This is a genomic window from Achromobacter sp. Marseille-Q0513, assembly GCF_018195695.1.
Lineage (GTDB): Bacteria > Pseudomonadota > Gammaproteobacteria > Burkholderiales > Burkholderiaceae_B > Achromobacter.
The window spans coordinates 1-53,647 of the sequence record NZ_JAGTJY010000020.1 but is presented as its reverse complement, the minus strand read 5'-3'; the positions used below and the strand labels follow the sequence as shown (position 1 = coordinate 53,647).

Annotated in this window: 57 protein-coding genes and 2 riboswitches (1 of these 59 cut by a window edge); of the genes, 21 read left to right on the top strand and 36 right to left on the bottom strand. The window is 70.1% G+C overall.

The window, feature by feature from the left end; all coding sequences use genetic code 11:
- The 3 genes from KDH83_RS07115 to KDH83_RS07105 all read right to left on the bottom strand — a co-directional run.
- Window positions 1–459: the 5' portion of a MetQ/NlpA family lipoprotein gene (locus tag KDH83_RS07115; RefSeq protein ID WP_249204917.1), read on the bottom strand. It extends 303 nt beyond the left edge of the window; only the first 459 of its 762 coding nucleotides appear in the window; it begins with the start codon at window positions 457–459; its stop codon lies off the left edge, out of view.
- Window positions 460–795: 336 nt separating this feature from the next.
- Window positions 796–1,218 (bottom strand): CopD family protein, encoded by a 423-nt coding sequence (locus tag KDH83_RS07110; RefSeq protein WP_212313873.1) that lies wholly within the window; start codon window positions 1,216–1,218, stop codon window positions 796–798.
- 96 nt (window positions 1,219–1,314) lie between these two features.
- On the bottom strand, window positions 1,315–2,718 hold the full coding sequence (locus KDH83_RS07105) for an MFS transporter (RefSeq protein ID WP_212313872.1): 1,404 nt from the start codon (window positions 2,716–2,718) through the stop codon (window positions 1,315–1,317).
- A gap of 216 nt (window positions 2,719–2,934) precedes the next feature.
- Here KDH83_RS07105 and KDH83_RS07100 point away from each other — a divergent pair, with 216 nt between their 5' ends.
- Window positions 2,935–3,912, top strand: a complete 978-nt coding sequence (locus KDH83_RS07100; protein ID WP_212313871.1) for an AraC family transcriptional regulator — start codon at window positions 2,935–2,937, stop codon at window positions 3,910–3,912.
- Window positions 3,913–3,943: 31 nt separating this feature from the next.
- Here KDH83_RS07100 and KDH83_RS07095 read toward each other — a convergent pair whose 3' ends face one another.
- Window positions 3,944–4,408, bottom strand: a complete 465-nt coding sequence (locus tag KDH83_RS07095) for a hypothetical protein (protein WP_212313870.1) — start codon at window positions 4,406–4,408, stop codon at window positions 3,944–3,946.
- Between the two features lie 182 nt (window positions 4,409–4,590).
- Between KDH83_RS07095 and KDH83_RS07090 the strand changes: the two genes are divergently transcribed.
- Window positions 4,591–5,688, top strand: coding sequence for an NAD/NADP-dependent octopine/nopaline dehydrogenase family protein (locus KDH83_RS07090; protein ID WP_212313869.1), 1,098 nt, complete (start codon window positions 4,591–4,593; stop codon window positions 5,686–5,688).
- A gap of 1 nt (window position 5,689) precedes the next feature.
- Window positions 5,690–6,697 (top strand): 3-hydroxybutyryl-CoA dehydrogenase, encoded by a 1,008-nt coding sequence (locus KDH83_RS07085; protein WP_212313868.1) that lies wholly within the window; start codon window positions 5,690–5,692, stop codon window positions 6,695–6,697.
- A 64-nt stretch (window positions 6,698–6,761) separates the two neighbouring features.
- Here KDH83_RS07085 and ampC read toward each other — a convergent pair whose 3' ends face one another.
- On the bottom strand, window positions 6,762–7,928 hold the full coding sequence (gene ampC / locus KDH83_RS07080) for a class C beta-lactamase (protein WP_212313867.1): 1,167 nt from the start codon (window positions 7,926–7,928) through the stop codon (window positions 6,762–6,764).
- Between the two features lie 191 nt (window positions 7,929–8,119).
- A riboswitch (glycine riboswitch) is annotated at window positions 8,120–8,221 on the top strand.
- Window positions 8,222–8,224: 3 nt separating this feature from the next.
- A riboswitch (glycine riboswitch) is annotated at window positions 8,225–8,306 on the top strand.
- Window positions 8,307–8,352: 46 nt separating this feature from the next.
- Here ampC and KDH83_RS07075 point away from each other — a divergent pair.
- Window positions 8,353–9,582 (top strand): D-amino acid dehydrogenase, encoded by a 1,230-nt coding sequence (locus KDH83_RS07075; protein ID WP_212313865.1) that lies wholly within the window; start codon window positions 8,353–8,355, stop codon window positions 9,580–9,582.
- Window positions 9,583–9,666: 84 nt separating this feature from the next.
- Here the strand turns inward: KDH83_RS07075 and KDH83_RS07070 are convergent, their stop codons facing one another.
- Both KDH83_RS07070 and KDH83_RS07065 read right to left on the bottom strand, forming a co-directional pair.
- A complete protein-coding gene (locus KDH83_RS07070; RefSeq protein WP_212313864.1) occupies window positions 9,667–11,001 on the bottom strand; it encodes an MFS transporter in 1,335 nt (444 codons plus the stop codon).
- A 194-nt stretch (window positions 11,002–11,195) separates the two neighbouring features.
- Entirely contained in the window at window positions 11,196–11,855 is a 660-nt protein-coding gene (locus KDH83_RS07065) for a GntR family transcriptional regulator (RefSeq protein WP_212313863.1), read from the bottom strand.
- A 128-nt stretch (window positions 11,856–11,983) separates the two neighbouring features.
- On the opposite strand from KDH83_RS07065, the gene KDH83_RS07060 reads away from it, so the two are divergent.
- The 6 genes from KDH83_RS07060 to KDH83_RS07035 are packed head-to-tail and all read left to right on the top strand — an operon-like array spanning window position 11,984 to window position 17,880.
- On the top strand, window positions 11,984–12,148 hold the full coding sequence (locus tag KDH83_RS07060) for a hypothetical protein (RefSeq protein WP_158658393.1): 165 nt from the start codon (window positions 11,984–11,986) through the stop codon (window positions 12,146–12,148).
- Window positions 12,141–13,496, top strand: coding sequence for an amidase (locus KDH83_RS07055; protein WP_212313862.1), 1,356 nt, complete (start codon window positions 12,141–12,143; stop codon window positions 13,494–13,496). The genes KDH83_RS07060 and KDH83_RS07055 overlap by 8 nt, the downstream gene beginning before the upstream one ends.
- 15 nt (window positions 13,497–13,511) lie before the next feature.
- Window positions 13,512–14,708 (top strand): CoA transferase, encoded by a 1,197-nt coding sequence (locus tag KDH83_RS07050; RefSeq protein ID WP_212313861.1) that lies wholly within the window; start codon window positions 13,512–13,514, stop codon window positions 14,706–14,708.
- Window positions 14,705–15,523 carry an enoyl-CoA hydratase gene (locus KDH83_RS07045; protein ID WP_212313860.1) on the top strand — a complete coding sequence of 273 codons (819 nt, stop codon included), beginning with the start codon at window positions 14,705–14,707 and terminating at the stop codon, window positions 15,521–15,523. Before KDH83_RS07050 ends, KDH83_RS07045 begins: the two co-directional genes overlap by 4 nt.
- A gap of 54 nt (window positions 15,524–15,577) precedes the next feature.
- Window positions 15,578–16,462, top strand: a complete 885-nt coding sequence (locus tag KDH83_RS07040; RefSeq protein WP_349291604.1) for a polysaccharide deacetylase family protein — start codon at window positions 15,578–15,580, stop codon at window positions 16,460–16,462.
- Window positions 16,459–17,880, top strand: a complete 1,422-nt coding sequence (locus KDH83_RS07035) for an MmgE/PrpD family protein (RefSeq protein WP_212313856.1) — start codon at window positions 16,459–16,461, stop codon at window positions 17,878–17,880. The genes KDH83_RS07040 and KDH83_RS07035 overlap by 4 nt, the downstream gene beginning before the upstream one ends.
- Window positions 17,881–17,911: 31 nt before the next feature.
- On the opposite strand, the gene KDH83_RS07030 is transcribed toward KDH83_RS07035, so the two are convergent.
- Together KDH83_RS07030 and KDH83_RS07025 are read right to left on the bottom strand one after the other, a co-directional pair.
- Window positions 17,912–18,655: a sulfite exporter TauE/SafE family protein gene (locus KDH83_RS07030; RefSeq protein ID WP_212313855.1), complete on the bottom strand. Its 744-nt coding sequence runs from the start codon at window positions 18,653–18,655 to the stop codon at window positions 17,912–17,914.
- A gap of 141 nt (window positions 18,656–18,796) precedes the next feature.
- On the bottom strand, window positions 18,797–19,384 hold the full coding sequence (locus KDH83_RS07025) for a hypothetical protein (RefSeq protein WP_212313854.1): 588 nt from the start codon (window positions 19,382–19,384) through the stop codon (window positions 18,797–18,799).
- Between the two features lie 237 nt (window positions 19,385–19,621).
- Here KDH83_RS07025 and KDH83_RS07020 point away from each other — a divergent pair, with 237 nt between their 5' ends.
- On the top strand, window positions 19,622–20,269 hold the full coding sequence (locus tag KDH83_RS07020; RefSeq protein WP_212313852.1) for a glutathione S-transferase family protein: 648 nt from the start codon (window positions 19,622–19,624) through the stop codon (window positions 20,267–20,269).
- A gap of 42 nt (window positions 20,270–20,311) precedes the next feature.
- Here KDH83_RS07020 and KDH83_RS07015 read toward each other — a convergent pair whose 3' ends face one another.
- Both KDH83_RS07015 and KDH83_RS07010 read right to left on the bottom strand, forming a co-directional pair.
- Window positions 20,312–21,220, bottom strand: a complete 909-nt coding sequence (locus tag KDH83_RS07015; RefSeq protein WP_212313850.1) for a PHB depolymerase family esterase — start codon at window positions 21,218–21,220, stop codon at window positions 20,312–20,314.
- Window positions 21,221–21,396: 176 nt separating this feature from the next.
- Window positions 21,397–22,359 carry a helix-turn-helix domain-containing protein gene (locus KDH83_RS07010; protein WP_212313848.1) on the bottom strand — a complete coding sequence of 321 codons (963 nt, stop codon included), beginning with the start codon at window positions 22,357–22,359 and terminating at the stop codon, window positions 21,397–21,399.
- Window positions 22,360–22,614: 255 nt separating this feature from the next.
- On the opposite strand from KDH83_RS07010, the gene KDH83_RS07005 reads away from it, so the two are divergent.
- The gene (locus KDH83_RS07005; RefSeq protein WP_212313846.1) at window positions 22,615–22,971 is read left to right on the top strand and encodes a DUF1428 domain-containing protein; all 357 of its coding nucleotides are present in this window, start codon (window positions 22,615–22,617) and stop codon (window positions 22,969–22,971) included.
- 105 nt (window positions 22,972–23,076) lie between these two features.
- Entirely contained in the window at window positions 23,077–23,559 is a 483-nt protein-coding gene (locus KDH83_RS07000; protein WP_212313844.1) for a VOC family protein, read from the top strand.
- Window positions 23,560–23,650: 91 nt separating this feature from the next.
- Here the strand turns inward: KDH83_RS07000 and KDH83_RS06995 are convergent, their stop codons facing one another.
- From KDH83_RS06995 to KDH83_RS32480, 3 genes are all read right to left on the bottom strand, one after another.
- Window positions 23,651–24,175, bottom strand: a complete 525-nt coding sequence (locus KDH83_RS06995; protein WP_212313842.1) for a DUF1993 domain-containing protein — start codon at window positions 24,173–24,175, stop codon at window positions 23,651–23,653.
- Window positions 24,176–24,339: 164 nt separating this feature from the next.
- Window positions 24,340–25,419: a PHB depolymerase family esterase gene (locus KDH83_RS06990; RefSeq protein WP_212313840.1), complete on the bottom strand. Its 1,080-nt coding sequence runs from the start codon at window positions 25,417–25,419 to the stop codon at window positions 24,340–24,342.
- Window positions 25,420–25,546: 127 nt separating this feature from the next.
- Window positions 25,547–25,870 carry a hypothetical protein gene (locus KDH83_RS32480; protein WP_249204916.1) on the bottom strand — a complete coding sequence of 108 codons (324 nt, stop codon included), beginning with the start codon at window positions 25,868–25,870 and terminating at the stop codon, window positions 25,547–25,549.
- A 172-nt stretch (window positions 25,871–26,042) separates the two neighbouring features.
- On the opposite strand from KDH83_RS32480, the gene KDH83_RS06980 reads away from it, so the two are divergent.
- Complete coding sequence (locus tag KDH83_RS06980; RefSeq protein ID WP_212313838.1) at window positions 26,043–26,690, top strand: hemolysin III family protein; 648 nt, start codon at window positions 26,043–26,045, stop codon at window positions 26,688–26,690.
- Window positions 26,691–26,803: 113 nt separating this feature from the next.
- Here the strand turns inward: KDH83_RS06980 and KDH83_RS06975 are convergent, their stop codons facing one another.
- Complete coding sequence (locus tag KDH83_RS06975) at window positions 26,804–27,571, bottom strand: helix-turn-helix transcriptional regulator (RefSeq protein WP_212313836.1); 768 nt, start codon at window positions 27,569–27,571, stop codon at window positions 26,804–26,806.
- Between the two features lie 152 nt (window positions 27,572–27,723).
- On the opposite strand from KDH83_RS06975, the gene KDH83_RS06970 reads away from it, so the two are divergent.
- Window positions 27,724–28,539 carry a sulfite exporter TauE/SafE family protein gene (locus tag KDH83_RS06970; RefSeq protein WP_212313833.1) on the top strand — a complete coding sequence of 272 codons (816 nt, stop codon included), beginning with the start codon at window positions 27,724–27,726 and terminating at the stop codon, window positions 28,537–28,539.
- 56 nt (window positions 28,540–28,595) lie between these two features.
- On the opposite strand, the gene KDH83_RS06965 is transcribed toward KDH83_RS06970, so the two are convergent.
- Entirely contained in the window at window positions 28,596–29,039 is a 444-nt protein-coding gene (locus tag KDH83_RS06965) for a GNAT family N-acetyltransferase (protein ID WP_212313831.1), read from the bottom strand.
- Between the two features lie 294 nt (window positions 29,040–29,333).
- Here KDH83_RS06965 and KDH83_RS06960 point away from each other — a divergent pair, with 294 nt between their 5' ends.
- Complete coding sequence (locus tag KDH83_RS06960) at window positions 29,334–29,732, top strand: DUF4168 domain-containing protein (protein WP_212313824.1); 399 nt, start codon at window positions 29,334–29,336, stop codon at window positions 29,730–29,732.
- Window positions 29,733–29,830: 98 nt separating this feature from the next.
- The gene (locus KDH83_RS06955) at window positions 29,831–30,538 is read left to right on the top strand and encodes a glutathione S-transferase family protein (RefSeq protein ID WP_212313822.1); all 708 of its coding nucleotides are present in this window, start codon (window positions 29,831–29,833) and stop codon (window positions 30,536–30,538) included.
- A gap of 31 nt (window positions 30,539–30,569) precedes the next feature.
- On the opposite strand, the gene KDH83_RS06950 is transcribed toward KDH83_RS06955, so the two are convergent.
- From KDH83_RS06950 to KDH83_RS06925, 6 genes are all read right to left on the bottom strand, one after another.
- Entirely contained in the window at window positions 30,570–31,331 is a 762-nt protein-coding gene (locus KDH83_RS06950; protein WP_212313820.1) for an ABC transporter permease, read from the bottom strand.
- On the bottom strand, window positions 31,328–32,251 hold the full coding sequence (locus KDH83_RS06945; RefSeq protein WP_212313813.1) for an ABC transporter ATP-binding protein: 924 nt from the start codon (window positions 32,249–32,251) through the stop codon (window positions 31,328–31,330). Before KDH83_RS06945 ends, KDH83_RS06950 begins: the two co-directional genes overlap by 4 nt.
- 168 nt (window positions 32,252–32,419) lie before the next feature.
- Window positions 32,420–33,349 carry a dihydrodipicolinate synthase family protein gene (locus tag KDH83_RS06940; RefSeq protein ID WP_212313812.1) on the bottom strand — a complete coding sequence of 310 codons (930 nt, stop codon included), beginning with the start codon at window positions 33,347–33,349 and terminating at the stop codon, window positions 32,420–32,422.
- A 7-nt stretch (window positions 33,350–33,356) separates the two neighbouring features.
- Window positions 33,357–34,529, bottom strand: coding sequence for an L-rhamnonate dehydratase (locus KDH83_RS06935; protein ID WP_212313811.1), 1,173 nt, complete (start codon window positions 34,527–34,529; stop codon window positions 33,357–33,359).
- A gap of 62 nt (window positions 34,530–34,591) precedes the next feature.
- Entirely contained in the window at window positions 34,592–35,653 is a 1,062-nt protein-coding gene (locus KDH83_RS06930) for a 4-hydroxythreonine-4-phosphate dehydrogenase PdxA (protein ID WP_212313810.1), read from the bottom strand.
- Window positions 35,654–35,661: 8 nt separating this feature from the next.
- Window positions 35,662–36,636, bottom strand: coding sequence for a tripartite tricarboxylate transporter substrate binding protein (locus KDH83_RS06925; RefSeq protein ID WP_212313807.1), 975 nt, complete (start codon window positions 36,634–36,636; stop codon window positions 35,662–35,664).
- 137 nt (window positions 36,637–36,773) lie between these two features.
- Here KDH83_RS06925 and KDH83_RS06920 point away from each other — a divergent pair, with 137 nt between their 5' ends.
- On the top strand, window positions 36,774–37,709 hold the full coding sequence (locus tag KDH83_RS06920; protein ID WP_212313806.1) for a LysR family transcriptional regulator: 936 nt from the start codon (window positions 36,774–36,776) through the stop codon (window positions 37,707–37,709).
- A 42-nt stretch (window positions 37,710–37,751) separates the two neighbouring features.
- Here the strand turns inward: KDH83_RS06920 and KDH83_RS06915 are convergent, their stop codons facing one another.
- The 10 genes from KDH83_RS06915 to KDH83_RS06870 all read right to left on the bottom strand — a co-directional run bounded on the left by KDH83_RS06915 (window position 37,752) and on the right by KDH83_RS06870 (window position 45,952).
- The gene (locus KDH83_RS06915; protein WP_212313805.1) at window positions 37,752–37,988 is read right to left on the bottom strand and encodes a hypothetical protein; all 237 of its coding nucleotides are present in this window, start codon (window positions 37,986–37,988) and stop codon (window positions 37,752–37,754) included.
- 18 nt (window positions 37,989–38,006) lie between these two features.
- Window positions 38,007–38,234 (bottom strand): FixH family protein, encoded by a 228-nt coding sequence (locus KDH83_RS06910; RefSeq protein ID WP_212313804.1) that lies wholly within the window; start codon window positions 38,232–38,234, stop codon window positions 38,007–38,009.
- 39 nt (window positions 38,235–38,273) lie between these two features.
- Window positions 38,274–39,764, bottom strand: a complete 1,491-nt coding sequence (ccoG, locus tag KDH83_RS06905) for a cytochrome c oxidase accessory protein CcoG (protein WP_212313803.1) — start codon at window positions 39,762–39,764, stop codon at window positions 38,274–38,276.
- 83 nt (window positions 39,765–39,847) lie between these two features.
- Window positions 39,848–40,798 (bottom strand): cytochrome-c oxidase, cbb3-type subunit III, encoded by a 951-nt coding sequence (ccoP, locus tag KDH83_RS06900; RefSeq protein ID WP_212313801.1) that lies wholly within the window; start codon window positions 40,796–40,798, stop codon window positions 39,848–39,850.
- On the bottom strand, window positions 40,795–40,971 hold the full coding sequence (locus tag KDH83_RS06895; protein WP_212313878.1) for a CcoQ/FixQ family Cbb3-type cytochrome c oxidase assembly chaperone: 177 nt from the start codon (window positions 40,969–40,971) through the stop codon (window positions 40,795–40,797). The genes ccoP and KDH83_RS06895 overlap by 4 nt, the downstream gene beginning before the upstream one ends.
- Window positions 40,971–41,693, bottom strand: coding sequence for a cytochrome-c oxidase, cbb3-type subunit II (gene ccoO, locus KDH83_RS06890; RefSeq protein WP_212313799.1), 723 nt, complete (start codon window positions 41,691–41,693; stop codon window positions 40,971–40,973). Before ccoO ends, KDH83_RS06895 begins: the two co-directional genes overlap by 1 nt.
- Before the next feature lie 10 nt (window positions 41,694–41,703).
- Complete coding sequence (ccoN, locus tag KDH83_RS06885; protein WP_212313797.1) at window positions 41,704–43,188, bottom strand: cytochrome-c oxidase, cbb3-type subunit I; 1,485 nt, start codon at window positions 43,186–43,188, stop codon at window positions 41,704–41,706.
- 242 nt (window positions 43,189–43,430) lie between these two features.
- A complete protein-coding gene (gene ccoS / locus KDH83_RS06880) occupies window positions 43,431–43,592 on the bottom strand; it encodes a cbb3-type cytochrome oxidase assembly protein CcoS (RefSeq protein ID WP_212313795.1) in 162 nt (53 codons plus the stop codon).
- On the bottom strand, window positions 43,589–44,557 hold the full coding sequence (locus KDH83_RS06875; protein WP_212313793.1) for a hypothetical protein: 969 nt from the start codon (window positions 44,555–44,557) through the stop codon (window positions 43,589–43,591). The genes ccoS and KDH83_RS06875 overlap by 4 nt, the downstream gene beginning before the upstream one ends.
- A gap of 126 nt (window positions 44,558–44,683) precedes the next feature.
- Window positions 44,684–45,952 (bottom strand): adenosylmethionine--8-amino-7-oxononanoate transaminase, encoded by a 1,269-nt coding sequence (locus KDH83_RS06870; RefSeq protein ID WP_212313791.1) that lies wholly within the window; start codon window positions 45,950–45,952, stop codon window positions 44,684–44,686.
- Window positions 45,953–46,106: 154 nt separating this feature from the next.
- Between KDH83_RS06870 and KDH83_RS06865 the strand changes: the two genes are divergently transcribed.
- The 3 genes from KDH83_RS06865 (at window position 46,107) to bioD (ending at window position 49,450) form a co-directional block, all read left to right on the top strand.
- Window positions 46,107–47,297, top strand: coding sequence for an aminotransferase class I/II-fold pyridoxal phosphate-dependent enzyme (locus KDH83_RS06865; RefSeq protein ID WP_212313789.1), 1,191 nt, complete (start codon window positions 46,107–46,109; stop codon window positions 47,295–47,297).
- A 2-nt stretch (window positions 47,298–47,299) separates the two neighbouring features.
- Window positions 47,300–47,851 carry a lysophospholipase gene (locus tag KDH83_RS06860; RefSeq protein ID WP_249204911.1) on the top strand — a complete coding sequence of 184 codons (552 nt, stop codon included), beginning with the start codon at window positions 47,300–47,302 and terminating at the stop codon, window positions 47,849–47,851.
- Window positions 47,852–47,998: 147 nt separating this feature from the next.
- Window positions 47,999–49,450: a dethiobiotin synthase gene (gene bioD, locus KDH83_RS06855; protein ID WP_212313787.1), complete on the top strand. Its 1,452-nt coding sequence runs from the start codon at window positions 47,999–48,001 to the stop codon at window positions 49,448–49,450.
- Window positions 49,451–49,499: 49 nt separating this feature from the next.
- Here bioD and KDH83_RS06850 read toward each other — a convergent pair whose 3' ends face one another.
- From KDH83_RS06850 to KDH83_RS06835, 4 genes are all read right to left on the bottom strand, one after another.
- Entirely contained in the window at window positions 49,500–50,375 is an 876-nt protein-coding gene (locus tag KDH83_RS06850; RefSeq protein WP_212313785.1) for an SMP-30/gluconolactonase/LRE family protein, read from the bottom strand.
- Between the two features lie 16 nt (window positions 50,376–50,391).
- Window positions 50,392–51,321: a 3-keto-5-aminohexanoate cleavage protein gene (locus tag KDH83_RS06845; RefSeq protein ID WP_212313783.1), complete on the bottom strand. Its 930-nt coding sequence runs from the start codon at window positions 51,319–51,321 to the stop codon at window positions 50,392–50,394.
- Between the two features lie 80 nt (window positions 51,322–51,401).
- Entirely contained in the window at window positions 51,402–52,352 is a 951-nt protein-coding gene (locus tag KDH83_RS06840; RefSeq protein WP_212313781.1) for a 3-hydroxyacyl-CoA dehydrogenase, read from the bottom strand.
- A 68-nt stretch (window positions 52,353–52,420) separates the two neighbouring features.
- Window positions 52,421–53,647: ABC transporter permease (locus KDH83_RS06835; protein WP_212313779.1), on the bottom strand; the 1,227-nt coding region annotated here is incomplete at its 5' end.

Below are 53,647 nucleotides of genomic sequence, written 5' to 3'. Positions count from 1 at the left end.
CACGTCGGCCAGCGTGGCCGTGCCGGTGAACGGATCGAAGCCATCCTTGAGCGTGATCAGTCCCTGGTCGCGCAGCACCACCAGGGCGCGCGTCTGGTTGCTGGGATCATTGGGAATGCCGACCTTGGCGCCCGGCGGCAGGTCCTTGAGCGACTTGTACTTCTTCGAATAGAAGGCGATGGGCGAGATCAGCGTATTGGCCACCGGCACCAGCTTGTAGCCGCGCTGCTTGATCTGGTCCTTCAGGAAGGGAATGTGCTGGAAGGCGTTGGCTTCCAGGTCGCCGTTGTTCAGCGCCTCGTTGGGACTGGCGGTGCCGGTGATCACCACCGGCTCGACGGCCAGGCCGTTCTTCTTGGCAACCTGCGCCACCACTTCCCAGATCTGCTCGTCCACGCCGCCGCGCACGCCGACCTTCAGGGGCTTGGGATCGGCCGAGAAGGCCGGGCCGTGGAACATGGCGGCCGAGGCCAGGATCGCGCCCAGCAAGCGCTTGAAAAATCGCCCGCGCGCCGAACGCGCCGCGTGCGCTTGCTGCTCCCCGATGGGCTGCGTTTCGTCCTGGGCCAGTCCGGCGATGAAAAAACGAGTAGTCATGATGGAATCGCCTCTAAGTCTGTGCAGTTATGAGAGTGAGACGATTCTAGGGACGCGCTTATCGCGGACGAACGAATACTTGGTTGAGTCCTTATTACACGGGTGTTTCGATATGGCGCGGGCGCATATGCCGGCCCATTGCGGATTGCGGCAAGCAGCCTGGATGCGCCACGCGACGATGCGGCCGGGCCGCGCCGCTCAGAACGGCTTGACCACCGCCAGCGTGACGATGGCCGCGGCCGCCAGCACCGTGAACGGCGCGTACAGATCCAGCGCCGGCGGCCGTCCGCCGGCGCCGCGCGCCATGCGGCCCAGCGCCGCGCTCTGGATGCCCAGCAGCGCCGACAGCACCGCCGCGATGCCGATCTTGACCCAGATCCAGTTCATCGCGAACCAGCCGAAGCTCATGGCCAGGTGCAGGCCGACCAGCCAGCTCAGGGCCATGGCCGGCGTGGTCACGAACAGGGTCCAGCGGCGCAGCGCGCCCAGCATCTTGCGTTCCTTGGGCGCCTCGCCTTCCTGCGGCTGGGACGTCAGCAGGAACAGCGACACGAACAGCGAGCCGCACAGCCACGCGGCCACGGCCGCGACGTGAAGCATTTTCAGGAGTTGGTAGGTCATGCGCGGATTATCGCCGCTGGCGGGCGCGGCGGCGCGCCGATGGCGGCGCGCGAACCGCGACGAATTGTCGCGCCCCGCCGCCAAAGTCCGTAGCCGCTACGAGGTCGAGGCCGGCCGCGCCGTCAGCGGCGCCGCGCCATCGGACGTCTCGGCCGCGCCGGGCGTCGCCTCGGCCGCCAGGCTGCGCCGGTAGCTGCCGCAGCCCATCGCCAGCAGGACCACGCAGGCGACCGCCGCCGCGCCGATCATCGCGGACAGCGACTGCCCCACCGCCGCCGGATCGCGGAACCAGCGGTCGGTCAGCAAGGCCACCGCCGTGGTGCCCAGGCCCAGCCCGATCAGGTTGGAGATCAGCAGGAACAGCGCCGAGACCTGCGCACGCAGCTGGTTGGGCGGCAGGATCTGCATCGCGGCCGTCGACGTGGGCATGGGAAAGGACGCGAAGAACATGGCCGGCAGGAGCAGCCCCACCGACAGCCACAGCGAATCGACCTGCGTGAACGCCACCGCCGGCACCGCCATGCAGGCCGCGCCGATCACGCCGGCCCGCAGCGGCGCGTCGGCATGGCCGCGCCGCGCCAGCGCATCCATCAGCCAGCCGCCGCAGAACACGCCGGCGGTGTTGGCCGCCAGCACCACCACGCCCAGCATGTAGCCCGCCTCGGTCGGCGACAGGCCGAACTTGCGCATGTAGAAGGCCGGCGTCCAGCCCAGCAGCGCGAACAATGCCATCGCGTAGAACGAGAACCCCAGGAAGTGGCAACAGAAGGTGCGCCGGTGCCGCGCCAGGAAGCGGAAGGTGTCGCCGATGGCGGGCTTGCTGGCGCGACCGTCGGCGCCCAGGCGCAGGCCGCGCCGGCCGGGATCGCGCACCGTCAGCAGGATCAGCAACGCCACCAGCAGGCCCGGCAGCCCCACCACGAAGAACGTCACCTGCCAGGGCCGCAGCGCGCCCAGCAGCGGCAGCGCCACGGTGTCCACGCTTTTCAGCAGGTTGATCACGTAGCCGCCGATCAGGAAGGCCAGTCCGCCGCCGATGAACGAGCCGATCGAGTACACGCCCACGGCCCGGCCCAGCCGGTCGCGCGGGAACATGTCGCTCAGCATCGAGTAGGTGGCGGGCGACAGCGCCGCCTCGCCCACGCCCACGCCAATGCGCGCCAGGAACATCTGGGCGAAATTGCGCGACAGGCCGCAGACGGCGGTCGCCAGGCTCCAGAAGGCCACGCCGATGGCGATGATGCGCGGCCGCGAATAGCGGTCGGCCAGCAGCGCGATGGGGATGCCCATGAAGGCGTAGAACAGCGAGAACGCCAGCCCGTGCAGCAGGCTGAACTGCGTATCGGTCAGGCCCAGGTCGCGCTTGATCGGCTCGATCATCAGCGCCAGGATCTGCCTGTCGACGAAGGAAAATATGTACGCTAGCATGCAGACTAGGACCACGTACCACTCGTAGGCGTAGCGGCGCGCGGGCGCGCTGTCGGGGATATCGCCAGTCATGTCTCTTCCCTTGCGTGGCGGCGCTGTCGCGCCAGCCTTGTTCCGGCCGGCCACGCATCGCCTGCTTGTGTGCGCCAGGTCCGGCCGCCGCGCGGCGCTCGTCCTGGAGTTCCCAGGCCGGCCCGGCGGGCGCGGCCTGGTCCGTCAGTTGTAGGCCTTTGCCGGGCGCGGCTCTATACGGGGCGCGCAAGCACTGTTCCCGGGGCGCAGGAAAACATGTTCCAAGACTCGATTCCGCTGCAACGCCATTGCCTGCTCGACTCGGCCAACATGGCCGAGATCCGGGACCAGGTCAGCCATCACCTTTGGTCGCACCATATGCGCGTGCCCCAGGGAAATCCCTTGCAGTCGCGCCTGTACGGCGTGTATTTCGGCAGCGCGGCGCTGTTCGACCTGCGCTATGGGGCCGAGGTCGAGATCGACGCCGGCGATATCGCCAGCTATTACCTGGTGCGCGCCACGCTGGCGGGCAGCGGCATGGTCGAGCTGGGTCGCCGCAGCGCCGCCATCCGCGCCGGCAGCCTGACCGTCTCCTCGCCCTCCGAGCGCAGCCTGATCCGCGTCGGCAGCGACTGCCGCAGCCTGATCCTGCGGGTGGAGCGGCCGGCGCTGGAGCGCCGCCTGCAACAGCTGCTGGAGCGCCCGCTCAGGGCTCCGCTGGTGTTCGACGTGGACGTGGCCGAGGGTTCGTCGGGCATGGCGGCGGTGCGCCAGACGCTGGACTATCTGTGCCGGCTGCACCAGGACCCGGACATCGACCAGCTGGCGCCGGCGCTGGCGGCGGGCTTCCCGGACTACCTGATGTCATTGCTGCTGATGCAGCTGCCGCACAACTACAGCGACGCGCTGCGCGCCGACCGCCGGCAACCGCTGCCGCTGCACGTCAGGCGCGCGCGCGACTACATCGAAAGCCATCTGGACGAGCCCGTCACCCTGGCGGAGCTGGCCGCGCTCTCCGGCGTGTCCACCCGCACCTTGCAGAACGGCTTCGCGCGCTTCCTGGGCCAGAGCCCCATCGACTACATCCGCGGCCAGCGGCTGGCCCGCGTGCACGCGGCGCTGGAACAGGCCGGACCGGGCGACAACGTCACCGATATCCTGCTGCGCCACGGCGTGACCAGCTTCGGCCACTTCGCCAGCCACTACCGCAAGCGCTACGGCTGCCGGCCGTCGGACACCCTGCGCAGCCGCTAGCGCCGGCACGGGCCGGCGCCCACGCGTCGGCTCAGCCGCCGGCGCCGCGATGGCGGTATTCGCCCGGCGCGCCCAGCACCGCCTGGAACTTGCGGGCTTCGCCCGAATAGGCATGCTTGGCCGGTATGGTCAGCGTGGCGCCCGACAGGCCGTTGCGCTTCGGTCCGCAGGACCAGAAGCTGTCGGAGATCTCGGCGTACGGCACCCGGGCCACGACGCGCGGCGGCTGGCCGGACTTGGCGCCGCCGGACTTGGCATCGGCCAGCCACTCGATCCAGACGCGGCAGCTGACATGCTCGAAACCCACGTTCTCCAGGATCACCCGGTAGGTGCCCTTCGCATCGCCGGAACGCCAATGTCCGCCCTCCAGCGTCGCCACGAGTTCGGCCTCGTCCAGATTGGTGTCGGGACTGACATCGGCGCTGGCATCGGCTCCCGCAACGGCGGAAGCCGCCAGGAACGAAAGGCTCAATAGCGCTGCGGCAAGGATTTTCATGATTCTGACGGCCTGTTGGAAAGCGATGTCGAAAATTGGAGCATGCGCCCGCCGTGGTTTGTAGCACACCGCCAGGTCGGCCCGAATCCCTTGCCGGAATGGAACGGCGCTTGCGCGTTCGGCGCAGACCGTCCGCCGTCCGCGCCGCTAGGATCGTCGCATCGTCATCAAGGAGCACGATCATGCGCGTCACTGTCATCGGAGGCGGACACGGCTGCTACGCGGCCGCCGCGGACCTGCACGAAAAAGGCCACGAGGTGCGCTGGTGGCGGCGCGACGCCGAGGCCGGCGCCGCGCTGGCCAAGGCCGGCGGGCTGGAGGTCACCGACTATCGCGGCGCCCGCCGCATCGCCGTCGGCGACGGCCCCGGCCAGCTGCGGCTGGCGCGCGAACTGCGCGACGCGGTCCAGGGCGCCGAACTGATCGTCATCCCGCTGCCCGCCACCACGCACGACGATCTGGCGCCCCGGCTCGCGCCGCTGCTGGAGGACGGGCAGGTGGTGTTCCTGCCGCCCGGCACCTTCGGCTGCCACCTGTTCGCGCACGCCCAGCGCCAGGCCGGCAACCGCGCGCAGGTCGCCTATGCCGAGACCGGCACCCTGCCCTACCTGGCGCGCAAGCACGGCCAGCGCGTGGTCATCAGCGGCTATGCCACGCGCCTGCCCACCGGCGTCTTCCCCCTTCGGCTGGCCGATGCCGCGCTGCGGCGGCTGGCCCAGGCCTATCCCAGCGTGGAGCCGGCCGGCGACGGCCTGTCCGGCGCGCTGATGAATGCCGGCCCCATCATCCACCCGCCGCTCATCCTGATGAACGCCGGCCCCTTGCAGCATTTCGAGCGCTGGGACATCCACAACGAAGGCACCCAGCCGGCCATCCGCGCCGTGACCGATGCGCTGGATGCCGAGCGCGTCGCGCTGCGCGAGGCGCTGGGCTATGGCGCGCCGCATTTCCCGCTGGCCGACCACTACGCCCAGGAAGGCGATGAATGGATGTACGGGCGCGGCGCCCATGGCCGCCTGACCGACAGCGGCGACTGGCGCGAGACCATCGACCTGCACCGCCACCGCTACATGCTGGAGGACACGCGGCTGGGCCTGTCCTTCCTGGTGTCGACGGGCCGCTGGGCCGGCGTGCCCATGCCGGTGGCGCAAGGCCTGCTGGCCCTGGCCTCGGCGCTGACCGGACGTGACCTGTACGCCGAGGGCCGCACGCTGGAGAACCTGGGCCTGTCCACTCTGTCGCGCGCCGACATGCGCGCGCTGCTGCAGGAGGGCTATTGAGATGGCCGCCCCCTTGTGCGTGATCGGCGCCGGCCGCATGGGACAGGGCATCGCCGCGTCCTACCTGATCGCCGGCCTGGAGGTGTCGCTGATCGACCTCAAGCCCCGCGCAGCCGATGAACAGGCGCGCGTCCACGATGCGGCGCGCGCGGCCGTGCGCGCCGAACTGGGCATGCTCGCGCGGCTGGGCGTGCTGAGCGAGGACCAGGCCGACGCCGCGCTGGCCCGGCTGCGGTTGCGCGCGAGGGACGACGCGACCGCCGACCTGCGCGCGGCGCGCGCGGTGTTCGAGGCCGTGCCCGAACGCCTGGACGCCAAGCGTGACGCGCTGCGCTGGCTGGACGAGGCCTGCCCGGCCGACGCCGTGGTGGCATCGACCACGTCCACCTTCCTGGTCACCGAACTGGCGGCGCTGACGGCGCATCCGGAACGCTTCCTGAACGCGCACTGGCTCAACCCGGCCAGCCTGATCCCGCTGGTGGAAGTCAGTCGCGGCCCCGCCACCCGCGACGCCGCCGTCGACCGGCTGCTGGAACTGCTGCGCATGGCGGGCAAGACGCCGGTGATGTGCGCGCCGTCCGCCGGCTACATCGTGCCGCGCATCCAGGCGCTGGCCATGAACGAGGCGGCCCGCATGGTCGAGGAAGGCGTGGCCAGCGCCGAGGACATCGACACCGCCGTGCGCCTGGGCTTCGGCCTGCGCTTCTCGGTGCTGGGCCTGCTGGAATTCATCGACTGGGGCGGCGGCGACATCCTCTACTACGCCTCGCGCTACCTGGCCGGCGCGCTGGACCCGCGCTTCGCGGCGCCGGACGTGATCGCGCGCAACATGGAACAGGGCCGCAACGGCTTGCGCGACGGCCAGGGCTTCTACGACTACGCCGGCATGGACGTGGACGCGTATCGGATGCAGCGGCTGGAGCAGCTGCGCGACCGGCTGGCGCTGCTGGGCCTGCTGCCGCGCTGCGGCTCGGCGCTGGCGGGGGCCGGCGCGGCGCCGGCCGCCTGAACGGAGACCGCCCGGCAGACCCGCCAGGGCAACGCCCGCCGCTGTGACTCCCCGGCGCGCCCGCTCAACGGCCTCCCGTCTCCAGCGCGTCCAGCACCTCATAGGCCAGGCGCACGCGATCGGCGTTGGGATAGTTGCGGTTGGCCAGGATCACGATGCCGATCCGGCGTCCCGGCACGAAGGCGACGTAGGCGCCGAAGCCATTGGTGGCGCCGGTCTTGTTGATCCAGGCGTCGGCGCGCGGCGCCAGCGGCGGACGCAGCGCGCGCACGTCGTGCGTCTCGAGGGCAACCGTGTTGGCATTGCCTTCCAGCACGGTGTCCAGCGGCGCCGGATAGCGGTACTGCTCCCACACCAGGTCCTGCGTCATGCCGCCCAGTTCAAAATAGCCCCGGTGCGTGTCGGCGATGGCCTGATCCAGCTTGGCGTCGCCGCTGGTGCCGCCCAGGTTCAGCTCCACGAAGCGCAGCAGGTCGCGGGCGCTGGTCTTGACGCCGTAGGCCTCGTCGGCCAGCACGCCGGGACTCACCCGCACCGGCTGGTTGCGCTTGTCGTAGCCCTGCGCGTAGCGCGCCATCTGGTCGGCCGGCACCTGCAGATAGGTGCTGGGCAGGCCCAGCTTGGGCAACAGCGTGCCCTGCATCAGCGGCACATAGGCCTGGCCCATGGCATTGGCGGTCGCCACGCCCAGCATGCCGATGCTGGGATTGGCGTAGGTGCGGCGCGTGCCTTCCGCGTAGCTGGGCTGCCAGGCCTGCAGATAGGCCATGAGCTGGGCGCGGTCGCGCACCGTGTCGGGCACCTGCAGCGGGAAGCCGCCCGCCGTGTGCGTGGCCAGGCCCAGCAGCGAAACCTTGCCAAAGGCGCTGCCCGCCAGCTCGGGCACGTGGCGCTCGACCGGATCCGCCAGCGACAGCCGGCCCAGCGCCTGGGCGTAGGCGGCCAGCGTGGCCGAATAGGTCTTGCTGATCGAGCCCACTTCGAACAGCGTGTCGTTGGTGACCGGCGCGCGCGTCTCCCAGGAAGCCAGGCCGAAGCTGTAGAAATGCTGCTCGCCCTGCCGGGTCACGGCCACCGCCATGCCGGCGATTTCATGCTGCTTCATCACCGTCAGCACGGCCGCGCGCACGCGGGCGTCGGCGTCGTAGATGGGGGACAGCGCCGACGCGGGCAGCGATGCGGCAAGGGTGACGGCCAGCAGGCAGCGGCGGAACAAGGCGGACAGGCGCATGGAGAACTCCCGGAAAACAGCGCGAACAAGACGAGCGGGGCCAGGCGGCGGCATTGCCGCCGGGCGGCGACGACCGGCATGCCGGCGCGCGCCCCGCGCGAACCCAGGATGGTAGCGCCGCCGCGCCCATACTGGTACTAACCCTGAATTCCAGGACACGGAATATTTGGCTATCCTGCCACGGTCGTAGCAAACACCCCGCAGAAGAGACTCGCCCCGGCCCGGCCGCGCGGCGGGCGCCGACGGAGCAACCGCCCCGGAAACTCTCAGGCAGACAGGACTGCGCGGTGTAGACGATCTGGAGAGAGGCGCCTTGCGCGCCCACCGAAGGGGAACCCCGGCACGCGCCGGGCAAAGCTCTCAGGTACCGGGACAGATGGGGTGCAGCGGCCGTCCGGCCGTCGCCACGCCATCTGGAGCAATCATGCCCCGCATCGCCATCATTGGCGCCGGTATCACCGGCGTCACGTCCGCCTACGTCCTGCGCAAGCAGGGTTACGACGTTTCCGTCTACGACCGCCAGCGCTATCCGGCGATGGAAACCTCCTACGCCAACGGCGGCCAGCTGTCGGCCAGCAACGCCGAGGTCTGGAACAGCGCCGCCACCGTGCTCAAGGGCCTGCGCTGGCTGGGCCGCAGCAACGCGCCGCTGCTGCTCAATCCGCGCTTCAGCTGGCACAAGTATTCCTGGCTGCTGCAATTCATGCGCCAGATCCCCAACCACCGCCGCAACACCATCGCCACCACCCGGCTGGCGATCGAGGCGCGCCAGCACCTGTACGACATGGCCGAGGCCGAGGGTATCGACTTCGACCTGGAGCGGCGCGGCATCCTGCACATCTACCACGACGCCGCCAGCTTCGAGGCCGCGCGACGCGGCAACGAGCTGCTGCGCGAAGGCGGCCTGGAACGCTACGCGGTCACGCCCGAGGAGGCGCGCGACATCGAGCCGGCGCTGCAAACGGCCTGCCACGCCGGCTTCTACACGCCATCCGACGCCACCGGCGACATCCACAAGTTCACGCGCGGCCTGGCCCAGGCCTGCGAGCGGCTGGGCGTGCGCTTCGTGCAGGACGCCGACGTCGCCGCGATCATGGCCGACGGCGCGGGCTACGCGCTGGACCTGGCCGGCGCGGACGGCGGCGGCGGCGACCGGCACCAGGCCGACGCCGTGGTGGTCTGCGCCGGCGCGGCCAGCCGACGCTTCGCGCGGCAGCTGGGCGACACGGTCAACATCTATCCGGTCAAGGGCTATTCGATCAGCGTGCACCTGGACGATGCCCCCAGCCGCGAGGCCGCGCCGCGCGTCAGCCTGCTCGACGAGGCCGCCAAGATCGTCACCAGCCGGCTGGGCGACCGCTTCCGCGTGGCCGGCACCGCCGAGTTCAACGGCTACAACCTGGACATCCGCGCCGAACGCGTGCAGCCGCTGGTGGACTGGACCCGCCGCCACTTCCCCGGCGTCAGGACGGCGCGCGTGGTGCCCTGGTGCGGGCTGCGCCCGATGACGCCGGACATGATGCCGCGCGTGGGTCCGGGCAGGCGGCCGGGCGTGTTCTACAACACCGGCCACGGCCACCTGGGCTGGACCTTGTCGGCGGCCACCGCGCAGCTGCTGGCGGCCAGCGTCGGCGAACGGCTGCGGCCTCGCTGAGACGACGCAGGCTGGCCGCAACCGGCGGACCGCCGCTCGCCGCCAGCGCTTGGCCGCCCGCAGCTCGCCGCCTGTCGCCTTGCGCTAGCGCGCCAGTCGGCGCATCGCCAGCGCGACGATCGCGGTCGAGGTCAGCTGCATGGCGGCCACCACGTACAGGCCGGCGGCCACGCCGCCGGTCCATTCCTTCATCCAGCCCATCATGAAGGGCGTGGCGAAGCCCGCCAGGTTGCCGACCGAGTTGATGAAGGCGATGCCGCCGGCGGCGGCCGTGCCGGTCAAGAAGCCCGCCGGAATCGCCCAGAACACGGGAAACGCGCCCAGCACGCCGATGGCGGACACGCTCAGCGCGGCCATCGCCAGCACCGGGTTGCCGATGTAGGCGGCGGTCAGCGCGAGCCCCGCCGCGCCGACCAGCGTGGCGCCGGCGCAATGCAGGCGCCGCTCGCCGGTCTTGTCGGAGTGCGCGCCGTTGAGCACCATCGCCACGGTGCCCAGCGTGAAGGGGATCGCCGACAGCAGGCCGATGTCCAGCGCGCCGCGCACGCCCAGCTCGCGCACCAGCGACGGCATCCAGAACGCCAGCGTGGCGTTGCCGCCGACGATGCAGAAGTAGGCGGCCGTGCACAGCCACAGCGCCGGCTGGCGCAGGGCCTGGGCGAAGCTGGCGTGCTTGCCGCCGTGGCGCTGCTCGGCCTCCAGCTCGGCTTCCAGCGCCGTCTGCTCGGCGGCCGACAGCCAGCGCGCCAGGCGCGGCCGGTCCGGCAGGTAGCCCAGCACCACGATGCCGGCGATCACCGAGGGTATGCCCTCCAGCACGAACAGCCATTGCCAGTTGCGCAACGGCGCCACGCCGTCCATACCGCTCATGATGAGGCCCGCGATCGGGCCGCCGACCACGCCGGCGATGCCGAAGGACGTCATGAACCAGCCGTTGATGCGGCCGCGCCGGCCGGCGGGGATCCAGTACGTCAGGTACAGCATGACGCCGGGAAAGAAGCCGGCCTCGAACACGCCCAGCAGGAAGCGCAGCAGATAGAACGAGAACGGCGTCGTGACGAAGGCCATGGCCATCGACGTCAGCCCCCACAGGATGGTGATGCGCGCCAGGGTCTTGCGCGCGCCGATGCGCTGCAGCAGCAGATTGCTCGGCACCTCGAACAGGAAATAGCCGATGAAGAAGATGCCCGCGCCCAGGCCGTACACGGCCTCGCTGAAGCGCAGGTCCTGCAGCATCTGCAGCTTGGCGAAGCCGACGTTGACGCGGTCGATCCAGGCGAGCAGGAACAGGAAGATGAGGAAAGGAATCAGCCGCCACGCGACCTTGCTGTGCATGCGGGCGGAATCGACGGCTGAGGCATCGCCTCGGGAGTGCTGCGGGGCCGGCTGTGCGGCGGGCTGCGGGGATACGGCATCCATGACTAGTTCCTTGGTGTACCGGACTGGGTTGGGGCCCAACCCGTTACAACCAGGCAGGGCGACGCATCAAGATTTTTAAATTTCTTATAAATATATTTTGAAGCATCGAAAAAATGCAGTAATCGGGACTTACCCGCAGTCGGACCCGCGGCGGGCCGAATCCGCCGCCGGTCCGTTCCCTCGGCCCTTCGGCGTCAGGCCAGCAGATCCTTGGGCAGCGCCGCGATGAAGGACGCGAAGCTGATCGAGCCCTGCCCGGGACTCATGTGCCGCGTCATCAGCGTGGCGGCGCGGGCCGCGTCCTGGGCCTGGATCGCGGCGACCAGTTCGCCGTGCTGCGCCCACGAAGAAGCCAGGTGGCCGAAGGCCGAATAGGCGTGGCGGCGGTAGGCGCCGGTGCGCGAGCGCATGCGCAGGATCTCCTGGCGCAGATAGGGATTGCGCGCGCCCTGGTAGAGCGCGTCGTGGAAGCGCCGGTTGTGGTCCTGCCAGGCTTCCGTGTCCTCGCGCCGCGCCACCGCGCCGGCGCGTTCGTGGATGGCGGCCAGTTCCTCGCGCTCGGCCGGCGTCATGCGTTCGCAGGCCAGCCGCGCGCCGATGCCCTCCAGCTCGGCCAGCAGTTCCCACATCGCCAGCAGCTGCGCCACGTCCATCTTGGCCACCACCATGCCGCCGCGCGGCAGGCTGTTGAGCAGCCCTTGCGCCTGCAATTGCAGCAAGGCCTCGCGCACCGGCGTGCGCGACACCTCGTAGGTCTGCATCAGCTGCTGCTCGTCCACGGCGTCGCCCGGCAGCAGGCTGCCGTCGCGGATGGATTCCTCGATGGACAGGCGTATGCGTTCGGCGGCCTTCATCGCGGCGCTCCCGGAATCGAAAGGTTCAGGCGTGCACGGTTCGTCATATTATTTTCTTGACTTCTATAAATATATTTATGACACTGGAATCTTATTTTAAGACCTAAGCGTAGCAGGAGACACCCGTCATGGACGAGAAACGCAAGGAAGACTGGCAGTCCTGGGTCGAGCTGGCCTTCCTGAGCCACGGACTGGCCGTGCCGCCGGATGCGCAACGGGCCGTCGCCCGCACACTGATGCGCCTGTCGGCCGTGGCCGCCGAGATCGCGCCGCGCGAGGACGGCCATGATTGACGCCTCTGCCTTCCTCTCCGTGGCCGGCGCGCGCGCGGCCTATCGACGCGCCGCGCCGCCGCTGCGCGACGCCCACGTTGCCGCCCTGGCCGCCGGCTTCACGCGCCGCGCCGCGCCGCTGGGCTGCGTGGTCCAGCTGTTCGCCCCCGCGTCGGCCCCCGCCGACGCAGACGGGCTGCTGGCCGGCGTGCCGCTGGCGCACAAGGACGCCTTCGACACCGGCCTGCACGCGCCCCGCCTGGGCGGCCCGCGAGCGACGGGCGCGCCCCGTCCCGCCGCGGCGGTGCTGCGGCGGCTGGCCGGGCATGGCGCGCTGAACCTGGGCGCGCTGGCGATGGCCGAACATGCCTGCGGCGCCACGGCGGAGAACCCGCACGCGCCAGCCCTGATGAACCCGCTGGACAGCGCGGCGGCGGTCGGCGGTTCTTCCAGCGGCTCGGCGGTCGCGGTGGCGGCCGGCCTGTGCCCGGCCTCGCTGGGCACGGACACCGCCGGCTCGGTCCGCATGCCGGCCGCGACCTGCGGCCTGATCGGCCTGAAGCCCACGCCGGGACGCTTGTCCGCGCAAGGCGTGGCCCCGCTCGCGCCGACGCTGGACACGGTGGGCGTGATCGCCCGCGACGCGCTGGACGCCGCCAGCGTCTTCGCCGCCGCCCTGCCCGCCGGCGACGAAGATCCCGAGCTGCCCTTGCGGCTGGACGCGCTGGAGCGCGAGCTGGCGCGCCCGCGCGACTGGCGCATCGCCAATGCGCTGCATGCGGATGGGGAGGATCCCACGGTCGCCGCCGCGCTGACCGGCTTCGAGCAGCGCCTGCGCGGCGCCGTCGGGCTGAGGCCGGCCGCGCTGCCCGACCTGGACCGCCTGAACCGGCTGGCGCAGATCGTGCTGCACGCCGAGGCAGCGCTGGCGCTGGCGGCGGCCGTGCGCGGCGGCCTGGACACGCTGGCCCCGTCGACCCGCGCCATCGCGCTGCCGGGCTGGGCCATGCCGGCCGTCTGGTATCGCCACGCGCTGGCGCAGGCGGCGCCGCTGCGCGCGGCCTTCCTGGCCGGCAGCCTGGGCGACGCCGACCTGTTGCTGGCGCCCTGCTTCCCGCAAGGCGTGCCGGACCGCGACGCGGTCACGACCTCCAGCCCCGCCTTCGACCCGCGCGCGCTGGCCGCTTTGCATCGCCATCACGCCTACGTCAATTTCCTGGGCCTGCCGGCGCTGGTGCTGCCGGTGGGCCTGGACGGCCGCGGCCGCCCCGTCAGCGCGCAGCTGATCGGCGCGCCGGGCAGCGAGGCGCGGATGCTGGCCTTCGCCCGCCAGTTCGCCCTGCCCCACTCCACGTTTTTGCAACGCTGACCCATGGGAACCACCATGTCCAAGATCACCGCCTCTCCCGCCCTGTCGCGCCTTCGCGTCCTCGACCTGTCGCGCGTGCGCGCCGGCCCGACCTGCGTGCGCATCCTGGCGGACTTCGGCGCCGACGTCATCCGCATCGAACCGCCCGCCGGCGTCGATCCCAACGAAGCCATGTTCGCCGCCGACCGCCACGGCGGCGACTTCCAGAACCTGAACCGCAACAAGCGCTCGCTGACGCTGAACCTGAAGAAGCCTGAAGGCCTGGCCGTGCTGCGCAGCCTGGTCGCCACCGCCGACGTGGTGGTCGAGAACTGGCGCCCGGACGTCAAGGCGCGGCTGGGCCTGGCCTATGAGGACCTGCGCGCCATCAACCCGCGCATCATCCTGGCCAGCATCTCCGGCTTCGGCCAGGACGGCCCCTATGCGGGCCGGCCCGGCTTCGACCAGATCATCCAGGGCATGGGCGGGCTGATGTCGGTCACCGGCCATCCCGGCGGCGGGCCGCTGCGCGCGGGCCTGGCCGTGGCCGACTGCGGCACCGGCATCTACGCGGCGGTCGGCATCCTGCTGGCCTTGCTGGAGCGCGAGCGCTCGGGCGAGGGCCAGTGGGTGCACAGCTCGCTGCTGCATACCCAGATCGCGCTGATGGACTTCCAGGCCGCGCGCTACCTGAACGAAGGCGATACGCCCGCACAGGCCGGCAACGACCATCCCACCAGCAGCCCCATGGGCCTGTTCGAGGCCAGCGACGGCGCCTTCAACCTGGGCGCCTCCGGCGAGGGCAACTGGAAGCGCCTGTGCGACTGCCTGGACGCGCCGCAGTGGCTGCAAGACCCGCGCTACGCCACCGAGAAGCTGCGCGTGGCCAACCGCGCCCCGCTCAACGAGGCGCTGGCGCGACGCTTCCGGGAAGCCAGCGTGGCCCACTGGGTCGAGCTGCTGAACCGCGCCGGCGTGCCGGCCGGCCCGGTCTACACCATTCCCCAGGTATTCGAGGACGAGCAGGTTCGGCACCTGGGCGTGGCGCAGTCCGTGACCGGCGACGCTGGCCAGGCCTACCGCCTGATCTCGCAGCCCGTCACGCTGACGCGCACGCCCGCCGCCATCGCCCGGCCCGCGCCGGGCTGGGGCGAGCACACCGACGAGATGCTGGCCGAAGCGGGCTACGACGCCGCCGGCATCGCGCGCCTGCGCGCGGAGGGCGTGGTATGAGCGGCGCATCCTCGCCGGCCGGCGGCCAGCCCGCCGGCCACATCCAGGAAACGCTGCGTGACGGCATCGCCACGCTGACGATCAGCAACCCGGCTCGCCGCAACGCCATGACGCTGGCCATGTGGCGGCAACTGGCGGCCAGCTTGGCGCGGCTGCGCGAAGCGCCGGACCTGCGGGTGCTGGCCCTGACCGGCGCGGGCTCGCAGGCCTTCGTGTCGGGCGCCGACATCAGCGAATTCGACCAGGCCCGCGACAGCGCCGAGGCCGCCGCCGTCTACAACCAGGCCGTGGCCGAGGCGCAGGACGCGCTGGCGCGCTTTCCGGCGCCCACGGTGGCGCTGATCCAGGGCGCCTGCATGGGCGGCGGCATCGGCCTGGCGCTGGCCTGCGACCTGCGCTATGCCAGCGCCAGCGCGCGCTTTCGCATGCCGGCCGCGCGCCTGGGCCTGGGCTATGGCTATGCCGACATGCGCCGCGTGGTGGCGGTGACCGGCATGGCCGCGGCCTTCGAGCTGTTCTACACCGCCCGCACCCTGGACGCCGAACAGGCGCAGGCCGGCGGACTGCTGCACGAGCGTTTCGCGCTGGACGATTTCGAGCAGATCTCCCAGGCCCGCCTGCAACGCATCGCCGCCAACGCGCCTCTGTCCTTGCGGGCGGCGAAAGCGGCGATACTGGCATCCACGCGCGAACCGTCCGCCGCCGAACTGGAGGCCATCGCCGCGCTGGTGCGCCAATGCTTCGACAGCGCCGACTACGCCGAGGGCCGCCGCGCCTTCGCCGAGCGGCGCGACCCCGTATTCACCGGCCTCTGACGCCGTCCGGACTTGCCGACAGACATCATGAACAATCCCCGCATTCCTTTCCTGATGCCGCGCCAGCGCCCGCCGCTGGCCGGCCTGGACGGACGCCCCATCCTGGTCCACCTGGTCGTCAACGTGGAACACTGGCCGTTCGACCAGCCCATGCCGCGCACCATCCTCACCCCGCCGCACGGCATCGGCAACGTGCCCGACGTGCCCAATTTCAGCTGGGCCGAATACGGCCTGCGCTGCGGCCTGCCCCGCATGATCGACGCCATCTCGGGCCGAGGCCTGCCGGCCTCGGCCAGCCTGAACGCCTCGGTCATCGACGCCTATCCGGCGGCCGCCGACGCGCTGCTGCAGGCCGGCTGGGAATTCATCGGCCACGGCATCCACCAGCGCGCGCTGTCGCAGGACGGCGGCGTCGGGCAGGCCGAGGCCATCGCCGCCGCGCTGGACCGGATCGAGCGCTTCAGCGGCGCGCGCCCGCGCGGCTGGCTCTCGCCCGGCCTGCGTGAAACCAGCGAAACGCCGGACCTGCTGGCGCAGGCTGGCGTGGACTATGTGTTCGACTGGTGCCTGGACGACCTGCCCAACTGGATGCGCGCCGCGCCCCGGCCGCTGCTGGCCCTGCCCTATGCGCTGGAGCTGAACGATTCGGTGATCCATGCCGTGGAAAAGCACGCCACCGGCGAGTTCGGCCGCCGGCTGGAACACACGCTCAACGTCTACGCGCGCGAGGCCGCCGCGTCCGGCATGCCGCGCGTGCTGACGCTGGGACTGCATCCGCACCTGATGGGCGTGCCGCATCGCTACCCCGATTTCGAAGCCATGCTGGACCGGCTCCAGCGCCATTCCATGACCCGCTTCGTCACCGGCGCCGAGCTGTACGCGTGGTATGCCGGCCAGTGCTCGCCGCCGCTGCGCGGCGCGCCGGGAGATCAGGCATGAACGGCGCGCAAACCACCGCCGCGCGCGACGCGGAGCCGTCCCGGCCAGCCGCCAGCGCCATCGACACGCTGGTCGCGCACCTGCAGCGCCTGCGCTACGAGGACCTGCCGGCGGAAGCCGTCGCCGCCGCCCGGACCTTTCTGCTGGACGCCATCGGCGTCGGGCTGTCGGGCTCGCGCCACCCACGCATGCCGGCGCTCAAGCGCGCCGCCGCCGCGCTGGGCCAGGGCGCCGAGGCCACGGTCTGGGCCAGCGGCGAACGGCTGCCGCTGGCCAGCGCGGTCATGCTCAACGCCTACCAGGTCTTCAACCAGGAATTCGACGCGATCCACGACCGCGCCGTGGTCCATGCCTTCGCCTGCATCGCGCCCGCCGCGCTGGGCTATGCCGAGCGCGAGGGCGGCGTCGACGGCAGGCGCCTGATCACCGCCGTGGCCGCCGGGCTGGACTTCGCCATCCACGTGGCGCTGGCGCAGCGCGCGCCGATGCGCTTCTTCCGCCCCGCCATGTGCGGCGGGCTGGGCGCCACCGCCACGCTGTGCAAGCTCGCCGGCCTGGACGAGGCCGCCACCCGCGACGCGCTCGGCCTGGCCTACAGCCACCTGTCCGGCACCATGCAGGCGCACATCGAGGGCTCGCCCGCCGTCGGCCTGCAGGTCGGCCTGAACGCGCGCGCCGCGGTCACGGCCTTCGAGCTGGCGCGCGCCGGCTTTCCCGGCCCGCGCGACATCCTGGACGGGCCGTTCGGCTACTTCGCGCTATACGACGCCGGCCAGGCGCGCTGGGACGAAGTCGCCGGCGACGTCGGCCGCGTATTCCAGATCGCGCGCATGAGCCACAAGCCCTATCCCACCGGACGCGCCACGCACAGCGGCATCGGCGCCGCGCTGCGGCTGATGCGCGAACACGCGCTGCGGCCCGAAGACATCGCCGGCATGAAGGTGTATGCGTCGTCGCTGATCGTGCGCCTGGTCGGCCGGCCCGCCCGGCCCGGCATGGACTCGGCCACCGCCCGGCTGTGCATGGGCTATGCCGTGGCCACGGCCATCCTGTACGGCCATGTGGGCATCCCGGATTTCGATCCGGACGCGCTGGCCGATCCGCGCCGGCTGGAACTGGCCGCCCGCATCGAGGTGCTGGACGACGGCAATCCCGATCCCAACGCCATGTGCCCGCAGCGCGTGGAACTGCATCTGCGGGACGGCCGCTGCCTGACGCTGGACATGCCCGAGTTTCCGGGCAGCCCGGCGCTGCCGCTGGACGAAGCCGCGCAGGACGCCAAGTTCCGCGCCTGCTGCGCCTCGGCGCGACCGCCCGTGCCGCCGGACCGGGCCGAGGCGCTGATCCGCCGCCTGCGCCGCCTGGAGGATGCGGCCGAGCTGCGCGAGATCGTCGCGCTGCTGTCGGCCGCCGACTAGCGATGCCGCGCGGGGCCGCGACGGCCCCGCGCTAGCGCGCCAGCAACTGAGGCACGGCGGAAATCAGCAGGGTCACGCCCGAGCAGGTCAACAGGCCCAGCACGATGCGGCGGAACGCCAGCTCCGAGATCCCCATGTACAGGCGCGTGCCCAGCAGCGTGGGCACCAGCATGGCGGGCGCGACCACCGCGAACATCGGCAGCATGTCGCGCGTGATCATGCCCGTGCCCAGATAGGTCAGCATGGTCACCGCCAGCATCGACAGATTGAAGTTCTGGATGACGGCGCGCTGCGCGTGCTTGTCGAAGCCGCACAGCGTGCACCAGAGCGTGGGCACCACGCCGGTGAAGCCGCCGATGCCGCCCATCACGCCGCCCACCAGTCCGGCCGCGCCGTCGCCGACCCGGCTGCCCTTGATGCGCGGCAGGCGCGCGGCGAACAGCATGGTCGGACACCAGATCGCCAGGATGGCGCCCAGCACCGCCTTGAACCAGGTCATGTCCAGCATGGGCAGCAGCTGCACGCCCAGCGGCACGCCGGCCAGCCCGCCGGCCACGAAGGGCCACAGCATCTTCCAATCGAAACCGCGCCGCACCGAGAACACCGCCAGCAGCTGGCCGGTCAGCGAGCCGAACACGGCCAGCGCGGCCGCCAGGCGCGGATCCAGCGCCCAGGCCCAGAACGACATCGACACCATGCCGAACGCGAAGCCCGACAAGCCCTGCACGAATCCCGCCACGGCCGCGCCCAGCGCGACCAGCCACCAGCCATCCATGAGTCCCTCTCCCTGTGGCGCGCCGCGCCGGCTTGCGTTCGCCGTGTCCTGCGCGCCTGGATCGCTATTCTAGAGAGACGGCGCGGCCGCGCCATTCGGACTGCTGATGCCGCCATAGCCTCAAGCTGATGGCGGCCGGGTTCACCATTCCAGCCGGTCGAAGAAGGCGCGGGCGGCCTCGTCGCCGCCCAGCGCGGCGGCGGCGGCCCGGACGGCGGCATCGCGGTGCCTGGGCCGCAGCTCGCCCTCGTCGTCGCACAGATCGTCGCCGGCGTCTTCATGGGCGCCGCCCACGGCCGCCAGCGCGGCGGCCAGCGTGCGCAGGTCGGGCGCCAGCAACTGCGCATCCCAGCTGCCCGCGCCATGCAGCGCGTACAGGACGCGGCCGGTGGACATTTCCAGGATCAGCGGATCGGCGTGCTGGTCGGCGATGACCAGCCAGTCCTCGGGCCAGTCCGCCAGCCGCTCGCCGCTGTTGCCGTCCCAGCGGTAGCCGGCCTGCCGGACCCACAGCTTCGCCAGCGGCGCGAAACCCAGGGCCGTGCCGGGAATGGTCACGCCCACCGGGCCGACGTGCTCATAGACCGTGCGGCCCAGCGGCCCGACTTCGGCGTAGAACTCGGCCAGCGCCGGCGGCAGCGGAAACGGGCCGCGCCACTCGCCCGCGCCTTGCGGGCGCAGGTCGCCGAAACGGAGGAATTGGTCGCGGATGGGTGCGTAGCCGCTCATGCCCGCGCCGCCCGGCCGGGCGCGCCGCCGACAGACACGGCGTCCGGCCGCGGCATGGCCGGCCCCTTGCCATCGCAAGGCGTGGAAGAAGGAAAACCGACCTGCAACGACAAGAGTGGCTTGTACATGGAAATCATGGATCACCGAGGCCGAGGGGAATGCGGGATTGTCCCACGGCCGGGCGCGCCGCGCCCCGCGCGCGATCAAGCGCAGGACGCCACGCAAGGAACCGACGCAATGCTGAAAATCTGGGGCCGCCGGACCTCTTCCAATGTCCAGGCGCTGATGTGGTGCGTGGGCGAACTCGGCCTGCCCTACGAAAGGCTGGACATCGGCCACCGCTACGGCGGCAACGACACGCCGGCGTTCCTGGCCATGAATCCGAACGGCACCGTGCCCGTGCTGCGCGACGGCGACGGCGAACCGATATGGGAGACGGGCGCCATCCTGCGCTACCTGGCGGCGCGCCATGCGGACGACAGTTTCTGGCCCGCCGACCCCGCCGCCCGCGCCCAGGTCGACAAATGGGCCGACTGGGCCAAGATCAACATCACCCTGAACTTCACCGGCCCGGTGTTCTGGCGCGTGGCTCGCACCCCGGCCTCGCAACGCGACGAGGCCGCCATCGCGCAGGCGCTGGCGACGCTGGACGCGAAGCTGGCCATCGCCGAACAACAGCTGCGCGGCCACGCCTGCCTGGCCGGCGATGCCCTGACCCTGGCCGACATCCAGTTCGGCCACGTGCTCTACCGCTACTACGACATCGATATCGCGCGCCCCGACCTGCCGGCGCTGCGCCGCTACTACGACGACCTGAGCGCGCGCCCCGCCTTCCGCGAACACGTCATGGTGTCATACGAGGAACTGCGTCCGACGTCGCCCTAGCGGGCCGTCCCGCCGACACGCCCCCCCTTGCGGGGCGCCGCGCTAGCGCGGCTTGCGCTGCTCGAACAGCCACTGGCGCCAGGCGCCGTCGGTGAACAGCTGCGGCGGCACGCGATGGTCCATGCCGACATAGGTGATGAACCGGGGCCGCCCGCCGGCGGCGGCCAGTTCCTCGGCCCAGACCTGGGTGCCGACATAGGCATTCTCCTGGTCGTAGTCACCGTGGACGAGCCAGGTCGGCACATGCGCCACGGAACGCGCCAGGCTGCGCTCGGGCGGCACGCCCGACAGCGCCACCATCGCGGCGAACAGGCCGGGCCGGGCCACGGCGGCGTCCATCGCGGCGGACGCGCCCATCGAAAAACCCAGCGCGTAGACGCGGGCCGGGTCGATCGGGTGGCTGCGCATCAGCTCATCCACCAGCGCCAGCACGTCGGCCAGCGGCGCCCCCGGCTGGGATACGCGCAGGCCATGCGTGTCATTGATGTAGTTGGCGCTGCGGTCGCGCGTCTGCGGCACCACCACATAGGCCGGAAAGCTGCGCCGCACATCGGGCGCGGCCCACAGGCGCGTGAAGGCCGTCATGGGCTTGAGATTGTCGTCGCCGATGCCGCCGGAGCTGTGAAAGAAGACCACCAGCGGGTAGCGCTCGCCGGCCACCGGCCGGGCCGGCGCCAGCAGCCGGTACGGCATGTCGGTCTTGCCCGCATCGAACACCGCTTCGGAAAAGTCCTCCAGCGGCGCGCCGCGATACTGCTCCACCAGCGCCAGCTGGGCGGCCGTGGGCGCGTAGCGCTGCTGCGATTCAAGCACCTTGCCGGGCGCGGCCGTCGCGCCGCCGCCGGCGCAGGCCAGGACTGCGCACAACGACGCGCCGGCCAGGCGCGCGCGCATGCCGACGCGCGCCACCGGCGCCGGCCGGCCATGGGCCGATACGAGGAAGGAATCCAAGCGGTTCTCCGAGAGTTCGACGCGGATGCGCTCCCGCCCGCGCGATCCGCCTGCTTGCGGACGCGCGCAACCCGCGGGAAGCGCGGAAATTGTAGAAAGCCCGGTTTGCCGCAGTGTGAAGAACTGTGCGGATTATGTATGCCTTGTGTAGGCCGGCCGCCGCCGGCGCGGCGGCGCTACTGGTAGCGTTCGCGGTAGCCCACCGGCGACATGCCGCAGTACTTGCTGAAGATGTCGCGGAACGCCTTGGTGTCGTTGTAGCCGACCTCGTACATGACTTCGGACACGCTCTTGCGCGAGTTTTCCAGCCGCTTCTTGGCCGCCTCGACGCGCACCCGCTGCACGTATTCGACGATGCTGTTGCCGGTGGCCTGGCGGAAGCGCCGCTCCAGCGTGCGCCGTCCCATCGCGTGGCGGTCGGCCAGCGCCTCGACCGTGATCTTCTCGGTATAGCGGCCCTCGATGTATTCCTGCACCGCGCGCACCGCCTGGTCGGCATGCGCCTTCTGCCCCATGAACACGGCGAAGGGCAGCTGGCTCTGCCGGCTCCAATCCAGCTGGAAATACTTGGCGCACCAGATGGCGGTATCGCGGTCGGCATAGCGCTCGATCAGGTGCAGCACCAGGTGCGCGGCCGAAAAAGCCCCGCCGCTGGTGTAGATGCCTTCGCCGGCCATGACCACGCGGTCGCTGACCCACTGCACCTCGGGAAACAGCTGCGCGTACATGCCTTGCGCGGCCCAGTGCACCACCGCCTCCTGCCCGTCGAGCAGGCCGCCCGCCGCCAGCAGCGCCGCGCCCATGCACAGGCTGGCGACCTCGCCGCCGCCCCGGTGGTGGCGCGCCAGCCATTCGATCAGCGCGCGGTTGTTCAGCACCACGTCCGACACCGAGCCCAGCAGGGGCGGCGCGATGCAGATGTCGACGGCGCCAGCCTCGTCCAGCACGGCGTCGGCCTGGACCGTGATGCGGCCGTCATCGAGCCGGACCTCGCGCGTGGCGGCCAGCGTGCGCACGCTGAATCCGGGCGGACGCCCTTGCGCCGCCAGGTATTCGTTGGCCACCAGGAAGCCCTGCCTGGCGGTTTCCAGGGAAGCGATGTTCGCGCCCGTGGGCAGCAGGAAAGCGACGTTTTTCATGGCGGAATCGTCCTGTTTTCTGGCGGCGCGCGGCGTCCGCCGCGTGTGGCATGGCATCCGGCGCGCCCGTTTTTACCCGGTCAAGAATACGCCGGAAGCCTGTCGCAATCCACCCGCAAGATTGTCGCAATCGCCTATCGGAAGCGCGCGCGGATCCCGATAAAGTGTCTCTCACCGGCTCGATGTCCGGACGGCGGAACCAGCGGCGCGCGGGCGTCGCACCGCGTAGAACAACACCCTGCAATGGAGTCATCGATGGAAAAGTACATAGACGGTTACCTGCTGAGCGTAGCAACGGCCGAGCTGCCGGCGTACAAGAAAATGGCCGGGCTGGCGCGCACCGTATGGCTGGAACACGGCGCGCTGGACTACCGCGAAAGCCGCGGCGACGAACTGGACAACGAAGCCTTCGCCTCCTTCACCAAGGCCGCCGGCGCGGGTCCCGACGAAACCGTGGTGTTCGCCTGGATCCTGTTCGCCAGCAAGGCCGAGCGCGACCGCATCAACGCGCTGGCCATGAGCGACCCGCGTCTGGCCAACATGGAATGCGAGGGCATCTTCGATCCCAAGCGCATGTGCTGGGGCGGCTTCACGTCCATGATCGGAAGCTGAACGACACCCGCCCGCCCGAACGGAGCCTGCGTCACCGGCCTTCCCAACCAAACACCCTGTCCGTCCGGAGATCCCGGCCGGCGCCCTTGTCCTTGGAGCAACCCCATGTCCACCCCCGCCACCCACGCGATTCCCCCCGGCATGCACACGCTGACCCCGCACCTGGTCTGCGAAGGCGCGTCCGACGCCATCGCCTTCTACAAGAAGGCCTTCAACGCCGAGGAGCTGGCGCGCCTGCCCGGCGCCGACGGCAAGCTGATGCACGCCATGCTGCGCATCGGCGATTCCACCGTCATGCTGTGCGACGACTTCCCGCAATGGGGCAGCCTGGGTCCCAAGGCGCTCAAGGGTTCGCCGGTCTACCTGCACCTGTATGTCAAGGATGTGGACGCGGCCATGAAGCAGGCCGTGGACGCCGGCGCCCAGGTCACCATGCCAGTGGCCGACATGTTCTGGGGCGACCGCTACGGTCAGCTGGTGGATCCGTTCGGCCACCGCTGGTCCATGGCCACGCACAAGCTCGACCTGACGCCGGAGGAAATCCGCCAGAACATGGAAAAGATGGGCGGCTGCGGCGCCCCGAAATAGCGGTCGCGCTGGCGGGCCGCCGTGGCCCGCCGGCCGCCGCGACAGGGTGCCGCGCCCGCGAGCGCGGCCCCGCGTACACCCCGGTACGAGGTCAGGCCGCGCTCGTCCCCGGATACGGCCCGAGGAAATCCAGCTTGCCGATCTTCACGCCCTGGTTGCGCAGGATGCCGTAGGCGGTGGCGACGTGGAAATAGAAGTTCGGCAGCGCGAAGCTCAGCAGATAGGCGTCGCCCTGGAACTCGGGCTTGAAGTCGCCGAACGACAGCGTGACCTTGCGGCTTTCAGCGCCGTCGAAGGCCTGCGGCGCCAGGCCCTGCAGATAGGCGATGGTGTCGGCCACGCGCTGGCGCAGTTGCGCCAGCGTGGTTTCCTCGTCGGGAAACTTCGGCGCCTCGATCCGCGACAGACGCTGCGCGGCGAACTTGGACGCGTCGCTGGCGCGCTGGATCTGGCCCGACAAGGGGTACATGTCCGGCGCCAGCCGGGCGTTGACGAGTTCGGCGGGATCGATGCCGGTTTCGCGGGCGTGCGATTCGGCCTTTTCCAGCAGCGCGGCCAGCACATTCAGGCCGCGGACGAAGACAGGCACCGAAGCCTGGTAGAGGGACAGGGACATGACGGGACGTTCCAACAGTATGCTTGCGACCGCCCGCCGCGACGGCGGCGGCGGGGCCTCGGGAATGCCGTGATCTTGCCGCCGCCCGCGCCGACCTGGCCCGCGCCCGGCCTGAGCATCGCCATTCCCGATCCGCGAACAATAGCCGTTTGCGCCGCTCGCGGCTACAGGGCCGCCGGCGCGCCACGGCGCTGCGCCTGGAAGAAACGCCAGATCAGCGCCGATGCGTCCGGCCCGCCCCGGCTGTGGTATCTCACGGCCGGATCGCCGCCGCTCCAGGCATGTTCGACATGCGTGATCTCGCACAGGCGCACCACGGCGCGGCGGTCCTTCAGCATGTCGACCCGGCGATAGGACTTGTCGGTGCCCAGACCCAGCACGCGCTCGACCGGAATGTCCTGGGGATGCAGGCCGTTGAGCAGGCGGAACTGGTCGAACAGCTGGCGCGCGTTGCGCGGCGCCACGGCGGGATCGAGCTGGCCCTGCAGGATGATGGCCGGCATGCCCAGGCGCAGCGCGGCCGGATTGGCCACGCTTTCCAGCAACGGACGCAGGGGCTTGAGCGCGCCTCGGCGCATGGTCTGCAGGCCCGCGGCGGCGCTGTGCGCGTCGCCCGTCACCGGGCCGGAATGCATGGCCAGCGCCGCCACCAGTTGCGGATGCCGCAGCGCCACCAGGGCCGCCATGCCAGCGCCCGCCGACAGGCCGGCGATATACACGCGCGTCGGATCCAGGCCATGGCGCCCCACTTCCGAGCGGACCAGCGCGGCGATCAGGTCGGCCTCGCCGCCGCCATGCAGCGCGTCGGGCTGGAACCAGCGCCAGCAGCGCTGCACCTGCCGGGCCATGGACTGCTGCGGGTACAGCACCATGAAACCGGCCGCGTCGGCCCACTGGTTCATGCGCGAGCCCTGCGCGAACGACAGCGCGGTCTGCCGGCAGCCATGCAGCATGACCACCAGCGGCATGCCCTGGCGCGGCACGCCGGGCGGAATGTAGCGGGCGAAGGCGAGACGCCGGCCCAGTCCGTCGGTGAACTGGCGCGATGCCTCCCAGCGGCCCAGGCCCAGCGAGGGCGAGGCGCCGTCGCGCGAGGCATTGGCGCTGCGCCTGGCGGCCGCCCGGCGCGACGCGGCGGCGCGCTTGCCGGAGGCGCCGGGCACGGCCAGGCTCAAGGCCGCGCGCTGGATCCTGCCGAGCTTCTTCGCGGCCTTGAAAAACAGAGTGGAAAAACTGCGCGCCATTGTCAGGCCTCGGCCAGTAGAACCTTGCTTGCCCCAAGACGACGTCCCGATACCACCTGGCCGCAGCTGCGCGGCCCGCCGACTGCCTCGTCCGCCGGGCGACGGACGCCGGATTTGCTGCGTGTGCTCAGTAACGGCCCGCCCGGGCCGACATCGCGGCGCCGCTGGTGAACAGCTCCAGACAGGACAGCAAGGCGATCGCGATGGTGACGATGGAGAGCGCCTTGAAGATCTTGTTGGTATCAGGCCGGGTCAGCATCGCGGTCATGCGCGTGACGATATAAGCCCCAACCATAATGCCGATGACAGGAATCATAGGTGCCCCCCGGAACATGCGATAGCGTTTGATTGAGCGGACGCCGAGCGCGCCGCCGCCGGAAACGGAAAATCGGCCAGCAGCGGCGCCGGGCGCCTGTCCGGGCCGATTATTTATGCGGATCAAATGTATCACACAGTAACTGCGTGGAACCGATATCGGAAACGTAACCGACGGCCCCGCTTGCCGAAAATCAAGCCTGTGGAACATGCGCCGCCAATACAGGGGGCCGCGCTTGAGCCGCCGCCCTAAAACGCCTAAGGTGGGAACCCCGATTCCCCTCACTCCGTCACGGACGCTCCGCCGCATGTTCCCCAACGACCGCCCCCAGACCCTGGGCGAAGAAATCGCCAACGCCGTCAGCCACGGCCTGGGCGCCGCCTGCGCGGTGGCCGCCGCCCCCATCCTGATCATCGCCGCCACCCGCCAGGGCGACGCCGCCTTCATCGCCGGCGCCGCCATCTTCGCGGCCACCATGGTGCTGCTGTACCTGGCGTCCACCATCTATCACGCCCTGCCGCTGAACCGCGCCAAGCGCCTGTTCAACGTGCTGGACCACTCGGCCATCTACCTGCTGATCGCCGGCACCTACACGCCCTTCGCGCTGGGCGCGCTGCGCGGACCCTGGGGCTGGACGCTGTTCGGCCTGGTCTGGGGCCTGGCCCTGCTGGGCGTGGGGCTGAAGGCCAGCAAGCGGCTGAACCGGCCCGCCATTTCCACCGGGCTGTACCTGGCCATGGGCTGGCTGGTGCTGATCGCCGTGAATCCGCTGATCGAGCGCGTGCCCGAGGGCGGGCTGTGGTGGCTGGTGGCCGGCGGCCTGGCCTACACCGGCGGCGTGGTCTTCTTCGTGTTCGATTCGCGCTGGCGCTACGCGCATTTCGTCTGGCATCTGTTCGTGCTGGCGGGCACCGCCTGCCATTTCTTCGCCGTCCTCTGGTATGCCAAGGGTTGACCCCCCCCGAAGCGCTCACGCGCTTCCCCCCCAGGGGGGCATGCCTGCGGACCGGCAAAGCCGGCTCCGCGGCATCCCGCTGAAGCAGCAACCCATGCTTGCTGTGGACGGTTCTAATCAGTGCGCAGATAGGCGGAGGGCGCGGCGCCCAGCACGCGTCTGAACATGGTCGAGAACGCGGCCGGGCCCTGGTAGCCGAAATCCAGGGCGATGACGGTGACCGGATCGCCCGCCGCCAGCCGCGCCAGCGCCAGCACCACGCAGGCGCGCTGCCGCCATTGGGCGTAGGACATGCCGGTGTGCTCGCGGAAATGGCGGCTGAAGCTGCGCGGGCTCATGTGCAGCCGCTCGGCCCAGTCCTGCGGCCGCGAGCGGATGTCCGGCGCCGCCATGAAGGCCTGGCACAGCGCCCCCAGCCGCGCGTCGCGCGGCAACGGGATGTGCAGCGGCAGCGCCGGCGCGCGGTCCACCTCGTGCAGCAGCAGCCGGGCCAGCGCGCCGTCGCGCCCTTCCCTGTCGTACTGCGCCGGCATGTCCACGGCCGCCAGCAGCAGCTGGCGCAGCAGCGGCGACACCTCCACCACCTCGCAGGCCCGCGCGTCCGCGCGTGCCGCGCCCGGCTCGATGTAGGCGCTGCGCGTGCTGACGCCCAGCATGCGGACCTGGTGCGTGACGCCGGCCGGGATCCAGACGGCGCGCTGCGGCGGCACCACCCAGCCGCCATCCTCGCTCAGCACCAGCATGACGCCGGTGGCGCCGTACAGCAGTTGCGCGCGCCGGTGCGCGTGCGCGTCCAGCAGGTGTCCGGCCGGATAGTCGTTGCCGATGGCGACGAGCGCGCGATCCAGGGCGTCATGCAGGTCGATATGGGTATTGCGCATGCGGGCGTCCTCCCGTCTGCCCGTAGCGGGCAGCCACGGTGGGCTGTTCGAGAGTTGGCTGAAACTCGAATATTACTGTCTTCATTTCGAAAGCCGGCCAGGACAGGCGCCGTTATCGTGATCCCATCATCATTCTTCGCAGGAATCGCGGCATGTTGTATCTGGTCCTGGCCCTGTTCGGCGTCCTCAGCGGCGTCACCACCGTGCTGTTCGGCTTCGGCGGCGGCTTCGTCGCCGTGCCGGTGCTGTATGCCGCCCTGCGGGCCGGACACGCGGCCGACGATCCGGCCGCGCTGGCCGCCATGCACATCGCGGTGGCCACGTCCACCTGCGTCATGATCGTGAACGCCGCGGCCGCCACCCGGCGCCACCAGAAGGCCGGCAACATCCTGCGCGCCTATGTCTGGCCGCTGGCCGGCTATATCGCCGTGGGCGCGGCGCTGGGCGCGCTGGCGGCGATGCGGATCGACGGCGGGCTGGTGCGCCTGGCCTTCATCGCCTACCTGGCCGTCACGCTGGCCGACTGCATGCTGCGCCAGGGCTTCCTGGCGCATGACGGCGGCGGCCAGCCGCGCCCGCTGGGCGGCACAGCGACGGCGGGCGGCGGCCTGGCAATCGGCGCGGTGGCGGCCTTCCTGGGCGTGGGCGGCAGCGTGATGACGGTGCCGCTGCTGCGCCGGCGCGGCCTGCCGATGGCCCAGGCCGCGGCCATGGCCAATCCGCTGACGCTGCCCGTGGCCGTGGCCGGCACGCTGGCCTATGTCGTCGCCGCCCGCGACCTGCCCGCCGGGCTGGCGCCCTGGATGGCCGGCTATGTGGACCTGCCCGCCTTCGCCCTGCTGTCGCTGGGATCGCTCGTGGGCATCCGGCTGGGCGCGCCGCTGATCCCGCGCATCCCCGACCGCCTGCACGCCCGCGCCTATCTGGTGTTGCTGGCGCTGGTGCTGCTGGGCATGCTGCTGGCCTAGGGCCTCCGGTCCGCCGCGCCCTTGCCTTTCGGGCGGCCGCGAGCCGCGATGGCCCGTTAGTCGGGAACGGCCGGCGACGCGGCGTAGACGTCCGGGCGATGCAGTTCCATGTAGCGCTCGGGATGCTCGGGCGCCGTGAAGCCCAGCGGCGCGTAGACGCCATGCGCGCTGGTGGTGACCAGCACGATGCGCCGCAGCGCCGCCACCACCGGATCGTCGAACACATGGCGCATCAGCGCGCGCGAAAAGCCGCGTCCCCGGTAGTCCGGCAGCACGAACACGTCGCACAGATAGGCGAAGGTGGCCTCGTCCGTCACCAGCCGCGCGAAGGCGACCTGGCGTCCGTCCAGGTAGGCGCCGTAGCAGCGCGAGCCGGCCAGCGCGCGCTCCAGCGTGTCCCGGGGAATGCCGCGCGCCCAGGGCGTCTGGTCACGCAGGAAGGCGTGGATCATGTCGACGTCGAGTTCGGACTTGTCGGTGGAAATGCGCAGCGCGCTCATGGACGGCGTGGCCTCGGTTGGAATGGACGGCCCCAGATTATGGCGCGGCCGCACACGCAAGGAAACATGGCGGCCAGCAGCGCCTACCAAATCGCGCAAAACGTTTCCGTCGCCGCCCCAGGGCGCGCCCTGGGAGCCGGCGCGACCTTGCTGTGGCTCGCCGACACAGGAAAACACATCGGGAAACTTGAGGCCGGCCGGCGCGCTTTGCCATCATGGACCCGTATCCATCGGGATGCCCCGACGGGGTTCCCCTTTGGCCTGCCACGCCTTTCGCATCACAAGGAGGTCCCCATGCAGCGATCCCCCACCGCATTCCTGTACGCCGCCCTGTTCTCGGCCGCCCTGGCCGCGCCGGTCATGGCGCAACAGCAGCCTCCAGCCAGCCAGACGCCATCGCCGATGCAGGCGCCGGCCGTGCCGCAGCCGTCCGACCAGCAGTTGCAGCGCTTCGCCTCGGCCTCGCAGAAGGTCTCCGGCGTCGTGGACGAATATCGCCCCAAGGTCGAATCGGCCAAGACCGACGAGGCCAAGCAGAAGCTGGTCAAGGAAGCCGACGAGAAGATGGTGCAGCTGGTGCGCGCCGACGGCCTGACCGTCGATGAATTCAACGGCATCAGCCGCGCCGTGCAGCAGGATCCGCAATTGCAGCAGCGCGTGTCCAAGCTCAATCCGTCCGGCAAGACGCGCTAGCGAGCTGTCCCGCCGATCCGCCCACGCCGGCGGATCGGCGTAACGCGCTATCCTTGGGGCCAGGGTTTCCGTCCCGCCATCGCAAGGAGCGCATCGCCTTGAATCCCGATCTCACCCTGTACGACCTGGCCGGCGCCGACGCGTCGCTGCGGTTCAGCCCGCATTGCTGGAAGATCCACATGGCCCTGGCCCACAAGGGGCTGTCGGCCGCCACGGTGCCGTGGCGCTTCACGGAAAAGGAAGAGATCGCGTTCTCCGGCCAGAAGCTGGTGCCGGTGCTGGTGCACGGCGGCCAGGCGGTCAGCGATTCCTGGCGGATCGCCTGCCACCTGGAAGATGCCTTCCCCGACCGCCCCTCGCTGTTCGGCGGCGAGGCCGGCCGTAACCTGAGCCTGTTCGTCAACAGCTGGAGCGACGCCACGCTGGTGCCCATCCTGGCCCGGCTGCTGCTGCCGTCCATCCATGCCCTGATCCACGAGAAGGACCGCGATTACTTCCGCGCCACGCGCGAGAAGCGCTTCGGCCCGCTGGAGCAACTGCCGGCCGGCTATGCGGCGCAGATCGAGGCGCTGCGCGCCGCCCTGCAGCCGCTGCGCCTGACGCTGGCGCGCCAGCCCTACCTGGCCGGCGCCGCGCCGGCCTATGCCGACTACGCGGTGTTCGGAATGTTCATGTGGGCGCGCTGCACCAGCGCGCTGGAACTGCTGGCGCCGGACGACGCCGTCCACGCCTGGCGCGAACGGCTGCTGGACGCGCACGGCGGCCTGGCCCGCGCCGCGCAGGCGGCCTCCGCGCAGGCGGCCTGAACGCAAGCCGCCCGATCCCGCCCTGTCCGCCTCAGGTCTTGAGCCGGTAGCCGGTCTTGAAGATCCAGCGCACGCAGACCAGGCACAGCGCCAGGAAGGCCAGCGTCATGCCAAAGCTGACGCCCACGCTGACATCGGCCACCCCGTAGAACGCCCAGCGGAATCCGCTGACCAGGTACACCACGGGGTTCAGCAGCGTGACGGTCTGCCAGAACGGCGGCAGCATCTTGATGGAATAGAAGGTGCCGCCCAGGAAGGTGAGCGGCGTGATGATCATCAGCGGGATGATCTGCAGCTTCTCGAAGCCGTCCGCCCAGATGCCGATGATGAAGCCGAACAGGCTGAACGTGACCGCCGTCAGCACCAGGAAGCCCAGCATCCAGAACGGATGCGCCACGCCGAAGGACACGAACAGCCTGGCCGTGGCCAGCATGATCAGGCCCAGCAGGATGGACTTGCTGGCCGCCGCCCCCACGTAGCCGGCCACGATCTCCACGTAGGAGATCGGCGCCGAGTGGATTTCATAGATGGTGCCCGTGAAGCGCGGCATGTAGATGCCGAACGAGGCGTTGGAGATGCTCTGCGTCAGCAGCGCCAGCATGATCATGCCGGGCACGATGAAGGCGCCGTAGCTGACGCCGTCGATCTCGACCATGTGCGAGCCGATGGCCGAGCCGAACACGACGAAGTACAGCGCGGTGGAGATGACAGGCGAGGCCACGCTTTGCATCAGCGTGCGCCAGGCGCGCGCCATTTCGAACTTGTAGATGGCGAGGATGGCGTGGAAGTTCATGATTGCGCGTGCACCAGGCTGACGAAGATCTCCTCGAGCGAGCTTTCGGAGGTGTTGAGATCGGTGAACTCGACCCCGCGCTCGGCCAGGGCGCGCAGCAGCAGCGAGATATCGCCGCCGTCCTGCTTGCCGTAGGTATGGACCAGCTTGCGGCCGTCCTCGGCCAGCTCCAGCTCATAGGCTTCCAGGCCGGGCGGCACGGCCGCCAGCGGCGTCTTCAGCGTCAGCGCCAGCCGGCGCTTGCCCAGCTTTTCCATCAGCGCGTGCTTTTCCTCGACCAGGATGATCTCGCCCTTGCGGATCACGCCGACGCGGTCGGCCATTTCCTGGGCTTCCTCGATGTAGTGCGTGGTCAGGATGATGGTCACGCCGTTCTCGCGCAGCCGCCGCACCATGTCCCACATGCCGCGCCGCAGCTCCACGTCCACGCCGGCGGTGGGCTCGTCCAGGAACAGGATCTGCGGCTCGTGCGACAGCGCCTTGGCGATCATGACGCGCCGCTTCATGCCGCCGGACAGCGCCATGATGCGGTTGTCCTTCTTGTCCCACAGCGACAGGTCGCGCAGGATCTTCTCGATAAGGGCGGGATTGGCCGGCTTGCCGAACAGCCCGCGGCTGAACGACACCGTGTTCCACACGCTCTCGAAGGCGTCGGTGGAGATTTCCTGCGGCACCAGCCCGATCTTGGCGCGGGCCGCGCGGTATTCGGCGACGATGTCGTGGCCGTCGGCCAGCACCCGGCCCTCGGTGGCGTTGACGATGCCGCAGATGATGCTGATCAGCGTGGTCTTGCCCGCGCCGTTGGGCCCGAGCAGGGCGAAGATCTCTCCGCGCCGGATTTCCAGGTCCACGCCCTTGAGCGCCTGGAACCCGGATGCATATCGCTTGGACAAGCCCTGGACTGAAATGACCGGCTGCACGGACGCCCCGTTGGAATATTTCGAACAGCGGGGATTTTACCTGCCACAGGACATGACCTTGTCAGCAGAAACGGAACGCAGTGTTTGCGACGGGAAGCTAATGGCGGGCGGCAAGGGCCGGCCGGGCGTCCGGGGATCGGGCCGGCGCCGCAGGCCCGGCGTTTGCCTTCAACGCCCCCAGCGCAGCACCAGCGGGTCCAGCCGGCGCGCGATGCCCAGCAGCTGACGGCGCGTCTCGGGATGCAACGGCGGCCAGGGCGCGCGCGGGGCGTCGCAGGCGATCACGCCGCCCTCCTTCATCAACGCCTTGGCGGCCAGGAAGCCGGCCTGGCGGTTCTCGTGGTTGATCAGCGGCAGCCAGCGCTGGTATTGCGCGTAGGCGGCCTCGGCATCGCCACGGCGATGGGCCTCGATGATGGGCCGGATGCCGTCGGCGTAGCCGCCGCCGGTCATGGACCCGGTCGCGCCGGCCTCCAGGTCGGCCAGCAGCGTGATGGCCTCCTCGCCGTCCCAGGGGCCCTCGACCGCCTCGCCGCCCAGCGCGATCAGCTCGCGCAGCTTGCCGGCGGCGCCGGCCGTTTCCATCTTGAAGTACGAGACCTGCTCGATCTCGCGCGCCATGCCGGCCAGGAAGGCGGGCGATAAAGGCGTGCCGGCGGCCGGCGCGTCCTGGATCATGATGGGAATGCCGATGCGGTCGGACACGCCCTGGTAGAAGGCGCGCACCTGCGCCTCGGCGAAGCGGAAGGTGGCGCCGTGGTACGGCGGCATGACCATGACCATGGCCGCACCCATGTCCTGGGCTTGGCGGCTGCGCTCGGCGCAGACGCGGGTGCTGGCATGCGTGGTGGTGACGATCACCGGCACGCGGCCGGCCACGTGTTCCAGCACCGCGCGGGTCAGGATCTCGCGCTCCTCGTCCGAGACCAGGAACTGCTCCGAGAAATTGGCCAGGACGCACAGCCCGTCCACGCCGGAATCGATCATGAAGTCCACGCAGCGCCGCTGGCTGGCGAGGTCCAGCGCGCCGTCCTCGCCGAAGGTGGTGGGCACGACGGGGAAGATGCCGCGATAGCGCGGGTTGGAAAGTCCGGGCATGGCGGCCTCACTCGGTGATGCGGAACTGGTCCAGGAACTCGGTCTTGAGCGTCAGCCCCAGGCCGGGCCTGGCGTCGTCCAGGTCGATGAAGCCGTCCTGGGCCACGGGCTCGCCGTCAAAGATGTAGTAGAACAGCTCGTTGCCGACCTCCACGTCGAACATGGGGAAATACTCGCTCATGGGCGAGGCCAGCGTGCTCATGGTCAGGTGGTAGTTGTGCATCTGGCCGGCGTGCGGGATGACCGGCACGCTATGGGCCTCGCACAGCGCGTTGATCTTGTGCGCGGCGGTAATGCCGCCGACGCGGTTGGTGTCGTACTGCGCCACCGAGATGGCCTTGCGGTCCAGCAGCTGCTTGAAGCCATAGAGCGAGAATTCGTGCTCACCGCCCGAAATGGGAATCGAGCCCATGCGGTTCAGCTCGGCGTAGCCGTCGATATCGTCCGCGATCACCGGTTCTTCCAGCCAGCGCGGCTCGAACTTCTCCAGCTTGGGCAGCATGCGCTTGGCGTATTCCAGGTTCCAGCCCATGTAGCACTCCAGCATCAGGTCGGTGTCGTAGCCGATCACCTCGCGCACGGCCTCGACCGATTTCAGGTTCTCGGCCACGCCGTGCTGTAGATGCGCCGGCCCGTAGCCGAAGCGCATCTTGAAGGCGCGAAAGCCCTGGTCCAGATAGGTCTGCGCCTCGCGCTGCATGGCGTCGAGATCGCCGCGATAGAGCTTGGAGTAGTAGCAGGGAATCTTCTCCTTGGTGCGCCCGCCCAGCAGCTTGAACACCGGCTTGCCCACGGACTTGCCCAGGATGTCCCAGATGGCCAGGTCCACCGCCGAGATCGCCGCCATGGCCACGCCCTTGCGGCCCCAGGCGTGGGTGGCGCGATACATGCGCTGCCACAGGTACTCGTAGTCCCAGGGGTCGTGGCCGATGACCAGCGGCGCCAGGTACTGATCGACGATGGCCTTGGCGATACGCGGCGCCAGCGCCACGTTGCCCAGGCCGACGATGCCGTCGTCGGTCTCGATCTCGACCACGGTCCAGCCATGGAAGCGGAAGGTACTCATGGTTTCCTGCGGCGAATACAGCAGGTCCATGGCGTTGGAGCAGAAATTGCCTTGCGGCGGCACGGTCTTGCCGGTCCATTCGTAGACGCGGGCGCGCACGGATTTGATTTTCATGAGGGGATTCCTGAGGCGTGGGGAACGGCGCGCGGACCGCGCCGGAATGTCTGGATACCGGTTCAGGCCTGGGCGGCGCGCGCCGCGCGGTGCGAACGGCCCATGCGGCAGGCCACGTTGAAGGCCTGCCATGTGGCCGCGTCGCTCGCCCTGCCCTGGCCGGCGATGTCGTAGGCGGTGCCATGCGCGGGCGTGGTGATGGGAATGGGCAGCCCGCCCTGCACCGTCACGCCGCGCGAGAAGCCCAGCAGCTTGATCGCGATCTGGCCCTGGTCGTGATACATGGTGACGATGGCCTGGAACTCGCCGGCCTGGGCCTTCAGGAAGATGGTGTCGGCCGGAAACGGCCCCTGCACCGGCAGGCCTTCCTGGTTCAGTTCGCGCACCGCCGGCGCGATGATGTCGACTTCCTCGCGGCCGCAGGTGCCGCCGTCGCCGCCATGCGGATTGAAGGCGGCCACGGCCACGCGCGGCTCGGGCACGCCGCTGGCCTGCAAGGCGCGGTGAATCAGCCGGGCGGCGTCCTTGATGCCGGCCACGCTCAGCGCGGCGGCGGCGTCCTTCAGCGGGATGTGCGAGGACACGCGCGAGGTCCACAGATCGCCGAGCGTGTTGAACTCGCAGAAGTAGCCGGTCACGCCCAGGTATTGGGCGAAGTGATGCAGCTCATCGTCATGGCGCAGCCCGCCCAGCTTCATGGCGTGCTTGTTCAGCGGTGCGAAGCAGATAGCGTCCGCGTGGCCGGCCAGCGCCGCGTCCATGCAGGCGTCCAGCGCGCGCAGCACCGACGCGCCGCCGGCCGCGCCGGCCTGGCCCAGGCTGACGTCGCCGGGCCGCACCGTGTCCATCGCCAGCCAGGCGGCGCGGCCGGTGGCGGGCCGGCCGCGCGCGGCGGCGAAGCTGTCCACCGGATCGAGCGCCACGCGCACGCCGGCGATCCGCTGTCCCGCTTCCCACAGCCAGGGGTCGCCGATCAGCACGACGTTGGCCAGTTGCGCCGCCTCGGGCCGCGCCAACAGGCGGGCGATCAGTTCCGGGCCGATGCCGGCCGGGTCGCCCAGCGTCAGGGCGACGACGGGCAGGTCCTGCGCCGGCTGGCCGGCGGTTCGATGCTGCGGATGCATGATGGTCTTCACTCGACGGAAATGTGGTTCTTCTTGATGATCGCGGCGTAGCGCTGGTTCTCGGCCTGATGGAAGCGGGCGAACTGTTCCTGGCTCATCGGGCTGACGTCGGCGCCGATGGCCTGCAGGCGCGCGCGGGTGTCGGGCAGCGCCAGGATGGCGTTGACCTCGTCGTGCACGCGGCGCTGGATCGCGGCGGGCGTGCCGCTGGGCATGTAGATGCCATACCAGGCGCTCATCTCCACGCCGGGCACGCCGGCCTCGGCCATGGTGGGCACGTCGGGCAGCTGCGGATTGCGGGCGGCGCTCAGGACCGCCAGCGCCCGCACCTTGCCGCTCTTGATGTGCGGAATCACCGAGGACGCGGTCTCGAAGGCGATCTGCACCTGGCCGCCCATCAGGTCGACCATGGCCGGACCGCTACCGCGATAGGGAATGTGCGTGATCTGCACGCCGGTGGCGTCCTTGAACAGCTCGGCCGCGATGTGCTGGGTGCTGCCGGCGCCGCTGCTGGCGAAGTTGTATTCACCCGGCTTGCCCTTGAGCAGCGCGATCAGCTCCTGCACCGTGCGCGCCGGCACCTGGTTGTTGACGACCAGGATGTTGGGCACCGCGCCCACGAACACCACCGGCGTCAGGTCGCGGTCGTTGTCATAGCCCAGCTTGAGCAGATGCGGGGCGATGGCGTGGGCGGTGGACACGCCCATCACCATGGTGTGCGCGTCGCTGGACTTGGCCGCGAGGTCGGCGGCCAGCGTGTTCGAGGCGCCCGGCTTGTTCTCCACCACCACGGTCTGGCCCAGCCTCGGACCCAGCTTGTCGGCCACGGCGCGCGCCATGGCGTCGGTGCCGCCGCCGGGGGCCGATCCCACCAGCAGCCGCAGCGGCTTGACGGGCCAGTTGGCGTCCTGCGCCAGGGATGGGCCCGATGCCGCCAGGCACAGGGCGCCCGCCGCGATCGCGGCCAGCAAACGGGTCTTCATGCTTGTCTCCTTGGGGGCTTTGTGCGCCATCCCGGGTCCGTGCCCGGCGGCTTGTTTTGATGCAGCCATCTTAGGGAGTCGATCCGTTTCCGTAAAATGAAACTTTGGCACCAACCGTTCACCCCAGGCGATCAATCATGGAACGAGTCCTGAACGCCCCCGCCCTGCTGGCGCGCCTGCGCATGCGGCAGATCGTGCTGCTGCTGGCCATCGAGGAACGCGGCACGCTGCGCGCGGCGGCGGCGGCGCTGAACATGACCCAGTCGGCCGCCAGCAAGATGCTGCACGAGCTGGAGCAGGCCATCGGCCAGCCGCTATTCGAGCGGGTGGGCCGCGGCCTGGCCTTGACGGCGGCGGGCGATTGCGTGATGGGTTATTTCCGCGGCATGCGCGGCACGGTGTCCTCGCTGGCGCGCGAGCTGGAGGAGCTGCGGCTCGGCAGCGCGGGCAAGCTGTTCATCGGCAGCATCATGGCCGCCTCGCCCGGGCCGCTGACCGACGCGCTGCTGCGGCTCAAGCAGACCTATCCGCTGCTGGCGGTGGAGATTTCGACGGGCACCAGCGACCTGCTGATCGGACGGCTGAACGAGGGTCGGCTGGATGTGGTGATCGGCCGCATGCTGACGCGGCCGCCGCGCGACTATGTGTTCCGCCCCATCGGCGACGAGGCGCTGTCGGTGATCGCGGCCGTCGACCACCCGCTGGCCGGGCGCGCGCGCGTCAGTTTCGAAGCCTTGCGGGAGTATCCGTGGATCCTGCAGCCGCAGGGCAGCCCGATGCGTGACGTGATCGAGCAGGAATTCCGCTCCCATGACGCGGCCACGCCGCCGGGCCTGATCGAGTCGGCCTCCATCCTGACCACCACCAACCTGGCGATGAAGTCGACCATGCTGGGCGTGATTCCGGAGTCCGTGGCCAGCCGCTACGCGGCCCACGGCCTGCTGGCCATCCTGCCGTACCAGATCCGGCACGCGCTGACGGCGTTCGGCAGCATCGTGCCGCGCGACCGGCCGCTGAGCGCGCCGGCGCGTCATTTCGTCGAGCTGCTGCACGAGGCGGGCGCGGCTGCCTAGTTCAGGCAGGGAATGGATCCCCGGCCGCCCGCCCCTGCGCCATCACAGTTCGTCGTCTTCCCTGGGCCTGGGCATCAGGTAGGCCGTGAGCGCGCTGGACAGCCCGGCCATCACCCACAGCACGAAGAAGGACACGGTGTAGAAGCCGGTGCGCCCGGTGGGCACGTGTCCGAATATGGCCACGTCCAGCGGGTCGATCAGCGCGAAGACCAGCGCGCTGCACGCCGCCGCCGCCAGGAACGACGGCCACAGGATCCACATCAATGATCTCAAGCCCATGCGTGCCCCTCCTTTGACTTACGGTTTGGACTGGACGGCCGCCTGGCGCGCGGCCCCCGCTCCCTGCTGCTCGATGACCAGCCCGCGCTTGACCAGCCCTTCTTCCTGGATGGGCTGGTTGCTGAACTGGGTGAAGGCGAAATAGATGGTGATGAAGCAGCCCACCATCGCCAGGAATGGGCCGGCCATCAGGAACCAGGGCCAGAATTCACGGTACCAGGGCTTGGCGATCGTGGCGGTAGTCATAACGTGATCCTTTGATCCTTGCGCGGGTCCATGCCGCGCTCAGTTGGGAATGTAGAAGCTGGCGGGTTCGTCGGTCTCGATGCCACGATTCTCGCCGTCCTGGGCGCGGGCGTGCAAGGTGATCGGATGCGCGCCGGGCGCGGCGCCCACGGGCACGCGGATCACCATCGGCACCAGCTTGTTGGCGGCAGCCTCGACTTCGACCACGTCCGACGCTTCCTGCCCGGCCAGCACGGCCAGTCCGGGCAGGCCATCGGCCGACAGGCGCAGGCGCAGCGGCGAGTCCGAGGTGTTGATGATCTGCAGGCGGTAGACGTTCTCGATCAATCCGCCGGCCACTTCGCGGCCCAGCACGCCGCGGTCGCGGATCACGTCCACGCGCAGCGGGTTGCGCACGGCCAGCGAGGTGATGAAGGCGATGACCAGGATCAGGATCAGCGTGCCGTAGACCAGCACGCGCGGACGCAGCAGGTGCGAGCGGGCGCTCTTGGTCGACAGGCCGTCCAGCATGGCGCGCTCGGACGTGTAGCGGATCAGGCCCGGCTCGTACTGCATCTTGTCCATCACCTGCTCGCAGGCGTCGATACAGGCGCCGCAGCCGATGCACATGTATTGCAGCCCTTCGCGGATGTCGATGCCGGTCGGACAGACCTGCACGCACAGGCTGCAATCGACGCAGTCGCCCAGGCCGGCGGCCTTGTGGTCGACCTTGCGCGAGCGGCCGCCTCGCGGATCGCCGCGACGCTTGTCGTAGGTGACCACGAAGGTGTCCGGGTCCACCATCACGCTCTGGAAGCGGGCGTAGGGGCACATGTACTTGCACACCGACTCGCGCATGAAGCCGGCGTTGCCCCAGGTGGCGAAACCGTAGAACAGCATCCAGAACCACTGCCAGGGACCCAGTTGCAAGCTGAACAATTCATGGCCCAGTTCGCGGATGGGCGCGAAATAGCCGATGAAGGTCGAGCCGGTCCACCAGGCCAGCGCGATCCACAGGAAATGCTTGGTGATCTTCAGCCGCGCCTTGTGCCAGGACCAGGGCGATTCGTCCAGGCGGATGCGGGCCACGCGGTCGCCTTCGACCTTGCGCTCGATCCACATGAAGATCTCGGTGTAGACGGTCTGCGGACAGGCGTAGCCGCAGAACAGCCGGCCGGCCACGGCGGTGAACAGGAACAGCGCCAGCGCCGAGATCACCAGCAGCACCGCCAGGTAGACCACGTCCTGCGGCCACAGCACCAGGCCGAACAGGTAGAACTTGCGCGCGCCCAGGTCGAACAGCACGGCCTGACGGCCGTTCCATTGCAGCCAGGGCAGGCCGTAGAAGATGAGCTGGGTCAGAAAGACGAAGGCGATGCGCCAGCGCGCGAACAGGCCGCTGACGGATCGCGGATAGATCTTGCTGCGCACGCCGGCCAGGGTCTGTTCCAGCGTTTCCTGGCCGGGACGCGGCGGCCGCACATGCGGCCGCCAGGGCGGCGGGTCGCCGCCGGGCGGCGTGCTGACGCTTGCGGTTGACCCATCTTTCATTTGCTGCTCCGTACTCATCAAGTCCACGTCGCCTGAGAGAAACGCCGTTTCTCCCAGGCTCTATGCCACATACAGGTCCGCGATCAGCGGGCCGCCGTCTTCTCGGTCGCCTGCGGCTTGGCGTCCGGCTTGTTGGACAGGCCCCATACCCAGGCCGTCAGGATCTTGATCTGGTCGGGCGTCAGCACGTCCTCATGCGCGGGCATGCGGTTCTGGCGTCCTTCCAGGATGGTCTGCACGATGGTCGCTTCCGAGCTGCCGTAGAGCCAGACTTCGTCCGTCAGGTTGGGCGCGCCCAGCGACTGGTTGCCCTTGCCGTCGACACCGTGACAGGCCACGCAGTAGTTGGCGAACTCGCGCTTGCCGCGGAACACGCGCACCGGATCGGCGGTCAGGCCCGACAGCGAGCGCACGTACTGCGCGATATCGCCGGCGGTCTTGGGATCGATCACGCCCTTCCACGGCGGCATCACGCCGACGCGGCCCTGGGTGATGGTCTGCATGATGGCTTCGGGAGAGCCGCCGTGCAGCCAGTCGCCATCGGCCAGGTTGGGGAAGCTGGGGCCGCCCTTGGCGTCCGAGCCGTGGCACTGCGCGCAGGTGTTCAGGAACAGGCGCTGGCCGATTTCACGCGCGCCGGGGTCGGCGGCGATCTGCGGCACGGTCATAGTCTCGAAACGCGCATAGATGGGGCGCACCGCCTCGGCCAGCTTGGCCTGGTTGCGCGCCACTTCCTCGGCGCTGCTGTAGCCCAGCGAGCCCTTGTATTCGCCCAGGCCCGGCATGAAGAACAGGTAGCCCAGCGCGAACACGCAAGCCAGCAGGTACATCCAGGTCCACCAGCTGGGGACCGGGTTGTTCAGCTCGGTCAGGTCGCCGTCCCAGACATGGCCGGTGTCCTCGACCTGGCCGTTGACCGGCTTGGTGCTGAGCCAGCGACGCTGCGTGTACAGCAGCCACACGCACCAGACCACGCCGCCCACGGCGACGACGGAGATGAAATACCCCCAGAAGCCATTGACGAAATCGCTCATGACCGATTCGCTCCATCTTGTTGTGCCGGCCCGAATTCATCGGGCAGCGCGAACGGCAGCATCGCCGATTCGCTGTTGGCGCCCTGGCGGCCGCGCGAGCAGGCCCACCAGACGATGCCGAAAAAGGTTGCCATCGAGATGGCGGTGACGATTGCGCTGATGTAGGCCATGATCAACCTCCCGACGCCGGCTGGGCGGCCGGCTGCCTGGCGGCGTCAACGGCCTTCTTGGCGGCTTCCTCGGCGGCGGCGGCCTTCTTGGCCTGCTGCGCCTTGCGCACGCCCACGCCCAGCCCTTGCAGGTAGGCCACCAGCGCGTCCTCTTCCGTCTTGCCCTCGATGGCCTTGGGCGCGCCGGCGATGTCCTCGTCGCTGTAAGGCACGCCGAGCAGGCGCAGGGCGCGCATGCGGTCCTGCACGTTCTGGCCGGTGATCGAGGTCTTCTCCAGCCAGGGATAGGCCGGCATGTTGGACTCCGGCACCACCATGCGCGGGTTGCGCAGGTGGATGCGGTGCCACTCGTCGGAATAGCGCTCGCCCAGGCGCGCCAGGTCGGGACCCGTGCGCTTGGAACCCCACAGGAACGGATGGTCGAACACCGATTCCGAGGCCAGCGAGTACGAACCGTAGCGCTGCACTTCGGCCGCCAGCAGGCGCACCTGCTGGGAATGGCAGCCGACGCAGCCTTCGCGGATGTAGACGTCGCGGCCCATCAGGCGCAGGGGGCTGTAGGGCTCGACGCCCTCGGCCGCCTGCGTGGTGCTGTGCTGGAAGAACAGCGGGATGATCTGCACCAGGCCGGCGAAGGACACCACCAGGATGCTGGCGATGATCATCCAGCCGATGTTCTTCTCGAGCGTCTGGTGGGAAAAGAAGCCGTGTTGCTTGTTGGCCATGATGTCCTCGTCAAACGGTAGCCGGAGCGGCGGCGGTGACCGGCGTGCGCGCGGCTTGCGGATCGTCCTGGGGAATGGCGGGGTTGACCGCGGTCGCGCCGCGCACCGTCATCCAGACGTTCCACGCCATCACGAACACGCCCGACAGGAACAGCGTGCCGCCCAACAGACGAATCAGGTAGTACGGAACGCGCGTCTTCAGTTCCTCGACGAAGCTGTAGACCAGGGTGCCGTCGGCGGCGGTGTCGCGCCACATCAGGCCCTGCTGCACGCCGGCGATCCACATGGCGGCGATGTACAGCACCACGCCGATGGTCGCGATCCAGAAGTGCAGTTCGATGGCCTTGACGCTGTGCATCTTCTCGCGGCCATAGAGGCGCGGGATCAGGTAGTACAGCGAGCCGAACGAGATCATGGCGACCCAGCCCAGCGCGCCGGAGTGCACGTGGCCGATGGTCCAGTCCGTGTAGTGCGACAGCGCGTTGACCGTGCGGATCGACATCATCGAGCCTTCGAAGGTCGACATGCCGTAGAACGACAGCGCCGTGACCATGAACTTCAGGATCGGGTCGGTGCGCAGCTTGTACCAGGCGCCCTGCAGCGTCATGATGCCGTTGATCATGCCGCCCCACGAAGGCGCCAGCAGGATCAGCGAGAAGGTCATGCCCAGCGACTGGGTCCAGTCCGGCAGCGAGGTGTACAGCAGATGGTGCGGGCCCGCCCACATGTACGTGAAGGCCAGCGCCCAGAAGTGGACGATGGACAGGCGGTACGAGTAGATCGGACGGCCGGCCTGCTTGGGCACGAAGTAGTACATCATGCCCAGGAAGCTGGTGGTCAGGAAGAAGCCCACGGCGTTATGGCCGTACCACCACTGCACCATGGCGTCCTGCACCCCGGCGTAGGCCGAGTACGACTTCCACATCGACACCGGCACTTCAAGGTTGTTGAAGATGTGCAGGATGGCGATGGTCAGGATGTACGAGCCGAAGAACCAGTTGGCCACGTAGATGTGCTTGGAGCGGCGCTTGATGATGGTGCCGAAGAACACGATGGCGTAGGCCACCCAGACCAGCGTGATCAGGATGTCGATGGGCCATTCGAGTTCCGCGTATTCCTTGCTGCTGGTGTAGCCCAGCGGCAGGGTGATCGCGGCGGCGACGATGACGATCTGCCAGCCCCAGAAGGTGAACGCGGCCAGCGGGCCGCAAAACAGGCGGGTCTGACAGGTGCGCTGGACCACGTAGTAGGACGTGGTGAACAGCGCGCTGCCGCCGAACGCGAAAATCACCGCGTTGGTGTGCAGCGGACGCAGCCGGCCATAGGTCAGCCAGGCGGTATCGAAGTTCAACTGAGGCCAAATCAGCTGCGCGGCGAGCAGTACGCCCACAGCCATGCCGACGATTGCCCACACTACCGTCATGAGCGCGAATTGCCTCACGATCTTGTAGTTGAAGGTGTCGGCCTTGCTTGCGATTGCGGCGCAATCGTTCATCACCCTTCCCCTAAAAGAAACAAACAGTTCCAAGCTTCAATGATGGGGGGGCCGGGGTAAACCCGCGTTGATGTGGATCAAGTCCCTACTCGAGAAATGGGGAACGCGGCGCGCGGGCAACGGGTCAGAAGCAGCGGTTTTCGACCGTATCAGCCATACCAGCCGGATCAGTGGCGAAGCACTGTCCGGCCTTTCGGCGGTATTCAGGCTCGAAATCCCCGCGCCCCCGGGCCTCGCGCGGCCTAGCCCCGGCTGGCCGGCCCGCTGTCGTCGTCGCGCAGGATCGCCGTGCCGGCGCCATCGGTGTCGTCGTACTGGCCGTTGAACACGGCCCACCACAGCGACACGCCGATCGCCAGCACGAACAGCAGGGACAGGGGCAGCAGCAGGTAGAGGATGGTCATGCGGATTCCGGCGCGCCGGCGGCCAGCGCGCCGGACCAGTCGCGGCGCGACAGCCGCCAGGAGTTCCAGGCCACCGCCAGCGAGGACAGCAGCATGGTGATGGCCGCCAGCCAGGGCGTGACCCAGCCGACCAGCGCCAGCGGCGTCATCAGCAGGTGCCATACAAGCGAGCCATACAAGTTCTGGCGCGCCTTACGGCCCGCCTCGTCCAGCAGCGCCTGCAGGGCCGCGTCGGGCATGGACGGATGCGCCGCCAGCGCGGCGTGCGCCGAGGCCATGGCCGTGGGCACGGCCATCGACATCGCACAGGGACAGCTCATGACCAGCAGCGCCACCATCACCGGGATGCTGTGGGCCGGATCGACATAGGCCCAGGCCGCGGCGGCGGCCAGCGCCAGGATCACCTGGATCATCACGAAGCGCGAGGCCAGCCGGTCGGCGCTGGCGCCCAGGCTCAGGCGGCGCGCCTCGACGCGGGAATGGCGCAGGCCGCCGGCCGAGCCGCCGTAGGACTGGCGCGCGCACAGCTCCAGGTAGCGGGCGGTCAGCAGGAAAGCCACGAACATGGTCACGGAATCGAAATACACCTCGCCATGTCCGGTGTAGGTCGCGTGCACCGAGGGAATGAAGGCGGCCACGATGCCCAGGGCCACCGGCACGTCCATGCCGGCGCGGCCATGGCGCAGGTTGTCGCCGGCGTGGCGCCAGATCGGCCAGGCCGAGTACAGCACCACGGGCACGGTCAGCGCGAAGCTGGCCCAGTTCATCAGCACGATGGCCCAGTCCAGCGTCTCCAGGGCATCCGTGGGGATGCCGTCGTGGCGCAGGTAGCCGGGCCAGGCGAACATCATCACCTGCATCATGGCCAGCCAGGCCAGCGACAGGCGCACCAGCGCGTGCCGGCGCTGCTGGCGGTCGGCGTCGGACAGGCCGACGGGGACGGCGAAGATCGATTTGGCTCGCATGCGCCGATCTTAGCCAGCCGCTGGGGACGGCGTCTTGACATGGATCAAGCCGCCGGACCGGATTTGCCGCCGGCCGGGTCAGGACTGGCGGCCGGCGCGCCGGCGGTTCGGCCGCCGGGTCAGGGGTCAGGGCCGCTGACGGCGCAGCACGTCCGACACGGCGCCCGTCAGGACGGCCAGCTCGTCCGCCGCGATGGTCAGCGCCGGGGTCAGATAGACCACGTTGCCGAACGGCCGCACCCAGACGCCGGCCTCGACCAGCCGCCGCTTGAGCGCTTCGCGGTCGGCGATGCCGTCCAGTTCCACCGCGCCGATCGCGCCCAGCACGCGCACGTCGCGCACCCAGGGCAGCTCGCGGCACGGCGCCAGCCCTTGCTCCAGCGCGGCGCAGATCGCCCGCGCCTGATCCAGCCTCGGCTCGCGCTCGAACAGATCCAGCGAGGCATTGGCGGCGGCGCAGGCCAGCGCGTTGCCCATGAAGGTGGGGCCATGCATCAGCGCGTGCGACGGCTCGTCGGACCAGAAGGCGTCGAACACCCGGCTGCTGGCGACCGTGGCGGCCAGCGGCAGCGTGCCGCCGGTCAGCGCCTTGGACAGGGTGATGATGTCGGGGCGCGCGCCGGCCTGTTCAAAGGCGAACATCGTGCCGGTGCGGCCGAAGCCGGTAAAGATCTCGTCGTAAATCAGCAGCAGGCCGTGGCGGTCGGCCAGCCGGCGCAGGCGGCGCAGCACCTCGGGATCGTGCATCAGCATGCCGCCGGCGCCCTGCACCAGCGGCTCGACCATGATCCCGGCCAGCTGCGGGCCACGGCGCGCCAGGAACGCGTCCAGCTCGGCCTCGCCGGCCTCGTCGCGCGGCAGGGCGACGATGTCATGCTCGGCCAGCATGCCCCGGAACAGGCTGTGCATGCCCTCCTCCGGATCGCAGACCGCCATGGTGCCGAAGGTGTCGCCGTGGTAGCCGCCTTTGAACGCCAGGAAGCGGCCGCGGCCGCGCTCGCCCTGGTTGAGCCAGTATTGCAGCGCCATCTTCATGGCCACTTCCACCGCCACCGAGCCGGAATCCGTATAGAAGACCCGGTCCAGGCCCGGCCCCAGCAGCGCCGCCAGCCGCCGCGCCAGCGTCAGCGCCGGCTCGTGGGTCAGGCCGCCAAACATCACGTGCGGCATGGCGTCGAGCTGGGCGCGCACGGCCTGGGCGATGTGGGGATGGTTGTAACCGTGGCAGGCGGTCCACCAGGACGCCACCCCGTCGATCAGGCTACGCCCGTCGGCCAGCTCCAGCCGGCTGCCGTGGCTGCGCACCACGGGCAGCGGCGGCGTGGCGGTCTTCATCTGGGCATAGGGCAGCCAGATGTGGGGCTGGCCCTGGGCCACCCAGTCGGGCGTGTGCATATATATAGAGCTCCTGCAAAACCAGAGGCCCGGGCCAGGGAACTCCCGGTGGGCCGTCTGCCCGGGGCGCCGGGCGGACCGGCGCCTCCACTACAATGGCCCGCATTCTACGGCCTGGCCGCCCCGCCGCGCCCGGCCGCCCCCGGATTTGCCGATGTCGAAGCTGGATTCCCTTTTTTCCTCCGAGCTCGCGCTCGCCGAGACGCGCCGCGTGCGCCGCCGCCTGCGCACCGCCGCCGCCGCTCCCGCCGGCCGCATCGTCCTGAACGGCGCGCCCATGCTGAACTTCTCCAGCAACGACTACCTGGGACTGGCGCGCCACCCGCTGCTGGTAGAGCGGGCGCGCGAATGGACCGCGCTGCGCGGCGCCGGCGCCCAGGCCTCGCGGCTGGTCTGCGGCAACCTGGACCTGCACGAACAGGTCGAGGCCAAGCTGGCCCGGCTCAAGGGCGCCGAGGCCGCCCTGCTGCTGGCCTCGGGCTGGCAGGCCAACGCCGCCGTGTTGCCCGCGCTGCTGCGCGCCGCCGCCGGCCAGGGCGAGGTCCAGCTCTATGCCGACAAGCTCAACCACGCCAGCCTGCACCACGGCTGCCAGGCCGCCGGCGTGAAGCAGATCCGCTACCGCCACAACGACCTGGACCACCTGGAAAGCCTGCTGTCGGCCCGCGCCGAGCCCGGCCCCGGCGGCAAGCCGCCGGTGCGCTTCATCGTCACCGAAAGCGTGTTCAGCATGGACGGCGACCGGACCGACGTGGCCCGGCTGGGCGAGATCGCCGAACGCCACCGCGCCTTTCTCTACCTGGACGAGGCGCACGCCACCGGCGTGCTGGGCGCCCAGGGCGCCGGCCTGTCCAGCCTGGCGCCGGGCCGGGTGGACCTGATCATGGGCACCTTCAGCAAGGCGCTGGGCGGCTTCGGCGCCTATGTGGCCGGCTCGCGGGCGCTGTGCGACTACCTGGTCAACGCCTGCTCGGGCTTCATCTACACCACCGCGCTGCCGCCGGCCGTGCTGGGCGCGATGGACGCGGCGCTGGACCTGCTGCCGCGACTGGACGCCGAACGCTCGCGGCTGGCCGACAGCGCGCAAACGCTGCGCGCCGCGCTGGCCGGACTGGGCGTGGACACGGGCGGTTCCTCGACCCAGATCGTGCCCGCCATCGTCGGCGACGAAGCCCGCGCGCTGGCGCTGGCCGCCGGGCTGGAGCGGCGCGGCCTGCTGGCCGTGGCCATCCGCCCGCCCACGGTGCCCGCCGGCACCAGCCGCCTGCGGATCGCGCTCAGCGCCGCCCATGGCGAGGATGATCTCGCCCGCCTGATCGACGGCCTGACGGCCGAGCTGGCCTGACCATGCCGCAAGCCACGCTCTGGTTCGCGCACGGCTGGGCCTATGACGCGTCATTCTGGGCGCCGTTGCGCGCGGCCCTGTCCGACTGGCCCCAGGTGGCCGACGACGCCGGCTATTTCGGCGCCCCCCGCCTGCCGGAAGTCTCCGGCCCGGTGATCGCCATCGGCCATTCGCTGGGCGCGCTGCGCCTGTTGCGCCAGCCGCCGCCCGGCTGCGCCGGCCTGGTCTGCATCAACGGCTTCGCGCGTTTCGGCGCCGGCCCGGACTTTCCCGAAGGCGTGGCGCCGCGCCTGCTCGACCGCATGCTGCGCCAGCTGGCCGCCCACCCCCAGGCGGTGCTGCGCGATTTCCGCGCGCGCTGCGGCGACGACACGCCATCCGGCGCGCCCGACACGGCCGCGCTGGAATTCGGCCTGCTGGCGCTGCGCGACGAGGATCGGCGCGCCGAGCTGGCGGCGCTGCCCATGCCGACGCTGGCGCTGGCCGGCGCCAAGGATCCGGTCGTGCCGCCGGCCATGACCCGCGCGGCGCTGCCCGGCGTCACCTTGCGCTAGCACGAGCAGGGCGGACATCTGCTGCCGCAGTCCGACCCACAATGGTGCGCCGAACGCATCCGCGAGTTCCTGCAGATATGACGCCCGCCTCGGCAACACTGCGCGCGGCCCCGCTTTCGACAGCCCATCCACGCCGGGCGGCCGCGCATGACTGACGCGAACCGCTACGCACGCAACGCCGCCATCGGCGCGCGCTTCGGCCGCGCCGCCGGCCGCTACGAGGCGCATGCCCCGGCCCAGCGCGCCGCCGCGCGGCGCCTGGCCGAGGATATCGCCCGGCTGGACCTGCCGCCGCGCCCGCGCATCCTGGAGATCGGCTGCGGCACCGGACTGCTGACGCGCGAGCTGGCGCGCCGTCTGGGGCCGGCCGACTGGACGCTCACCGATATATCCCCGGCCATGCTGGAGATCGCGCGGCTCGGTCCCGCGCCACCAGGCAGCGTGCGCTACGCGGCGCTGGACGGGGAACATCCCGATGCGCTGTCCGGCGGCTACGACCTCATCTGCTCCAGCCTGGCGGTGCAGTGGTTCGGCGACCTGAACGCCGGGCTGGGCCGGCTGGCCGCGCTGCTGGCGCCGGGCGGCCATCTGGCCATCGCCACGCTGGCAGAGGACACCTTCGCCGAATGGCGCGCCGCCCACGGCAGCGCCGGCCTGGACGCCGGCACCCCGGCCTATCCTCGGCCCGGCGCCATCCGTCCGGCCATGGGCAATCTGGCCGGTGCCGTGCGCGCCGAACGGCTGGTACAACAACATCGTGACGGCCTGCATTTCCTGCAGGACCTGAAAGGCATCGGCGCCACCGCCGCCGCGCCCGGCCACAAGCCGCTGGGCGCGGCGGCGCTGCGCCGCGTGCTGGCGAAATTCGACGAACAAGGAGCCAGCGTGACCTATCACCTGGCCTATGGCATGTGGAAAAAAACCGACTCCCGCCCCGCCGGCGTCTTCGTGACCGGCACTGACACCGGCATCGGCAAGACCCTGGTCTCCGCCATCCTGGCGCGCGCCTGGAACGCCGATTACTGGAAGCCGGTGCAGACCGGCGTGGCCGAAGAGCCCGGCGACACCGACACGGTGGCCGGGCTGGCGCAGCTGCCGCCCGAGCGCCTGCACCTGCCGGCCTACGTGCTGCAGGCGCCGCTGTCGCCCTGGGCGGCCGCGCCGCTGGAAGACGCCGAGCTGGACGCCACCACCATCGTGCCGCCGGACACCGACGCGCCGCTGATCGTGGAAGGCGCCGGCGGCCTGTACGTGCCGATCGACGACCGGCACATGATGATCGACCTGATCGCGCGGCTGGGCATGCCCGTGGTGCTGGCCGCGCGCAGCGGCCTGGGCACCATCAACCACACGCTGCTCAGCCTGGAGGCGCTACGCCGCCGTGGCATCCCGGTGTTGGGCGTGGTCATGAGCGGCCCGCTGTCGCCCGGCAACAAGGAAGCCATCGAACGCTTCGGCGACGTCCGCGTGCTGGCCGAGATCCCGCCGCTGGCGCGGGTGGACGCGGCGGCCGTGGCCGAGCTGGCGCGCGGCATCGCGCCGCTGGCCGATTGCCTGGCGGCGCTGGAAGGCGATCTGGAGGGCGGCCCCGGCGGCTGAACCCGCCGCCGCGCCAAGGCGGGCCGGGGGCCCAAACCGCCTGGCCGCTTCAACCGCCGAAGCGCGGCTCGGGCAAGCCGCGCACGCCCAGCCCGTGCAGCGCGAACAGGCTGCCGCGCGCCACGCCGTCCTGCGGAAAGCGCGGCAGCGGCGGCTTGGCCATGGACGTGACGTACAGCACGTCCAGCTCCGGGCCGCCGAACATCACGCTGGTGACTTTCTTGACCGGCATCTCGATGACGCGGTCCACGCTGCCGTCGGGCGCGTAGCGCACCAGCTTGCCGTCGTAGACCTGGGCGTTCCACAGATAGCCCTCGGCATCCACCGTGGAGCCATCGGCCGCGCCGCCGCCGCTCATGTCCACGCGCGTGAAGGTGCGGCGGTTCGAGATCGCGCCGCTGGCCGGATCGCAGTCATAGGCCCAGATCTCGCCCGACCAGGTGTCGGCGAAATAGAAGGTCCTGCCGTCCGGGCTCCAGCAGGGTCCGTTCGACACCACGATGCCGGTGTCCAGCCGGTGCAGCGACAGGTCCGGATCCAGCCGGTAGAGCGCGCCATTGGGTCCGGCCTCCTGCGTGTCCATGCTGCCGGCGTAGAAGCGCCCCTGCCGGTCGACCTTGCCGTCGTTCAGCCGATTGGCGGGCTTGTCGGGCTCGGGATCGACGATCAGCTCGACCTCGCCGCTGCGGAAATCCAGGAAGTGAAAGCCGCGCGCCAGCGACACCACCGCCCCGCCCTGCTTGCGCAGCGCCATCGAGCCGATCTTCTGCGGCAAGTCCCAGGCGCGCAGCTCGCGGCCGTCGGCCGTGCAGCGGAATACCCGGCCGTCGAAACTGTCGATCCAGTACAGCCGCTGTTCGTCCACGTCCCACAAGGGCCCCTCGCCCAGCGTGGTCTTGACGTCGGCCAGAATCTCGATGCGCATGCCTGTCTCCTTTGATTCAGAACGCCACCTGGTCGCCGCCCTTGAGCTGCAGGATGCGGCGAGCGTCCTCGGGCGTGGCGATCTGCAGGCCCAGGCCCTCGATGATCTGCCGCACCGAGCGCACCTGTTCGGCGTTCGACTGCGCCAGCCTGCCCTTGCCGGCCCACAGGCTGTCCTCCAGCCCCACCCGCACATTGCCGCCCATGGCGGCGGACTGCGCGGCAATGCGGAACTGGCTGGCGCCGGCGCCCAGCACCGACCAGCGGTAGTCCTTGCCGAACAGGCGGTCGGCGGTGCGGCGCATGTGGATCACGTCCTCGGGGTGCGTGCCGATACCGCCCAGCAGGCCGAACACCGACTGCACGAAGAACGGCGCCTTGACCAGGCCCCGGTCGGCGAAGTGAGCCAGGTTGTACAGGTGGGCGATGTCGTAGCACTCGAATTCAAAGCGCGTGCCGTTGTCGTAGCAGGTGGACAGGATGTATTCGATGTCCTTGAAGCTGTTGCGGAAGATCAGGTCGCGCGTGGCCTCCAGGTGCTCGCGTTCCCACTCGAACTGGAACTCGGTGTACTTGTTCAGCAGGTGGTACAGGCCGAAGTTGATCGAGCCCATGTTCAGCGAGGCGACCTCGGGCTTGAATTGCGCGGCGGGCCGGACGCGTTCCTCGACCCGCATGTAGGGGCTGCCGCCGGAGGTGATGTTGATGACCGCGTTGGTGCCCTGCTTGACTTGCGGCAGGAAGCGCGCGAAGGCCTCCGGCGTCTGGTCCGGCTTGCCGTTCTCGGGGTTGCGCGCGTGCAGGTGCAGGATGGCGGCGCCCGCCTCGGCGGCGGCAATGGCCTCGCGCGCGATGTGCTCCGGCTGGATCGGCAGGTGCGGCGACATCGACGGCGTGTGGATCGCGCCGGTGATGGCGCAGGTGATGATGACTTTTTCCTGGGACATGCTTCTGCTCCAAGCTTGGAAGATGCGCGGGCCGGCGGCCGGCGCGATAGGGAATCAAGAATCGGAAAGGGAAATGGGGTTCAGGGCAGCTCCCGCCGCTGGCGCAGCCGCTCCTTGTGCGCGGCCAGCTCCATCAGTCGCAGGTCGCGCCAGATCTGGCGCTGGGCCAGCCCGTCGGCGGGCAGGTGCTCGCGGCGCTGCGCCTCGACGCGGTCCAGCGTGTCGCCGCTCCAGGGCACGCGCCGGGTCATGGACTCGAACATCTCGGCGTACATGCCTTCATAGCGTTCGGCGTAATCGCGCACGCCGGCCGGGGCGTTCAGGTCGATGGTCTCGAACGGGCCCATGAAGGCCCAGCGCAGCGCCAGGCCGTCGCGGATGCAGGTGTCCACGTCCTCGACGCCGGCATAGCCGTCGGCCACCAGCCGGAACGCCTCGTGCAGCAGCGCGCCCTGCAGCCGGTTGACGACAAAGCCGTCGATCTCGCGCTGCATCACGATGGGCTGCTGGCCGGCCTCGGCCAACAGGCTGCGCGCGCGCTCGACACAGGCCGCGTCGGTCCAGGGCGCCGGCACGATTTCCACGGCCGGCACCAGGTACGGCGGATTGATCGGATGCGCCACCAGGCAGCGCGCGCGGCCAGGCAGGTCGGCCGTGAAATGCGAGGGCAGCAGCGCCGAGGTCGAGCTGGCCAGGATCGCGCCGGCCGGCGCCAGGCGATCCAGCTCGGCATAGACGCGACGCTTGCTGTCCAGCCGTTCGGGCGTGCTTTCCTGCACGTAGTCGGCGTCCCGCAGCGCGTCCTCCATGCGCTCGGCGGGCTCCAGCGCCGCCAGCAGCTGGTCCACCGTGCGCCCGCGCAGCAGGCCCGCCTGTGCCAGCCCCGGCGCCACCTCGCGCGCGAAGGCCAGCGCCTGCTCGACCTGCCCGGGCTGGCTGTCCCACAGCCGCACCCGGTGCCCGCCGCGCGCATACACCAGGGCCCATGCCCGGCCGATCAGGCCCGAGCCGATGATTGCCACATTCGCCATGCTGCTCTCTCTCCCGCGGCTCGCGCCGCCTGATGGCGGGCCGCTCACGGCGGCCCGCTACGAATCCGCTATGCGCGCCGCTCGCGCAGCGCGATCACCGCGCCCAGCACCACCAGCCCGTACAGGATGGCGCGGGTCGCGTAAGGCAGGTTGCTGCCGGCCAGCAGCGTCTGCAACGCCGTCAGCAGCAGCACGCCCGCCAGCATGCCCAGATAATGTCCGCGTCCACCCGTGATCAGGCCGCCGCCCACCACCACCGCCGCGATCGACGGCAGCAGGTAGTCGTCGCCCATGCCCAGGCTGGCCTGGCCGGAAAAGCCCGTCAGCAGGATGCCGGCCAGCGCGGCGCACAGGCCCGACAGCACATAGGCGCCGATCAGCGTGCGCCCCACCGGCACGCCCGCCAGCCGCGCCGCGCGCACGCTGTTGCCACCCGCGTACACGCGCCGGCCGAAGGCCGTATGCGACAGCAGCAGCACCGCCAGCACGGCGAACAGCGCCATCGCTGGCACCACCGGCGTCACGCCCATCACCTGCCCCGTCATGAAGCCGCGCAGCAGCGGCGGCGCGAAGCCCGCCGGCGTGCCGCCCGAATACAGCAGCGCCAGGCCTTGCAGGATGCCGTTGACGGCCAGCGTGGCGACGATGGGCGACAGCCCCAGCGCCGCCACGGCCAGGCCGTTGACCAGCCCGATCAGGCAGCCAACCAGCAACACCGCCGCCAGCGCGCCCGGCATGGCCGCGTCCATGCCCTGCGTCATGCCCGCGAACAGGATCCCCGACAAGCCGATGGTCCATGGCAGCGACAGGTCCAGCCCGCCGGTCAGGATCACCGCGCCCTGCCCCAGCGCCAGGATGGCCAGGAAGCTGGACAGCACGATCAGCGCGTTCCAGTAGCCCCAGTGCGTCAGCGAACGGCCCAGGGTCCATTGCGTGACGACCAGCACCAGCAGCAGGCAGGCCACGGCCGGCAACGCGTAGCGCAAGGTCTGGGCGTGACGGACCGCGAAGCCTGGCCTGGGCGCGGCGTCGGCCTCGACTTCGGCCGCCGGCAGCGCCAGCCGCCGGTCCGGCCCGCCCAGCTGGCCAGGCAGCGTGCCCGCGCGCCAGGCGCGCCAGCGCGCCGCCGCCGCGCACAGCTGGAGCGCCAGCGCCGAGTCGCGGCTGGCGGCGGCGGCCAGCGCCGCGGCGATCAGGATCAGGCCCTCGGCCACCGTCGAGAAATAGGCCGACACGTTCAACACCAGCAGGATGTTGACGACGATCATCAGGATGTAGGCGCCAAACACCGAGCC

What these genes read in the sequence shown, in the direction of transcription:
- KDH83_RS07110 (WP_212313873.1), bottom strand. Translation starts at nt 1,218, where the DNA reads ATGACCTACCAACTCCTGAAAATGCTTCACGTCGCGGCCGTGGCCGCG.
- KDH83_RS07105 (WP_212313872.1), bottom strand. Translation starts at nt 2,718, where the DNA reads ATGACTGGCGATATCCCCGACAGCGCGCCCGCGCGCCGCTACGCCTAC.
- KDH83_RS07100 (WP_212313871.1), top strand. Translation starts at nt 2,935, where the DNA reads ATGTTCCAAGACTCGATTCCGCTGCAACGCCATTGCCTGCTCGACTCG.
- KDH83_RS07095 (WP_212313870.1), bottom strand. Translation starts at nt 4,408, where the DNA reads ATGAAAATCCTTGCCGCAGCGCTATTGAGCCTTTCGTTCCTGGCGGCT.
- KDH83_RS07090 (WP_212313869.1), top strand. Translation starts at nt 4,591, where the DNA reads ATGCGCGTCACTGTCATCGGAGGCGGACACGGCTGCTACGCGGCCGCC.
- KDH83_RS07085 (WP_212313868.1), top strand. Translation starts at nt 5,690, where the DNA reads ATGGCCGCCCCCTTGTGCGTGATCGGCGCCGGCCGCATGGGACAGGGC.
- ampC (WP_212313867.1), bottom strand. Translation starts at nt 7,928, where the DNA reads ATGCGCCTGTCCGCCTTGTTCCGCCGCTGCCTGCTGGCCGTCACCCTT.
- KDH83_RS07075 (WP_212313865.1), top strand. Translation starts at nt 8,353, where the DNA reads ATGCCCCGCATCGCCATCATTGGCGCCGGTATCACCGGCGTCACGTCC.
- KDH83_RS07070 (WP_212313864.1), bottom strand. Translation starts at nt 11,001, where the DNA reads ATGGATGCCGTATCCCCGCAGCCCGCCGCACAGCCGGCCCCGCAGCAC.
- KDH83_RS07065 (WP_212313863.1), bottom strand. Translation starts at nt 11,855, where the DNA reads ATGAAGGCCGCCGAACGCATACGCCTGTCCATCGAGGAATCCATCCGC.
- KDH83_RS07060 (WP_158658393.1), top strand. Translation starts at nt 11,984, where the DNA reads ATGGACGAGAAACGCAAGGAAGACTGGCAGTCCTGGGTCGAGCTGGCC.
- KDH83_RS07055 (WP_212313862.1), top strand. Translation starts at nt 12,141, where the DNA reads ATGATTGACGCCTCTGCCTTCCTCTCCGTGGCCGGCGCGCGCGCGGCC.
- KDH83_RS07050 (WP_212313861.1), top strand. Translation starts at nt 13,512, where the DNA reads ATGTCCAAGATCACCGCCTCTCCCGCCCTGTCGCGCCTTCGCGTCCTC.
- KDH83_RS07045 (WP_212313860.1), top strand. Translation starts at nt 14,705, where the DNA reads ATGAGCGGCGCATCCTCGCCGGCCGGCGGCCAGCCCGCCGGCCACATC.
- KDH83_RS07040 (WP_349291604.1), top strand. Translation starts at nt 15,578, where the DNA reads ATGCCGCGCCAGCGCCCGCCGCTGGCCGGCCTGGACGGACGCCCCATC.
- KDH83_RS07035 (WP_212313856.1), top strand. Translation starts at nt 16,459, where the DNA reads ATGAACGGCGCGCAAACCACCGCCGCGCGCGACGCGGAGCCGTCCCGG.
- KDH83_RS07030 (WP_212313855.1), bottom strand. Translation starts at nt 18,655, where the DNA reads ATGGATGGCTGGTGGCTGGTCGCGCTGGGCGCGGCCGTGGCGGGATTC.
- KDH83_RS07025 (WP_212313854.1), bottom strand. Translation starts at nt 19,384, where the DNA reads ATGAGCGGCTACGCACCCATCCGCGACCAATTCCTCCGTTTCGGCGAC.
- KDH83_RS07020 (WP_212313852.1), top strand. Translation starts at nt 19,622, where the DNA reads ATGCTGAAAATCTGGGGCCGCCGGACCTCTTCCAATGTCCAGGCGCTG.
- KDH83_RS07010 (WP_212313848.1), bottom strand. Translation starts at nt 22,359, where the DNA reads ATGAAAAACGTCGCTTTCCTGCTGCCCACGGGCGCGAACATCGCTTCC.
- KDH83_RS07005 (WP_212313846.1), top strand. Translation starts at nt 22,615, where the DNA reads ATGGAAAAGTACATAGACGGTTACCTGCTGAGCGTAGCAACGGCCGAG.
- KDH83_RS07000 (WP_212313844.1), top strand. Translation starts at nt 23,077, where the DNA reads ATGTCCACCCCCGCCACCCACGCGATTCCCCCCGGCATGCACACGCTG.
- KDH83_RS06995 (WP_212313842.1), bottom strand. Translation starts at nt 24,175, where the DNA reads ATGTCCCTGTCCCTCTACCAGGCTTCGGTGCCTGTCTTCGTCCGCGGC.
- KDH83_RS06990 (WP_212313840.1), bottom strand. Translation starts at nt 25,419, where the DNA reads ATGGCGCGCAGTTTTTCCACTCTGTTTTTCAAGGCCGCGAAGAAGCTC.
- KDH83_RS06980 (WP_212313838.1), top strand. Translation starts at nt 26,043, where the DNA reads ATGTTCCCCAACGACCGCCCCCAGACCCTGGGCGAAGAAATCGCCAAC.
- KDH83_RS06975 (WP_212313836.1), bottom strand. Translation starts at nt 27,571, where the DNA reads ATGCGCAATACCCATATCGACCTGCATGACGCCCTGGATCGCGCGCTC.
- KDH83_RS06970 (WP_212313833.1), top strand. Translation starts at nt 27,724, where the DNA reads ATGTTGTATCTGGTCCTGGCCCTGTTCGGCGTCCTCAGCGGCGTCACC.
- KDH83_RS06965 (WP_212313831.1), bottom strand. Translation starts at nt 29,039, where the DNA reads ATGAGCGCGCTGCGCATTTCCACCGACAAGTCCGAACTCGACGTCGAC.
- KDH83_RS06960 (WP_212313824.1), top strand. Translation starts at nt 29,334, where the DNA reads ATGCAGCGATCCCCCACCGCATTCCTGTACGCCGCCCTGTTCTCGGCC.
- KDH83_RS06950 (WP_212313820.1), bottom strand. Translation starts at nt 31,331, where the DNA reads ATGAACTTCCACGCCATCCTCGCCATCTACAAGTTCGAAATGGCGCGC.
- KDH83_RS06940 (WP_212313812.1), bottom strand. Translation starts at nt 33,349, where the DNA reads ATGCCCGGACTTTCCAACCCGCGCTATCGCGGCATCTTCCCCGTCGTG.
- KDH83_RS06935 (WP_212313811.1), bottom strand. Translation starts at nt 34,529, where the DNA reads ATGAAAATCAAATCCGTGCGCGCCCGCGTCTACGAATGGACCGGCAAG.
- KDH83_RS06930 (WP_212313810.1), bottom strand. Translation starts at nt 35,653, where the DNA reads ATGCATCCGCAGCATCGAACCGCCGGCCAGCCGGCGCAGGACCTGCCC.
- KDH83_RS06925 (WP_212313807.1), bottom strand. Translation starts at nt 36,636, where the DNA reads ATGAAGACCCGTTTGCTGGCCGCGATCGCGGCGGGCGCCCTGTGCCTG.
- KDH83_RS06920 (WP_212313806.1), top strand. Translation starts at nt 36,774, where the DNA reads ATGGAACGAGTCCTGAACGCCCCCGCCCTGCTGGCGCGCCTGCGCATG.
- KDH83_RS06915 (WP_212313805.1), bottom strand. Translation starts at nt 37,988, where the DNA reads ATGGGCTTGAGATCATTGATGTGGATCCTGTGGCCGTCGTTCCTGGCG.
- KDH83_RS06910 (WP_212313804.1), bottom strand. Translation starts at nt 38,234, where the DNA reads ATGACTACCGCCACGATCGCCAAGCCCTGGTACCGTGAATTCTGGCCC.
- ccoG (WP_212313803.1), bottom strand. Translation starts at nt 39,764, where the DNA reads ATGAAAGATGGGTCAACCGCAAGCGTCAGCACGCCGCCCGGCGGCGAC.
- ccoP (WP_212313801.1), bottom strand. Translation starts at nt 40,798, where the DNA reads ATGAGCGATTTCGTCAATGGCTTCTGGGGGTATTTCATCTCCGTCGTC.
- ccoO (WP_212313799.1), bottom strand. Translation starts at nt 41,693, where the DNA reads ATGGCCAACAAGCAACACGGCTTCTTTTCCCACCAGACGCTCGAGAAG.
- ccoN (WP_212313797.1), bottom strand. Translation starts at nt 43,188, where the DNA reads ATGAACGATTGCGCCGCAATCGCAAGCAAGGCCGACACCTTCAACTAC.
- ccoS (WP_212313795.1), bottom strand. Translation starts at nt 43,592, where the DNA reads ATGACCATCCTCTACCTGCTGCTGCCCCTGTCCCTGCTGTTCGTGCTG.
- KDH83_RS06875 (WP_212313793.1), bottom strand. Translation starts at nt 44,557, where the DNA reads ATGCGAGCCAAATCGATCTTCGCCGTCCCCGTCGGCCTGTCCGACGCC.
- KDH83_RS06870 (WP_212313791.1), bottom strand. Translation starts at nt 45,952, where the DNA reads ATGCACACGCCCGACTGGGTGGCCCAGGGCCAGCCCCACATCTGGCTG.
- KDH83_RS06865 (WP_212313789.1), top strand. Translation starts at nt 46,107, where the DNA reads ATGTCGAAGCTGGATTCCCTTTTTTCCTCCGAGCTCGCGCTCGCCGAG.
- KDH83_RS06860 (WP_249204911.1), top strand. Translation starts at nt 47,300, where the DNA reads ATGCCGCAAGCCACGCTCTGGTTCGCGCACGGCTGGGCCTATGACGCG.
- bioD (WP_212313787.1), top strand. Translation starts at nt 47,999, where the DNA reads ATGACTGACGCGAACCGCTACGCACGCAACGCCGCCATCGGCGCGCGC.
- KDH83_RS06850 (WP_212313785.1), bottom strand. Translation starts at nt 50,375, where the DNA reads ATGCGCATCGAGATTCTGGCCGACGTCAAGACCACGCTGGGCGAGGGG.
- KDH83_RS06845 (WP_212313783.1), bottom strand. Translation starts at nt 51,321, where the DNA reads ATGTCCCAGGAAAAAGTCATCATCACCTGCGCCATCACCGGCGCGATC.
- KDH83_RS06840 (WP_212313781.1), bottom strand. Translation starts at nt 52,352, where the DNA reads ATGGCGAATGTGGCAATCATCGGCTCGGGCCTGATCGGCCGGGCATGG.